Origin of the sequence: Pseudomonas sp. P20 (assembly GCF_016463925.1) — a bacterium.
In the GTDB taxonomy this organism is placed as follows: Bacteria; Pseudomonadota; Gammaproteobacteria; order Pseudomonadales; family Pseudomonadaceae; genus Pseudomonas; species Pseudomonas aeruginosa.
In genome coordinates, this window is record NZ_JAEMVM010000002.1 from 278,068 (window position 1) to 332,401 (window position 54,334).

Annotated in this window: 54 protein-coding genes, 3 tRNA genes and 2 pseudogenes (2 of these 59 running past the window's edge); 29 read left to right on the plus strand and 30 right to left on the minus strand. The window is 65.4% G+C overall.

From position 1 onward, the window contains the following. Positions 1-733, plus strand: partial view of a spermidine synthase gene (locus JHD77_RS02315; protein WP_003119872.1) — the 3' portion only. The gene continues 17 nt to the left of window position 1, outside the view; 733 of the gene's 750 nt are visible here — the last part of the coding sequence; its start codon lies beyond the left edge, outside the window; the stop codon is at positions 731-733. Positions 734-758: 25 nt separating this feature from the next. Here the strand turns inward: JHD77_RS02315 and JHD77_RS02320 are convergent, their stop codons facing one another. After that, complete coding sequence (locus JHD77_RS02320; protein WP_003104155.1) at positions 759-1,550, minus strand: crotonase/enoyl-CoA hydratase family protein; 792 nt, start codon at positions 1,548-1,550, stop codon at positions 759-761. Between the two features lie 310 nt (positions 1,551-1,860). Between JHD77_RS02320 and JHD77_RS02325 the strand changes: the two genes are divergently transcribed. Then, positions 1,861-3,564: a DEAD/DEAH box helicase gene (locus JHD77_RS02325; protein WP_003119873.1), complete on the plus strand. Its 1,704-nt coding sequence runs from the start codon at positions 1,861-1,863 to the stop codon at positions 3,562-3,564. A gap of 367 nt (positions 3,565-3,931) precedes the next feature. Here the strand turns inward: JHD77_RS02325 and JHD77_RS02330 are convergent, their stop codons facing one another. The 6 genes and pseudogenes from JHD77_RS02330 to JHD77_RS02355 form a co-directional block, all read right to left on the minus strand. Continuing rightward, positions 3,932-4,702 (minus strand): DODA-type extradiol aromatic ring-opening family dioxygenase, encoded by a 771-nt coding sequence (locus JHD77_RS02330; RefSeq protein WP_003106098.1) that lies wholly within the window; start codon positions 4,700-4,702, stop codon positions 3,932-3,934. 90 nt (positions 4,703-4,792) lie between these two features. After that, positions 4,793-5,764 carry a LysR family transcriptional regulator gene (locus JHD77_RS02335; RefSeq protein ID WP_003106096.1) on the minus strand — a complete coding sequence of 324 codons (972 nt, stop codon included), beginning with the start codon at positions 5,762-5,764 and terminating at the stop codon, positions 4,793-4,795. Positions 5,765-5,800: 36 nt separating this feature from the next. Continuing rightward, a complete protein-coding gene (locus JHD77_RS02340; protein WP_031756747.1) occupies positions 5,801-7,240 on the minus strand; it encodes an efflux transporter outer membrane subunit in 1,440 nt (479 codons plus the stop codon). Then, a complete protein-coding gene (locus JHD77_RS32265) occupies positions 7,237-9,048 on the minus strand; it encodes an HlyD family secretion protein (protein WP_233410290.1) in 1,812 nt (603 codons plus the stop codon). Before JHD77_RS32265 ends, JHD77_RS02340 begins: the two co-directional genes overlap by 4 nt. A 69-nt stretch (positions 9,049-9,117) precedes the next feature. After that, positions 9,118-9,882: pseudogene (locus JHD77_RS33050) on the minus strand (MFS transporter); the annotation flags it as partial. 137 nt (positions 9,883-10,019) lie between these two features. Continuing rightward, complete coding sequence (locus tag JHD77_RS02355; protein WP_003143729.1) at positions 10,020-10,979, minus strand: LysR family transcriptional regulator; 960 nt, start codon at positions 10,977-10,979, stop codon at positions 10,020-10,022. Positions 10,980-11,108: 129 nt separating this feature from the next. Between JHD77_RS02355 and JHD77_RS02360 the strand changes: the two genes are divergently transcribed. After that, positions 11,109-11,555 carry a universal stress protein gene (locus tag JHD77_RS02360; RefSeq protein ID WP_003106084.1) on the plus strand — a complete coding sequence of 149 codons (447 nt, stop codon included), beginning with the start codon at positions 11,109-11,111 and terminating at the stop codon, positions 11,553-11,555. 55 nt (positions 11,556-11,610) lie between these two features. After that, positions 11,611-12,267 (plus strand): thiopurine S-methyltransferase, encoded by a 657-nt coding sequence (locus tag JHD77_RS02365; RefSeq protein WP_003106082.1) that lies wholly within the window; start codon positions 11,611-11,613, stop codon positions 12,265-12,267. Between the two features lie 31 nt (positions 12,268-12,298). On the opposite strand, the gene JHD77_RS02370 is transcribed toward JHD77_RS02365, so the two are convergent. The 4 genes from JHD77_RS02370 to JHD77_RS02385 all read right to left on the minus strand — a co-directional run bounded on the left by JHD77_RS02370 (position 12,299) and on the right by JHD77_RS02385 (position 16,292). Then, on the minus strand, positions 12,299-13,426 hold the full coding sequence (locus JHD77_RS02370) for a M14 family metallopeptidase (RefSeq protein WP_003106079.1): 1,128 nt from the start codon (positions 13,424-13,426) through the stop codon (positions 12,299-12,301). Between the two features lie 140 nt (positions 13,427-13,566). Continuing rightward, complete coding sequence (gene htpX / locus JHD77_RS02375; protein ID WP_003090915.1) at positions 13,567-14,442, minus strand: protease HtpX; 876 nt, start codon at positions 14,440-14,442, stop codon at positions 13,567-13,569. Between the two features lie 133 nt (positions 14,443-14,575). Continuing rightward, positions 14,576-15,028, minus strand: a complete 453-nt coding sequence (locus tag JHD77_RS02380) for a hypothetical protein (RefSeq protein ID WP_003115276.1) — start codon at positions 15,026-15,028, stop codon at positions 14,576-14,578. A 52-nt stretch (positions 15,029-15,080) separates the two neighbouring features. Beyond that, positions 15,081-16,292, minus strand: a complete 1,212-nt coding sequence (locus JHD77_RS02385) for a pyridoxal phosphate-dependent aminotransferase (RefSeq protein WP_003098808.1) — start codon at positions 16,290-16,292, stop codon at positions 15,081-15,083. Positions 16,293-16,476: 184 nt separating this feature from the next. On the opposite strand from JHD77_RS02385, the gene msrB reads away from it, so the two are divergent. The 3 genes from msrB to ospR all read left to right on the plus strand — a co-directional run bounded on the left by msrB (position 16,477) and on the right by ospR (position 17,960). Further along, positions 16,477-16,875 carry a peptide-methionine (R)-S-oxide reductase MsrB gene (gene msrB, locus JHD77_RS02390; protein WP_003090911.1) on the plus strand — a complete coding sequence of 133 codons (399 nt, stop codon included), beginning with the start codon at positions 16,477-16,479 and terminating at the stop codon, positions 16,873-16,875. A 111-nt stretch (positions 16,876-16,986) separates the two neighbouring features. Continuing rightward, a complete protein-coding gene (locus JHD77_RS02395) occupies positions 16,987-17,472 on the plus strand; it encodes a glutathione peroxidase (protein ID WP_003090910.1) in 486 nt (161 codons plus the stop codon). After that, complete coding sequence (gene ospR / locus JHD77_RS02400) at positions 17,469-17,960, plus strand: hydroperoxide stress response transcriptional regulator OspR (RefSeq protein ID WP_003098805.1); 492 nt, start codon at positions 17,469-17,471, stop codon at positions 17,958-17,960. Before JHD77_RS02395 ends, ospR begins: the two co-directional genes overlap by 4 nt. 18 nt (positions 17,961-17,978) lie before the next feature. Here the strand turns inward: ospR and sagS are convergent, their stop codons facing one another. Further along, positions 17,979-20,339, minus strand: coding sequence for a two-component system sensor histidine kinase/response regulator SagS (gene sagS, locus JHD77_RS02405; protein ID WP_003116565.1), 2,361 nt, complete (start codon positions 20,337-20,339; stop codon positions 17,979-17,981). Positions 20,340-20,421: 82 nt separating this feature from the next. Between sagS and JHD77_RS02410 the strand changes: the two genes are divergently transcribed. Together JHD77_RS02410 and JHD77_RS02415 are read left to right on the plus strand one after the other, a co-directional pair. Next, positions 20,422-21,312 carry an ATP-binding protein gene (locus JHD77_RS02410; RefSeq protein WP_003143737.1) on the plus strand — a complete coding sequence of 297 codons (891 nt, stop codon included), beginning with the start codon at positions 20,422-20,424 and terminating at the stop codon, positions 21,310-21,312. Continuing rightward, a complete protein-coding gene (locus tag JHD77_RS02415; RefSeq protein ID WP_003090905.1) occupies positions 21,309-21,791 on the plus strand; it encodes a GAF domain-containing protein in 483 nt (160 codons plus the stop codon). Before JHD77_RS02410 ends, JHD77_RS02415 begins: the two co-directional genes overlap by 4 nt. A 9-nt stretch (positions 21,792-21,800) precedes the next feature. On the opposite strand, the gene JHD77_RS02420 is transcribed toward JHD77_RS02415, so the two are convergent. Then, positions 21,801-22,463: a glutathione S-transferase family protein gene (locus JHD77_RS02420; RefSeq protein ID WP_003114770.1), complete on the minus strand. Its 663-nt coding sequence runs from the start codon at positions 22,461-22,463 to the stop codon at positions 21,801-21,803. Between the two features lie 61 nt (positions 22,464-22,524). Further along, positions 22,525-23,298: a hypothetical protein gene (locus JHD77_RS02425; protein ID WP_003160567.1), complete on the minus strand. Its 774-nt coding sequence runs from the start codon at positions 23,296-23,298 to the stop codon at positions 22,525-22,527. Between the two features lie 217 nt (positions 23,299-23,515). Between JHD77_RS02425 and JHD77_RS02430 the strand changes: the two genes are divergently transcribed. The 4 genes from JHD77_RS02430 to arr all read left to right on the plus strand — a co-directional run bounded on the left by JHD77_RS02430 (position 23,516) and on the right by arr (position 25,831). Next, positions 23,516-23,591, plus strand: a tRNA-Glu gene (locus JHD77_RS02430). A gap of 2 nt (positions 23,592-23,593) precedes the next feature. Continuing rightward, positions 23,594-23,669, plus strand: a tRNA-Gly gene (locus JHD77_RS02435). An 84-nt stretch (positions 23,670-23,753) separates the two neighbouring features. Further along, a tRNA-Gly gene (locus JHD77_RS02440) sits at positions 23,754-23,829 on the plus strand. Between the two features lie 424 nt (positions 23,830-24,253). Continuing rightward, positions 24,254-25,831: an aminoglycoside response regulator cyclic di-GMP phosphodiesterase Arr gene (gene arr, locus JHD77_RS02445; RefSeq protein ID WP_003143739.1), complete on the plus strand. Its 1,578-nt coding sequence runs from the start codon at positions 24,254-24,256 to the stop codon at positions 25,829-25,831. Between the two features lie 66 nt (positions 25,832-25,897). Here the strand turns inward: arr and JHD77_RS02450 are convergent, their stop codons facing one another. The 3 genes from JHD77_RS02450 to JHD77_RS02460 form a co-directional block, all read right to left on the minus strand. Continuing rightward, complete coding sequence (locus tag JHD77_RS02450) at positions 25,898-26,308, minus strand: PA2817 family protein (protein WP_003090890.1); 411 nt, start codon at positions 26,306-26,308, stop codon at positions 25,898-25,900. A gap of 58 nt (positions 26,309-26,366) precedes the next feature. Next, the gene (locus tag JHD77_RS02455; RefSeq protein WP_003119883.1) at positions 26,367-26,747 is read right to left on the minus strand and encodes a PA2816 family glutamine-rich protein; all 381 of its coding nucleotides are present in this window, start codon (positions 26,745-26,747) and stop codon (positions 26,367-26,369) included. A gap of 128 nt (positions 26,748-26,875) precedes the next feature. Continuing rightward, positions 26,876-29,323: an acyl-CoA dehydrogenase gene (locus tag JHD77_RS02460; protein ID WP_003108955.1), complete on the minus strand. Its 2,448-nt coding sequence runs from the start codon at positions 29,321-29,323 to the stop codon at positions 26,876-26,878. 152 nt (positions 29,324-29,475) lie between these two features. On the opposite strand from JHD77_RS02460, the gene JHD77_RS02465 reads away from it, so the two are divergent. The 4 genes from JHD77_RS02465 (at position 29,476) to JHD77_RS02480 (ending at position 32,666) form a co-directional block, all read left to right on the plus strand. Further along, on the plus strand, positions 29,476-30,147 hold the full coding sequence (locus JHD77_RS02465; RefSeq protein ID WP_003098789.1) for a transglutaminase-like domain-containing protein: 672 nt from the start codon (positions 29,476-29,478) through the stop codon (positions 30,145-30,147). A gap of 114 nt (positions 30,148-30,261) precedes the next feature. After that, positions 30,262-30,882: a glutathione S-transferase family protein gene (locus JHD77_RS02470; RefSeq protein ID WP_025271163.1), complete on the plus strand. Its 621-nt coding sequence runs from the start codon at positions 30,262-30,264 to the stop codon at positions 30,880-30,882. A gap of 75 nt (positions 30,883-30,957) precedes the next feature. Further along, a complete protein-coding gene (locus JHD77_RS02475; protein WP_003090885.1) occupies positions 30,958-31,890 on the plus strand; it encodes an ABC transporter ATP-binding protein in 933 nt (310 codons plus the stop codon). Further along, positions 31,887-32,666, plus strand: coding sequence for an ABC transporter permease (locus JHD77_RS02480; protein ID WP_003090884.1), 780 nt, complete (start codon positions 31,887-31,889; stop codon positions 32,664-32,666). The genes JHD77_RS02475 and JHD77_RS02480 overlap by 4 nt, the downstream gene beginning before the upstream one ends. A gap of 49 nt (positions 32,667-32,715) precedes the next feature. Here JHD77_RS02480 and JHD77_RS02485 read toward each other — a convergent pair whose 3' ends face one another. Then, positions 32,716-34,047, minus strand: coding sequence for a sensor histidine kinase (locus JHD77_RS02485; RefSeq protein ID WP_003143740.1), 1,332 nt, complete (start codon positions 34,045-34,047; stop codon positions 32,716-32,718). Beyond that, complete coding sequence (locus JHD77_RS02490) at positions 34,044-34,724, minus strand: heavy metal response regulator transcription factor (protein ID WP_003098784.1); 681 nt, start codon at positions 34,722-34,724, stop codon at positions 34,044-34,046. The genes JHD77_RS02485 and JHD77_RS02490 overlap by 4 nt, the downstream gene beginning before the upstream one ends. 125 nt (positions 34,725-34,849) lie before the next feature. Between JHD77_RS02490 and ptrA the strand changes: the two genes are divergently transcribed. The 3 genes from ptrA (at position 34,850) to queF (ending at position 36,778) form a co-directional block, all read left to right on the plus strand. Further along, positions 34,850-35,041, plus strand: coding sequence for a T3SS anti-activator PtrA (ptrA, locus tag JHD77_RS02495; RefSeq protein WP_003090881.1), 192 nt, complete (start codon positions 34,850-34,852; stop codon positions 35,039-35,041). A gap of 171 nt (positions 35,042-35,212) precedes the next feature. Further along, the gene (gene copI / locus JHD77_RS02500; protein ID WP_074231532.1) at positions 35,213-35,830 is read left to right on the plus strand and encodes a copper-resistant cuproprotein CopI; all 618 of its coding nucleotides are present in this window, start codon (positions 35,213-35,215) and stop codon (positions 35,828-35,830) included. 117 nt (positions 35,831-35,947) lie between these two features. Then, entirely contained in the window at positions 35,948-36,778 is an 831-nt protein-coding gene (gene queF, locus JHD77_RS02505) for an NADPH-dependent 7-cyano-7-deazaguanine reductase QueF (protein ID WP_017149139.1), read from the plus strand. Positions 36,779-36,844: 66 nt separating this feature from the next. On the opposite strand, the gene JHD77_RS02510 is transcribed toward queF, so the two are convergent. From JHD77_RS02510 to JHD77_RS02520, 3 genes are all read right to left on the minus strand, one after another. Further along, the gene (locus JHD77_RS02510) at positions 36,845-37,108 is read right to left on the minus strand and encodes a DUF4404 family protein (protein ID WP_003090878.1); all 264 of its coding nucleotides are present in this window, start codon (positions 37,106-37,108) and stop codon (positions 36,845-36,847) included. Between the two features lie 73 nt (positions 37,109-37,181). Further along, positions 37,182-37,763 (minus strand): phosphonate degradation HD-domain oxygenase, encoded by a 582-nt coding sequence (locus JHD77_RS02515; protein WP_003090877.1) that lies wholly within the window; start codon positions 37,761-37,763, stop codon positions 37,182-37,184. Next, the gene (locus JHD77_RS02520) at positions 37,760-38,503 is read right to left on the minus strand and encodes a phosphatase (RefSeq protein WP_003116578.1); all 744 of its coding nucleotides are present in this window, start codon (positions 38,501-38,503) and stop codon (positions 37,760-37,762) included. The genes JHD77_RS02515 and JHD77_RS02520 overlap by 4 nt, the downstream gene beginning before the upstream one ends. Positions 38,504-38,636: 133 nt before the next feature. Here JHD77_RS02520 and JHD77_RS02525 point away from each other — a divergent pair, with 133 nt between their 5' ends. Continuing rightward, on the plus strand, positions 38,637-39,356 hold the full coding sequence (locus tag JHD77_RS02525) for a UTRA domain-containing protein (protein ID WP_003104061.1): 720 nt from the start codon (positions 38,637-38,639) through the stop codon (positions 39,354-39,356). Position 39,357: 1 nt separating this feature from the next. Here JHD77_RS02525 and JHD77_RS02530 read toward each other — a convergent pair whose 3' ends face one another. Beyond that, positions 39,358-39,762 (minus strand): acyl-CoA thioesterase, encoded by a 405-nt coding sequence (locus JHD77_RS02530; protein ID WP_003104059.1) that lies wholly within the window; start codon positions 39,760-39,762, stop codon positions 39,358-39,360. Positions 39,763-39,864: 102 nt separating this feature from the next. Between JHD77_RS02530 and JHD77_RS02535 the strand changes: the two genes are divergently transcribed. Continuing rightward, complete coding sequence (locus JHD77_RS02535) at positions 39,865-40,569, plus strand: MlaA family lipoprotein (RefSeq protein ID WP_003114777.1); 705 nt, start codon at positions 39,865-39,867, stop codon at positions 40,567-40,569. Between the two features lie 57 nt (positions 40,570-40,626). On the opposite strand, the gene pilZ is transcribed toward JHD77_RS02535, so the two are convergent. After that, positions 40,627-40,926 carry a cyclic di-GMP-binding protein PilZ gene (gene pilZ / locus JHD77_RS02540; RefSeq protein ID WP_003104055.1) on the minus strand — a complete coding sequence of 100 codons (300 nt, stop codon included), beginning with the start codon at positions 40,924-40,926 and terminating at the stop codon, positions 40,627-40,629. Positions 40,927-41,172: 246 nt separating this feature from the next. Here pilZ and rssB point away from each other — a divergent pair, with 246 nt between their 5' ends. Both rssB and rssC read left to right on the plus strand, forming a co-directional pair. Beyond that, positions 41,173-42,357 (plus strand): two-component system response regulator RssB, encoded by a 1,185-nt coding sequence (gene rssB / locus JHD77_RS02545; protein WP_003090870.1) that lies wholly within the window; start codon positions 41,173-41,175, stop codon positions 42,355-42,357. After that, a complete protein-coding gene (gene rssC, locus JHD77_RS02550) occupies positions 42,354-42,836 on the plus strand; it encodes an anti-sigma factor antagonist RssC (protein ID WP_003104052.1) in 483 nt (160 codons plus the stop codon). Before rssB ends, rssC begins: the two co-directional genes overlap by 4 nt. An 87-nt stretch (positions 42,837-42,923) precedes the next feature. Here rssC and tal read toward each other — a convergent pair whose 3' ends face one another. The 4 genes from tal to JHD77_RS02570 form a co-directional block, all read right to left on the minus strand. After that, a complete protein-coding gene (tal, locus tag JHD77_RS02555) occupies positions 42,924-43,847 on the minus strand; it encodes a transaldolase (RefSeq protein ID WP_003090868.1) in 924 nt (307 codons plus the stop codon). A gap of 79 nt (positions 43,848-43,926) precedes the next feature. Further along, entirely contained in the window at positions 43,927-44,925 is a 999-nt protein-coding gene (dusA, locus tag JHD77_RS02560; RefSeq protein ID WP_003104050.1) for a tRNA dihydrouridine(20/20a) synthase DusA, read from the minus strand. A gap of 591 nt (positions 44,926-45,516) precedes the next feature. After that, the gene (locus tag JHD77_RS02565) at positions 45,517-46,110 is read right to left on the minus strand and encodes a cysteine hydrolase family protein (RefSeq protein ID WP_003104048.1); all 594 of its coding nucleotides are present in this window, start codon (positions 46,108-46,110) and stop codon (positions 45,517-45,519) included. A 27-nt stretch (positions 46,111-46,137) separates the two neighbouring features. Continuing rightward, the gene (locus tag JHD77_RS02570; protein WP_003090864.1) at positions 46,138-47,352 is read right to left on the minus strand and encodes an MFS transporter; all 1,215 of its coding nucleotides are present in this window, start codon (positions 47,350-47,352) and stop codon (positions 46,138-46,140) included. A gap of 104 nt (positions 47,353-47,456) precedes the next feature. On the opposite strand from JHD77_RS02570, the gene JHD77_RS02575 reads away from it, so the two are divergent. The 5 genes and pseudogenes from JHD77_RS02575 to JHD77_RS02595 all read left to right on the plus strand — a co-directional run bounded on the left by JHD77_RS02575 (position 47,457) and on the right by JHD77_RS02595 (position 52,649). Beyond that, the gene (locus tag JHD77_RS02575) at positions 47,457-48,113 is read left to right on the plus strand and encodes a GntR family transcriptional regulator (RefSeq protein WP_003116580.1); all 657 of its coding nucleotides are present in this window, start codon (positions 47,457-47,459) and stop codon (positions 48,111-48,113) included. A gap of 266 nt (positions 48,114-48,379) precedes the next feature. Next, positions 48,380-49,414 carry a hypothetical protein gene (locus JHD77_RS02580; RefSeq protein ID WP_191519428.1) on the plus strand — a complete coding sequence of 345 codons (1,035 nt, stop codon included), beginning with the start codon at positions 48,380-48,382 and terminating at the stop codon, positions 49,412-49,414. Positions 49,415-49,493: 79 nt separating this feature from the next. Beyond that, positions 49,494-50,090: a hypothetical protein gene (locus JHD77_RS02585; protein WP_016852705.1), complete on the plus strand. Its 597-nt coding sequence runs from the start codon at positions 49,494-49,496 to the stop codon at positions 50,088-50,090. A gap of 93 nt (positions 50,091-50,183) precedes the next feature. Next, positions 50,184-50,389, plus strand: a pseudogene (locus JHD77_RS02590) (hypothetical protein). Between the two features lie 328 nt (positions 50,390-50,717). Further along, the gene (locus JHD77_RS02595; RefSeq protein ID WP_031755426.1) at positions 50,718-52,649 is read left to right on the plus strand and encodes a right-handed parallel beta-helix repeat-containing protein; all 1,932 of its coding nucleotides are present in this window, start codon (positions 50,718-50,720) and stop codon (positions 52,647-52,649) included. Between the two features lie 77 nt (positions 52,650-52,726). On the opposite strand, the gene JHD77_RS02600 is transcribed toward JHD77_RS02595, so the two are convergent. Continuing rightward, positions 52,727-53,212: a hypothetical protein gene (locus JHD77_RS02600; protein ID WP_003122543.1), complete on the minus strand. Its 486-nt coding sequence runs from the start codon at positions 53,210-53,212 to the stop codon at positions 52,727-52,729. Between the two features lie 434 nt (positions 53,213-53,646). After that, positions 53,647-54,334, minus strand: the 3' portion of a protein-coding gene (locus JHD77_RS02605; protein ID WP_003160537.1) for a hypothetical protein. The gene runs 392 nt beyond the window's last position; the window shows 688 of its 1,080 coding nt (coding positions 393-1,080); the start codon falls outside the window, past its right edge; it ends in the stop codon at positions 53,647-53,649.

The following is a 54,334-nucleotide window of genomic DNA, read 5'->3' on the forward strand; positions in this document are numbered from 1 at the left end:
TCTGCTGGTCGAGGAGCGCGACGAATACGGGGTCATCCGGGTCATCGAGTCCGGCGACTATCGCTTCCTCGAGTTCGGCGACGGTGTCGAGCAGAGCTGCGTGTTCATGCCCGATCCAGCCTGGCTGGAATACGACTACACCCGCGCCATGCTGCTCGGCGGGCTCTGCCATTCGCAACCGCGTCGCGCGTTGTTCCTCGGTTTCGGCGCCGGCAGCCTGACCCAGGCCTGCCTGCGCCACCTGCCGCTGGAGGAGGCCGAGGCCATCGAGCTGCGCCCGGCGATTCCGCGCCTGGCCCGCGAGCATCTGGGGCTGCGCGACGACCCGCGCCTGCGATTGCGCATCGGCGACGCACTGGAGAGCCTGGGCGAATGCGCGGAGGCCGACCTGATCTTCCTCGACCTCTATACCGATACCGGCCCGTCGGCCGCGCACCTGGCCTGGAATTTCCTCGGTGCCTGCCAGGAGCGCCTCGCCGAGGATGGCTGGCTGGTGATCAACCAGTGGAGCGGCACCGATGGCAAGCCGCTGGGCGCGCCGCTGCTGCGCGGGCGCTATCACCATCATTACTGGGAGTGTCCGGTGGCCGAGGGCAACGTGGTGATGCTGGTGCCGGCGAACCTGGCCCTCGAACTCGACCAGGAAGCCCTGCGGACGCGTGCCGCGGCGCTGGAGCCGCAACTCGGCTATTCGTTGCAGGGCTATATCGACAGCCTGCGCCCGGCCCAGTAGCCAGGGCGCGCGGACAAGGGCCCGGCTAGCGTCCTTCGAAGCGTCCCGGGCGGCGTTCCTGGAGAGCGCGCAGGCCTTCCTTGGCGTCCTCGCTGTCGAGCAGGCGCCTGGCGGCTTCCGGCAACGCAGCGGCGGCGACCGCTTCGCCTTCCAGCAGGGCCTGGCGCGCCGAGCCGAGGGTGGCGCGCACGCCCAGCGGCGCCTGGGCCGCGACCCGTTCGGCGAGGGCGATGGCGTGGTCGAGGAGGTCCTCCGGGGCGGTGACTTCCTGCACCAGGCCGAGACGATAGGCTTCGTGGGCGTCGAATTCGTCGCCGGTGAGCAGCCAGCGCATGGCGTTGCCCCAGCCGGCGACCTGGTGCATGCGCAGTGTCGCGCCACCGAACGGGAGGATTCCGCGCTGCACTTCGAGCTGGGCGAAGCGCGCGTTGCTGGCGCAGAGGTTGATGTCGGCCGCCAGCATCAGTTCGATGCCGATGGTGTAGCAGTAGCCTTGCACGGCCACCACCAGCGGCTTGCTTGGACGCCGGCCGCCGAAGGTGCCCCAGGGATCGACGGCGCCTTCGGGGAGTTTCCAGCCCTGGCGGAAGGTCTCGCCGACATTGGCCAGGTCCAGCCCGGCGGTGAAATGCTCGCCGTGGGCGAAGAGCAGGGCACAGCGCAACTGGTCGTCGGCCTCGTATTCGCCGAGCGCGGCGACCAGGTCGTCGAGCATCGGCAGGTCGAAGGCGTTGCGCTTGGCCACGCGGTCGAGGCCGAGCAGCAGCAGGTGGCCGCGCCGTTCGCGGCTGATGCGTCCTGGGAGGGTGTCGTTCATGCGGCGGTTTCCTGGCGGGGGGCGGGCAACGTCGGTATAGACGTCTGGAATCGGGATGTCCATTGTCAGTCTCTCCGATGACGCATGTCGGAAAAAACGCACACAAACGTCAAAATTCCGGTATGATGCGCGCCGGTCAAAACTGACCCCGTTCAGGACCTGCATTTTTCGGAGCGCTGTGCTCTGGCTGTGTATCCGCTCTGCGGATTTCCTTTACGTAATCTTCTAATTCAAAAGCAATCTCGCAAATCCCCGCCCCAGCTGCCTGGGTGGCCGTTTCGGCCGTACAGGGCATGAGCAGCCATGGGTCATGGGTCTTTGCGGATGTATACGAGGCAAACCCATGACTCAGGAAACCGTCGGCTTCGCCGCGCTCGGTATTCACCCCAATGTGCTCGCGGCAATCGTCGCCGTAGGCTACGAAGAGCCTTCGCCTATCCAGGCTCAATCGATTCCGCTGATCCTCGAAGGCCACGACATGATCGGCCAGGCGCAGACCGGTACCGGCAAGACCGCCGCGTTCGCCCTGCCGCTGCTGTCGCGCATCGACCCGAGCCGCCGCGAGCCGCAGATGCTGGTGCTGGTGCCGACCCGCGAGCTGGCCCTGCAGGTCGCCACCGCCTGCGAAACCTATTCCAAGCAATTGCCGGGCGTCGGCGTGGTCGCCGTCTACGGCGGCGCGCCCATGGGGCCGCAGCTGAAGGCCCTGCGCCAGGGCGCACAGATCCTCGTCGCTACCCCCGGCCGCCTGTGCGACCACCTGCGCCGCGACGAGAAGCTGCTGGCCACCGTCCAGCGCCTGGTGCTCGACGAAGCCGACGAGATGCTCAAGCTCGGCTTCATGGACGACCTGGAAGTGATCTTCGAGGCGCTTCCCGAATCGCGCCAGACCGTGCTCTTCTCGGCGACCCTGCCGGCGTCCATCCGTGGCATCGCCGAGCGCCACCTGAAGCAGCCCAAGCACGTCAAGATCGCCGCCAAGACCCAGACCGTGGCGCGCATCGAGCAGGTCCACCTGATGGTCCATGCCGACCAGAAGGCCGGTTCGATCCAGCGTCTGCTGGAAGTCGAGCAGTTCGACGCGCTGATCGCCTTCGTCCGCACCAAGCAGGCCACCCTCGACTACGCCGAATTGCTCGAGCGCCAGGGCTACCGCGCCGCCGCGCTCAACGGCGACATGCCGCAGGCCCAGCGCGAGCGGGTCATCGAGTCGCTGAAGGACGGTTCGCTGGACATCGTCATCGCCACCGACGTTGCCGCCCGGGGCCTGGACGTACCGCGCATCACCCACGTGCTGAACATCGACATGCCCTACGACCCCGAGTCCTACGTGCACCGCATCGGCCGTACCGGCCGTGCCGGCCGGGAAGGGCGCGCGCTGTTGCTGGTGACTCCGCGCGAGCGGCGCATGCTGCAGGTGATCGAGCGGGTCACCGGGCAGAAGGTCGGCGAAGTCCGCCTGCCGGATGCCGAGACCGTACTGGAGGCCCGCCTGGCGCGCCTGGCCGCGAGCCTGACGCCCTTGCTCGACAGCGCCGTCGAGCAGCGCGGCGCGGTGCGCGACGAGCTGTGCCGTCGCCTCGGCTGCGATGCCGAGACCCTGGCCGCCGCACTGCTGGCACGCCTGACCGCCGGCAAGGCGCTGGACCTGGAGTCGGTGCGCCGCGAACAGCCGCTGACCCCATCGGCACCGCGCGAGCGTGCCGACCGTGGCGAACGCGGCGAGCGTCCGGAGCGCAGCGGCGAGCGTCGTCCGATGGCGCCGCCGAGCGAAGGCCGTGCCCGCTGCCGCACTGCCCTCGGCGCGCGCGACGGGGTTGCGGCGAAGAACCTGCTGGGCGCGATCCTCAACGAGGGCGGCCTGTCCCGCGAGGACATCGGTCGCATCCAGATTCGCGATACCTTCAGCCTGATCGAGCTGCCCGAGGCCAATCTCGAGCGCCTGCTGACCAAGCTCAAGGACACCCGCGTCGCCGGCAAGGCCCTGCGCCTGCGCCGCTATCGCGAGGACTGAGGTCCAGCGCGATGAACAAAAGCCCCGCTTCGGCGGGGCTTTTTCATGGGCTTGATGTTTGCTGGCCAGGCTGTTTTTCGCGCCTGCCCCGGCTTCTCGTTTCGTCACCCCGGGCGAGTCCCTTTGGCAAGCGTCCTGAAGGAAACAAAGGACTCGCCCAGCCGCCAGGGCAGGCACCACGTCGTGCATGCCAGACCTGCACATACCGAGGCCCTGATCCGCCGCCTATCCATGACATCGCGGATAACGCCTATGGCGTTATCCGCACTACAGGACTATGTCGCTCGCGATTTCCTGGCTGCCAGCCGAGTCCACCCAGCTTGCGGCGGGAAGCCGATGCTCTCCGCCAGTCCCCCGAGAAACCCTGTCAATCGAAGCGATAGATATCCATCCCCAACGAGCCCAGGGTAAAGCCGCTGTGCTCGACGCGCATCCCGCCGCCGCCCGCGCCGCGGGCGAAGAACAGTGGCAGCAGGTGCTCGTCGCTGGGGTGGTTGCGCGCCGCCCAGGGCGCCTGCCGGCGGTAGTCGTGAAGCGCGGCCTCGTCGTCGGCCTGGAGCTTTTCCACCATCCAGTCACGGAACTCCCGCGCCCAGGGCGCGATGGCTTCCGGCCCGGCGCGCCAGTCCAGTTCGCCCAGGTTGTGGGTGATGCTGCCGGAACCGATCAGCAGCACGCCTTCCCCGCGCAGTTGGCGCAGGGCCTGGCCGACGCGGCTCTGCAGGGCCGGACCGAGGCGGCTCGGCAGGGACAGCTGGAGCACGGGGATGTCCGCCTGCGGGTACATCAGGCTCAGCGGCACCCAGGTGCCGTGGTCGAATGGTCGCTGTGGGTCGGCCTGGGCCGGCAGGCCGGCGGCCTGGAGCAGTTCGATCGTCCGCTGTGCCAGCGCCGGCTCGCCTTTGGCCGGGTAGCGCACGGCGTAGAGGGGCGGCGGAAAGCCGTAGAAGTCGTGCCAGATATCCGGCACCGCGGCGCCGGTTACCCGGAGGTCGTCGCTTTCCCAGTGCGCGGAAACCACCAGGATCGCCTTCGGCCGCGGCAGCTCTGTAGCCAGGCGGCGCAGTTGTACGCCGCTGGCGCCCGGTTCGAGGGCGAGCATCGGTGAGCCGTGGGAAATATAGAGAGTCGGTAGCATGATTCACCTCGTGACTCGGATGAGCCATGTTCCTCCCTCGATCAATCGAAAACCAGTATATGTTTTTGAGGATACCTATCGACCCAGGCGTTAGGTCGCGGTCTCGCGCGCTACGCCGGTTGGGCTTTCCGCCCAGTAGCGCCGATCGTCGAGGATCGCCCGGTCACGCTCGAACGCCAGGGGCAGGCGTTCCCTGAGGAAGTCCACCCAGGTGCGGATCTTGGCGTCCAGGTAGCGCCGCGAGGAGTACAGCACGAACACCTCGCGGACATGCAGTCGATGGCCCGGCAGTAGCCGCAACAGGCTGCCTTCCTGCAGCGCGCGGGCGGCGACGAAGCCGGGCAGCAGGCAGACGCCGAGCCCGGCCGCGGCGGCGGCGCAGGCGGCCTCGGGAAGGTTGACCTTGAGCGCCTCGTCGAGATCGAGCAGCGTTTCGCCGCGTTCGCCGACGAAGGCCCAGCCCTGCGGGCAGGACGGCGCGGCCACGTTCAGGCAGCGATGCCGCAGCAGGTCCTCCGGCGTGCGTGGCACGCCATGCCGTGCCAGGTATTCCGGCGCGGCACAGACCACGCTGAACACCTGGCCGAGATCGCGGGCGACCAGGGTCGAGTCCGGCAAGGTTCGGCCGAGGGTGATCAGCACGTCCAGGCCTTCCTCGAGCAGGGCCGGGGTGCCCTGGGCCAGCGTGAGGTCGACGGAGACGTCCGGATGGCCGTCCAGGTAGTCCACCAGTAGCGGCATCAGGTGCTCGAGGCCCAGTTCGGTCACCGCGTGGAGGCGCAGGCGACCGCTGGCGTGGGACTGGCTGTCTTCGACGTCCGCCGCGGCGGCGGCGACCGTGCGCAGGATCTGCTTGCAATGCTCGTAGTAGCGCAGACCGCTTTCCGTCACCACGACGCTGCGCGTATTGCGTTGCAGCAGGCGCGCCGAGAGCGCCTGTTCGAGCCCGGCGACCTGGCGCGAAACGGTCGCCGGAGAGGTCCCCAGCGCTTGGGCGGCCTGGGTGAAGCTGCCGTGCTCCACCACGCGGACGAAGGTCCGGATACCTTGCAGCAGGTCCATTTCCAACTCCTTCGCCGGTCCGCGCCCGGCGCCGTCTCAGCCCGACGCCGGGTCGGACGTTGGGCTCCAGCCGCCGCCCAGCGCCTTGTAGAGGTTGACCAGGGTCAGCGACACCGCTTCGTCGCTGGCGACCTGCTGTTCCTGGTTGTCCAGCAGTTGCCGCTGGCTGTCGAGCACGCTGAGGAAGTCCACCGCGCCGGCGCGGTATTGCTCGCGGGCGCTCTGCAGGGCGCGGCGGTTCTGCGCCACGGCTTCGCCGAGGCGCTCCTGGCGGCGCTGGTTGGCGGCGTAGTCGTGCATCGCGTCGTCGACTTCCTGCCAGGCACGCAGCACGGTGCGCTGGTAGTCGATGGCGGCTTCCTGCTGCTGTGCCTCGCGTAGCTCCAGGCGTCCGCGCAGGCGTCCGCCTTCGAAGATCGGCAGGCTGAACGCCGGGCCGATGGCGAACTGGCGATGGTCCCAGTCGCCCAGGCTGGACAGTTGCAGGGATTCGAAACCGAAGTTGCCGTTGAGCGTGATGCGCGGATAGAAGTCCGCCTTGGCCACGCCGATGCTGGCGGTAGCGGCGTGCAGGCGCGCTTCGGCACGACGGATGTCGGGGCGGCGCTGGGCCAGTTCGGACGGCAGGCCGACCGGCACGCTGTCCGGCGGACGCGGAATCGCCCGCGCCGGGCCGAGTTCGGCGAGCAGGCTGCCGGGGCTGGCACCGACCAGGTAGCCGAGGGCGTTGACCAGGTGCGCCTGGTTCTTTTCCACCTCGGGCAGGCGTGCCTCCATGCTGGCCACCTGGGCCAGCGCCTGGGCTACCTCGAGGTCGGTGGCGACGCCGTTGGCCAGGCGCGTGCGGGTGAGTTCCAGGCTGCGCCGTGCAGTCTCGAGGTTGTCGCGGATGATCGCCGCACGGTTCTGTTCGCCACGCAACTGGATATAGTCGCGCGCGGCTTCCGCCAGCACCGAGACCTGCACGTCGCGCAGTTCGTTCTCGCTGGCTTCCACCGTCGCGTCGGCGGCTTCCAGCTCGCGTCGCACGCGGCCCCAGAAGTCCAGCTCCCAGGAGGCGTCGAAGCCGGCCAGGGCGTGGTTGTAGTTGCCTTTGCCGGCCTTGCCGGAGGGATCGAACAGGCCGGCGCTGGTGGTCCGCTGGCGCTGGTAGGTGCCGCTGGCGTCCACCGAGGGCAGGGCGTCACCGCCGAGGCTGCGACGGATCGCGCGGCTCTGCTGCAGGCGCGCCGCGGCGCTGCGCAGGTCGAGGTTGGCACGCTGGACCCGTTGCAGCAGGGCGTTCAATTGCGCGTCGTCGAACAGCGTCCACCATTGGGCTGCGAGCGGCGCGGCGGCGAGGTGGCTGGGGTTGCCGGCAGCGGCCTGGAGCGACCATTCGCCGGGCGCAGGGCGGTCCGGGCGGTTGAAGTCGGGGCCGAGGCTGCAGGCGCCGAGTGCCAGGCTGGCAATAAGCAGGAGCGGAGTGCCTTTCATTGCTGGGCGACCTCGGCGGAGCGGGTGCCGGTCGCGGTGTCGATCCGTGCTTCCACCGACATGCCCACACGCAACTTGCCCGCCATGGCCTGGCGCGGCTCGAGAACGATCTTCACCGGGATCCGCTGGACCACCTTGGTGAAGTTGCCGGTGGCGTTGTCCGGGGCGATCGGCGCGAAGCTCAGGCCGGTGGCCGGTGCGATGCTGTCGACATGGCCGCGCAGAACCTTGCCGGGGAAGGTGTCGACGCGGATTTCCACGGTCTGTCCGGGAGAGACGTGGGTCAGTTGGGTTTCCTGGAAATTGCCGACCACGTAGGCCTGCTGCAGGGGCACCACTGCCAGCAGCGCGCTGCCCGGCGTGACATAGGCGCCGACGCGCAGTTGGCGGCGACCGACCTGGCCGTCGAAGGGGGCGCGGAGTTCGCAGTAGGAGAGGTCCAGGCGGGCCTGGTCGCGTCGCGCCTGCATGCGTTGCAGGTCGCCACGGGCCTGGCCGACGCGGGCTTCGAGGACGCTCACCTGCTTGCGCGTGGCATCCACCGCGGCCTGGCCCTCGGCCAGCCGGGCGCTGGCGGTATCGATCCGCGATTGCGCCTGCTGGGCGTTCTGCAGGCTGCCGGCGCCCTTGCTGGCGAGGGTCTGGTAGCGGCTTTGCTCGTGACGGGCGAAGACCAGCTCGGCCTGCTCGGCGCGGACCTTGGCCCGCGCCTGTTCGATCAGCGCCTGCTGGCGTTGCAGGTTGGCCTCGGCATTGGCCAGGTTGGCCTCGGCACCGAGCACGTCGGCTTCGGCGGCGGCCAGGGCGGTGCGGAAGTCGCGGTCGTCGAGGCGGGCGAGCAACTGGCCGGCCTTGACCGGCTGGTTGTCCTCGACCAGAACGTCCTGGACGAAGCCGGCGACTTTCGGCGCGACCAGGGTGAAATCGGCGTGCACATAGGCGTCGTCGGTGCTCTGCACGACCCGTGGGGCGAGCAGGTGGAACAGCAGGTAGACCAGTAGGGTCAGGACCAGCAGGGCGGCGAGCAGCAGGCTGCCCTTGCGCGAAGTGATGAACGACATACAGCGACCTTTCAGTGTGTGGGAGCGACCGGGCGGGGCGGGTAGGCCCGTTGCGGCAGGATCGGAATCAGGATCAGCAGGGCGCAGGCCAGGCCGGCCATCGCCAGCAGCACGTCGGCGTTGCCCAGCACCTGGGCCTGTTGGCGGGCCTGTTCGGCCAGGTGCTGCCAGTGCGCGCCGGAGTCGGCGCCCGGTTGCAGGCCGGCGATCTGTTGCAGGCGCAGTTCGACGGCCTGGGGCGCATTGCCCAGGTGATCCACCAGGCGGTTGGAGTGGTAGTGCTCGCGGGCGGTGCCGAGGGCGCCGATCACCGCGGTGGCGACTACCCCGGAGAAGCCGCGGACGGTGTTGAACCAGGCCGAGGCGAAGGGTCCCTCGATGGGCGCGATGACGCTGGTGGAGAGCATCAGCAGCGGAATCACCGCCATCGGCTGGCCGACCACCAGTAACAGCATCGGCAGGTAGAAGTCCTCGCGCACCCAGTCCGCCGTCAGTTGGCTGAAGCTCAGACAGGCACCGGCGCACAGGCACAGGCCGCAGGCCAGCACCCAGCGGCAGTCGACCCGCGGGATGTTGCAGAGGGCCGCCACCAGCGGCAGCGCGACGAGCTGCGGAAGGGCCACCAGCAACACCATGGGTACGCTCTGCAGGGGGCGGTAGCCGCGGATCTCGGCGAGGAATTCGGTGCACCACCAGCACGCCGGCCAGGGTGATCAGGGCGAAGGTCAGGTTGCGGCGCTTCAGCAACTGCAGGCGGAAGAACGGCAGCGGGTGGCTCCATTCGTTGACCAGGAACAGCCCCAGCAGGAGGCTGCCGCTGCCCAGCAGCAGGCAGATCAGCGGCGACTCGAACCAGTCCAGGCGTTCGCCTTGCAGCAGACCGATCACCAGGGCGCAGATCGCCGGGAAGCCGGTGAGCAGGCCGATGCCGTCGAACTGGCGGAAGCGTTCCAGGCGCACCGGGTCCTGGGGGATGCCATGGGACACCGCGGCCATCGCCACCAGGCACAGTGGAATGACCTGCCAGAACACCCACTGCCAGCCGACGTATTCGAACCAGAACGCCGCCAGTGGCAGGCCCAGGTTGGGCCCGAAGGTCGCGGTGAGGGCATAGGCGCCCAGGCCATAGAGCTTTATCCCGGGTGGCAGGAAGCGTAGCGCCACGGTCATCAGCATTGGCGGCAGGCAGCCGGCCATCAGCCCTTGCAGGGTGCGCAGGACCAGCAGGCTCTCGAGGTTCGGCGCGAACGGACAGAGCAGGGCCAGCAGGGCGAAGCCGCCGATGGCGAAGAGCGTGAAGCGGCGCAGGGAAAAGGTCACCGAACACCAGGGCGCGAATGCCATGGCGGCGACCTGGGTGGCTTCGTAGAGCACGGTCAGCCAGGTGCCTTCGTCATGGCCAATGGCGAGTGCGCCGCGCACATCGGTCATGGCGATCTCGGTGACATGACCATTGAGACCGGCGGTGAGCGAGGCGAGCAGCACGCCGAGCAGGCCTACCACGATGCGCGCGCCGAAAGGCTGGGCGGCGGGGGCTGCGGTTGGCGTCGGCTGGCCGAGCGGGGTGGCGAGCGAAGTCATCGCGACCTCGCTACGGCGAGGGTGGGGAAACAAGGCATGGGCGGAAACTCTTCTGATTTCCGCCGCAGTCTAGGAGCGTCCCGGTAGTGTGAAAATTGAAATGATCGAAATGAATCAGTGCATTTTGTGCATCTGTTTCAGTTGGAGCCAAGCAGCGGATGGGGATCGCTCTGCACTTCCTCGCAAATCCGCTTGATCGTTTGCCGGAACCAGCGGTGCGCGGGATCGTTGTCGAAGCGTGGATGCCAGGCCTGGACCACCATCACGGTCTTCAACGGCACCGGGATGTCGAACTGGCGCAGGCCCAGGCCCAGTCGGTTGGCCCGCCACAGGGAATGCTCGGCGATCGGCAGCAGCAGGTCGGAGCCGGGCAGGGCGAAGATCGCCGAGTGGAAGGTCGGGCTGATCAGCTTGACGTCGCGCTTCAAGCCGAGTTCTCCCAGGGCCTGGTCCAGCGGTCCATGGTTGAGGCCACGACGCGAGACGGCGATATGCGGAAAAGCGACGAAGCGCTGCGGAGTGATCTCGCCGTCGAAGATCGGGTGCCCCTGGCGGGCCAGGCCGACGAAGCGGGTGGTGAGCAACTGCTGGGTCTTGACCTCGGGTTCCATCCAGGACGAGGCGCCGATGTAGAGGTCGATGCGGTTCTGCCGCAGTGCCTCGTCGTCGATGTCCGACTCCTGCACGAAGCGCAGGGTGCAGCGCGGCGCCTCCTCGGCGAAGATCTCCAGCAGGCGTATCGACAGACCGCCGACCAGGGTGTTGTTGGAACGCAGGGTGAAGCAGCGCTCCAGCTTGTCCAGTTGGATGGTCTCGCGAGTGTTGAACAGGTCGCGGGCCTGGTCCACCAGTTGCCGGACCTGCTCCTGCAGTTCCAGGGCACGGGGCGTGGGCACCAGCTTGCGGCCGGCGCGGACCATGATCGGGTCGCCTACCGCCTCGCGGATCCGTGACAGGGTACGGCTCATCGCCGGTGGGCTGAGGTGCATGCGGCGCGCGGCTCCGACCACGCTGCCCTCTTCGAGAAGAACGTTGAGGGCGACCAGGAGATTCAGATCGGGAAGATGCATGGAGTGGAAGTATAAGCACGCTGGCATGCGCAGGGTGCAGTCTTTCGTTCTCCCAGGCGTGCGTTCGCTGCATTGCTGGATTGCGTTCGCGGTGCCTTTACGCGCACCGGTGGCTGCCGAAGAATGCCGGTGCACGCTCTATCCGAGGATTTGCCGATGTTCCATACGCTCCTGGTCGCCATCGACGGCGGCCCGCAGACCCGTCGCATTGCCGAGCTGGCGCGGCAGGCCGCCGCGCCGGGCGCGCGGGTCCACCTGCTGTGCGCGGTGGACGCCGGCTATGCGTTGCCGGGCCGGCCGACGCTGCTCGACTATCCGCCCGCCGCGCACGAGTGCGAAGAGGCCCGGCAGGTGCTCGACGAGGCTTGTGCGCTGCTAGCCGGGTGCGAGCTGGAGGTACGGGCCGAGCTGCGTGCCGGCGACCCGGTGCAGGTGATCCTGGGCGAGGCGCGGCGCCTGGGCTGCGAGCTGATCGTCATCGGCCATCGGCACCTGGGACGGCTGGAGCGCCTGCTCGATCCTTCGGTCGGCGACCGGGTGATCCGCGAGGCGCCGTGTCCGGTGCTGGTGGAAGTGCGCGAGGGAGATGCGCAGGGGAGTTGACCTGCCGGCCGATTGTCGCCACCTTGCGGTTTTTCCCACGAATGCGGAGGACAGGATGCAGGCGGATTTTTGGCACGCCCGCTGGGCGAACAACCAGATCGGCTTCCACCTGGACGAGATCAATCCCTACCTGATGCGCCACCTGTCGCGGCTGCGACTGCAAGCGGGCGAACAGATCCTGGTGCCGTTGTGCGGCAAGACCCTGGACCTGGCCTGGCTGGCCGCCCAGGGACTGGAGGTGCTGGGGGTGGAGCTTTCGGAAAAGGCCGTGAGCGACTTCTTCGAGGAGCACGACCTGCGCCCCGAGATCGATCAACTGGATGGTTTCCGCCGCTACCGGGTCGCCGGCATCACCCTGCTGCAGGGTGATTTCTTCGCCTTGCAGGCAGAGCACCTGGCGCAGTGCAGGGCGTTCTACGACCGCGCCGCGCTGATCGCCCTGCCGCCGGAGATGCGCGAGCGCTATGCCGGGCATCTCCAGGCGGTCCTGCCGACGCGCAGCCTCGGCTTGCTGGTCACCATCGACTACCCGCAGGCGGAGATGGCCGGTCCGCCGTTCGCCGTGCCCGACGAGGAGGTGCGTGGCTACTACGCTGGCGGTTGGCGGATCGAGGAACTGGAGCGCGGCGACGTGCTCGGCGTCAACTGGAAATTCCTCGAGCGCGGGGTGTCCTGGCTGGACGAGGCCGTCTACCTGCTGGAGAGAGGCTGAAACGGGGCGCCGCGCGGCGCCCCGTCCATTTTCAGCGGAGTTCGTCGACCAGTACCGCAAGGGTGCTCAGGACGTCCTGGCCGAGCCGCTTGGAGCGGGCGCCGGACCAGCCGGTCCCGGGCTCCGGGTTGTCGTCGTGGTCCTTGAACGGCATCTCGATGGTGAACGCCAGGCAGTCGTAGGTCTGCCCGACGAAGTTGCAGGCCAGCGCCAGGTTGGCCTGGCCCGGCGCACTGCGTGGGTAGCCATGGCGGATCTGGAATTCGCCGCGCGCCATCAGTTCCTCGCGGAAGCGTTGCTCGAGCCGTTCCAGGCGGGGCGTATAGCCCGGGTTGCCCTCGCAGCCGGCGGCGAATACGTGGGGGATTTCCTCGTCGCCGTGGATGTCGAGGAACAGGTCGACGCCATGGCGCTTCATCTCCTGCTGGACGAACCAGACTTCCGGGCTGCGCTCGGCGCTCGGCTCCAGCCAGGCCCGGTTGAGATCCTGGCCGGCGGCGTTGGTGCGCAGGTTGCCGTGGAACGCGCCGTCCGGGTTCATGTTCGGCACCAGGTACAGGTCGGCCTTTTCCAGCAGGCGCTGCATTTCCGTATCGTCCGGCCGCTGCAGGCGCTCGATCAGGCCTTCCATGAACCATTCGGCCATGTGTTCGCCGGGATGCTGCTGGGCGATGACCCACAGCTTCAGGTGGCTGTCGGGATGGCGCCTGACCCGCAGCAATTCGATGTCGCGGCCTTGCACGCTGGTGCCGACGGCGAGCCGTTCGACGCCCTCGATGCCGAGCGCACGTTCGACCAGGCGGGCATGCCGTTCGCGGCTGTAGGGCTCGAAGTAGGCGAAGCGGACTTCGCTTTCCTCCGGTTCCAGCTGGAAATGCAGGCCGTCGGCGTCGTATTGCGACGGCACGCGGAACCAGCGTTCGCCATCGTACGAGGCGACTGCCTGGTAGCCGCTCCAGGCATGGCTGTAGGCCGACTGGCCGGCGTTGACCAGGGTGAAGCGGTGCTCGGTGGCGGGAGCCATGCCCTCGACCTTGAAGTGGAACCACTGGAAATGCTGGCTGGCCAGGTCGGGACGGATCGCCAGGCGGATCCGGCGGGGATCGCTGGCATCGATGACCTGGATGTTGCCGCTGTCGAAATCGGCGCGGATCTGCATGGGAACCTCATCGGGCGAAATCACGGACCCGCATGTTCCGGGGCTGGCTCGCGGCTGTCAAAGCGACCATGGATAGGTGGCTTTCCCGGGCATAAAAAAAGGGCGACCGATGGTCGCCCTGTCCCAAGTGTGAAAGCGGATCAGCGTGCGCTGGCGCGCAGCGCTTCGATACGATCTTCCAGCGGCGGGTGGCTCATCAGCAGGCCGGCCAGGCCGTGCTTGAGGCCGCCATTGATGCCGAAGGCGTTCAGGGTGTCGGGCATCTGCACCGGCACGCCCTGTTCCGAACGCAGGCGTTGCAGCGCGGCGATCATCGCGCCGGTGCCGGCCAGGTGGGCGCCGGCGGCGTCGGCGCGGAACTCGCGGCGGCGCGAGAACCACATGACGATGATGCTGGCGAGGATGCCGAGCACCAGTTCGGCGAAGATGGTCGCGACGAAGTAGCCGATGCCCGGGCCGTCCTCGTTCTTCAGGATGGCCTTGTCGACGAAGTTGCCGAAGATCCGCGCGAAGAACATCACGAAGGTGTTCACCACGCCCTGGATCAATGCCAGGGTGACCATGTCGCCGTTGGCGACGTGACCGATCTCGTGGGCGAGGACGGCTTTCACCTCATCGGGCGAGAAACGTTCGAGCAGGCCCTGGCTGACCGCGACCAGCGCGTCGTTCTTGTTCCAGCCGGTGGCGAAGGCGTTGGCCTCGTAGGCGGGGAAGATGCCGACCTCCGGCATCTTGATGCCGGCTTCGCGGGACAGCTCTTCGACGGTTTGCAGCAGCCACTGTTCGTGACGGGTGCGCGGCTGGCTGATGACTTCGGTACCGGTGCTCATCTTCGCCATCCACTTGGAGATGAACAGCGAGACCAGCGAACCGGCGAAACCGAACACGGCGCAGAAGACCAGCAGGCTGCCGTAATTCTGGCCGGTGAAGCGGTCCACCCCGAGCAGTTTCAGGGTGATGCTGGCAATCACCAGGACTGCCAGGTTGGTGGCCAGGAACAACAGGATGCGCATCATGGTGTAAAGCTTCTCCTCACGGCTGAAGGCACGGAGCGCGGTTCGCAGGCCGCCGGGGCGGGCGAACGGGCTCCTGATAATCATGCGGGGTTATATAAGGGGCGGTCCATGGCGATTCAATCGAGGGACTATTTCAAACTGTGTCGCCTTGCGCGCCCAGGTTGCCCTCGAACAGCAGGCGGGTCAGCCCGGCCAGGCGTTCGCCGTCGCCCTGCGCCAGCGCCTGGCGCAACTGGTTGGCCAGGCTGGCCTGTTCGCGGCGCACGCTGGCCGGCGCCTCGGCCAGCGCCGCCGCGGCCCGGGGGACGATACGGGTAAGTCTTAGGAAGGCCTTTTCGCTGAGCACCGCCTGGTCGAGAGCCTCGTAATGAATGGTGTTGGCGAAGCGCAGGTAGCCTTCCTCGGCGAGCCAGAGCAACGCGCCCAGACAACTTTGGTGACGTTTGCTCGGCAGGCCGAACTCGTCCGGCGCCTCGCGGCCGATCAGGTCTTCGACGTAGAGCGCGGTCTTGCGCGGAAACGCCTGGTAGAGAAGCAGGAGGCCGCCAGCGGCGTCCTTGTGGAAGTCGTCGATCTGCAGGTCCATGGATGGGTCGCCGGGCAGGGCGGCGCCAGCGGCGCCGCGGGAGCGGGGGGGGTTACTGCTGGTAGCCCTTGAGGAAGCTGCCGATGCGCAGGATCGCCTGCTCCAGGTCGTCGACGCGGGGCAGGGTGACCACCCGGAAGTGGTCGGGCCACGGCCAGTTGAAGGCGGTGCCCTGGACGATCAGCAGTTTTTCCGAGAGCAGTAGGTCGAGGACGAACTTTTCGTCGTTGTGGATCGGGCAGACCTTCGGGTCGATCCGCGGGAAGGCGTACAGCGCGCCCATCGGCTTCACGCAGCTGACGCCGGGGATGTCGTTGAGCAGTTCCCAGGCGCGGTTGCGCTGCTCCAGCAGGCGCCCCGGCGGCAGGACCAGATCGTTGATGCTCTGGTAGCCGCCCAGGGCGGTCTGGATCGCGTGCTGCGCCGGGACGTTGGCGCACAGGCGCATGTTGGCGAGGATGTCGAGACCTTCGATATAGCTCTGTGCCCGCTGCTTGGGCCCGGAGATCGCCACCCAGCCGGAGCGGAAGCCGGCCACCCGGTAGGATTTGGACAGGCCGTTGAAGGTCAGGCAGAGCACGTCCGGCGCCAGCGAGGCGGTGGAGACGTGGACGGCGCCGTCGTAGAGGATCTTGTCGTAGATCTCGTCGGAGAACAGCACCAGGTTGTGCTGGCGGGCCAGTTCGACCATGCCTTCCAGCACTTCCCTGGAATACACCGCGCCGGTGGGGTTGTTCGGGTTGATGATCACCATCGCCCTGGTGTTCGGCGTGATCTTCGCCTTGATGTCTTCCAGGTCCGGCCACCAGTTGGCCTGCTCGTCGCACAGGTAGTGCACCGCCTTGCCGCCGGCGAGGCTGACCGCGGCGGTCCACAGCGGGTAGTCGGGAGCGGGGATCAGCACCTCGTCGCCGTTGTTCAGCAGCGCCTGCATGGACATCACGATCAGTTCCGACACGCCGTTGCCGAGGTAGATGTCCTCGATGCCGACGCCTTCCACCTGCTTCTGCTGGTAATACTGCATCACTGCCTTGCGCGCGCTGAACAGGCCCTTGGAGTCGCTGTAGCCCTGGGCGGTCGGCAGGTTGCGGATGACGTCCTGGAGAATTTCCTCGGGAGCTTCGAAACCGAACGGCGCCGGGTTGCCGATATTCAGCTTGAGGATGCGGTGACCCTCTTCCTCTAGGCGTTTGGCGTGCTTGAGCACCGGCCCGCGAATGTCATAGCAGACGTTGGCGAGCTTGTTCGATTTGCTGACCTGCATGATGTGTCGAGTCCCGAAGTGAGCGAACACCGTGGAACAGGCTGCGAAAAGCCCGCTGGATCGCGGCTTGGCAGGCTGTAACGCGGATGACAGACTGGCGTCTATAAGGAGCACGCATGATACGTGCGGCCCGTCCCCCGGAAAAGGGAGCGCCGGGCATTTTTCAGATCGCGAGGTAGAGCCGATGAGCAAGATCGACAAACCCCTGGACTCCTGGCGCGAGGAGTTGACCGAAGAGCAGTTCCACATCTGTCGCCTGGGCGGTACCGAACGCGCCTTCAGTGGCGAATACCACGCCACCAAGACCCCCGGGATCTATCATTGCACCTGCTGCGGCACGGCGTTGTTCGACTCCGACGCCAAGTACGACTCCGGCAGCGGTTGGCCGAGCTATTTCCAGCCGGTGGACGCCGAGGCGGTCCGCGAACTGGACGACTTCAGCCACGGCATGCATCGCATCGAAGTCCGCTGCGGCCGCTGCGATGCCCACCTGGGGCACGTCTTCCCGGATGGCCCCCGGCCCACCGGGTTGCGTTACTGCATCAACTCGGCCTCGCTGAAGCTGGTGCCGCGGGAGAGCTAGAGAGCGACGACCCGTCTTTGGTTCGGGTCGTTTTTCATTCAATCAATTTGTGTGCAATTGAATTGCGAGCTACTTTGTTTCGAGACCCACCCTCAACAAGGAAGACAAGCCATGAGCGATTCGCTGCTGAGCATTCCCTGCACCACCATCAAGGGCGAACAGAAGACCCTGGCCGACTTCGGCGGCAAGGCGCTGCTGGTGGTGAACACCGCCAGCAAGTGCGGCTTCACCCCGCAGTACCAGGGGCTGGAGGCCTTGTGGGAAAAATACCGTGAGCGCGGACTGGTGGTGCTCGGGTTCCCCTGCAACCAGTTCGGCAAGCAGGAACCGGGCGACGAGGGCGAGATTTCGCAGTTCTGCGAACTGAACTACGGGGTGAGCTTCCCGCTGTTCAGGAAGATCGAGGTCAACGGCGCCGGCGCCCACCCGTTGTTCGTCAGCCTGAAGAAGCGCGCGCCGGGCCTGCTCGGCAGCCAGGGCATCAAGTGGAACTTCACCAAGTTCCTGATCGGCCGCGATGGCCAGGTGGTGAAGCGCTATGCGCCGACCACCAAGCCGGAGGAGCTGAGCTCGGCGATCGAGGCGCTGCTTGAATGAGCACCCGGGGAAAAGTCGCCAGGCCGGATGGCGTCGAAGAATCGCTGCTGCTCGACAACCAGCTGTGTTTCAAGCTGTACGCCGCCTCGCGCGCGGTGATCCGCGGCTATCGGCCGCTGCTCGAACAGATCGGCCTGACCTACCCGCAGTACCTGGTCATGCTGGTGCTCTGGGAGTGGCATGCGAGCCCGCCGGAGCAGCCGACGGTGAAGGCCTTGGGCGACCGCCTGCTGCTCGACTCCGGAACCCTGACGCCCTTGCTCAAGCGTCTCGAACAGCTCGGCCTGGTGGATCGCCGTCGCGCCAGTCACGATGAGCGGGAAGTGCACCTGACGCTGACGGTGCCGGGGATCACCTTGCGCGAACGGGTCATTCCGCTGCGCCAGCAGCTGATCTGCAGCACCGGTTTCGACCTCAACGAGATGTTCGACCTGCACCAGCGCCTGGGCGGATTGCTGTCGCGCTTCCGTCTGGCGGTAGGAGGCTAGCCGTCGTCGCGAGGCCGGCTAGTCGCTCGCGGTGAGCGGGCACCAACGGTCGAGGATGGCTTTCAGTTCGTCGCGGTGGAAAGGCTTGGCCAGGTAGTCGTCCATGCCGGCGGCACGACAACGTTCGCGCTCGTCCGGCAGGGCGTTGGCGGTCAGCGCGATGATCGGCAGGCCGCCCCAGCGTCCGCTGTCGCGGATCTGCCGGGTCGCTTCGTAGCCGTCCATCACTGGCATGTTGCAGTCCATCAGGACCAGGTCGATGGGATGCTCCTCCAGCATCTTCAGGGCATTCAGCCCGTGTTCGGCGATCCATACCTGGCAGCCGAGCTTGTGCAGCAGGCCCTTGGCGACCAACTGGTTGACCGGGTTGTCCTCCACCAGCAGGACCCGGGTGTTGCGCTGTTCTCCCGTGGTGTCCGAGGCGCTCGACGGGGCTATGGCAGTGTGTTCGAGCACGTGTTTCAGGGCCTGGTACAACTGGTTGCGACTCAGCGGCCTGGCCAGTTGGCGCAGCGGCGACAGGCGGCGGGCCAGCTCCGGTTCGAGGAAACTGCCGTAGGCGGTGACCAGCAGGATCGGCGTACCGATGCTCGGACGCAGTCCCATCAGACAGTCCGGGCAATCCGATATCAGTACGTCGAGCGAGTGGCCGAGCAGGCTGTCGTCGGTCTCCAGACGCTTGTACTCCAGGCCCCAGCGCGGCAGCCAGGTTTGCAGCAGCTGCGCCAGCCCGCTGTTGGCCGAGCATTGCGCGATCACCCGGCCGCGCAGCGGCAGCGCCTGCAGCGGAGGGCTGACCGGCGCCAGCGGCAGGCCGACGCTGAACAGGCTGCCCAGGCCGACCGTCGACTCCACCGTCAGCTCGCCCTGCATGGCCTCGCACAGCTTGCGCGTGAGGGCCAGGCCGAGGCCTGTGCCGCCGTATTGGCGGGTGATACCCGCGTCGGCCTGGGTGAACGGTTGGAAGATGCGATCCAGCGCCTCCTGGGCGATGCCGATGCCGGTGTCGCGCACACTGATGCGCACACCCTCGGCGGTGGCTTCCACGCGAACGTCGACCCGCCCCAGGCGGGTGAACTTCAGCGCGTTGGACAGCAGGTTGCTGACGACCTGGCGAATCCGCGTCGGGTCGCCGGAAACCTGGGCGGGCAGGGCGGGGTCGACCAGGCAGGTCAGCTCCACGCCGGCCGCGGCGTTCTGCGAGAGGAGGCTGGCGGTGTCTTCCACCAGGACGCCCAGGTCGAACGGGATCTGTTCCAGGACCAGTTGCCCGGCCTCGAACTTGGAGAGGTCGAGCACGTCGTTGAGCAATTCCACCAGCACCTTGCCGGAGTCGTGGGCGATCGACAGTTGCTGGCGCTGTTCCGGGGTGAGCGGGCCGTCGAGGCTCAGCGAGAGCATGCCGAGCAGGCCGTTCAGCGGCGTGCGGATCTCGTGGCTCATGTTGGCCAGGAAGCTGGCGCGGGCCTGGGCCATATCGAGAGCGGTCTGGCGGGCTTCTTCGAGTTCCTGGTTGGATAGCGTCAGGCGCGCGTTGGCGGCCTTCAGCTCGGCGGTACGGGCGGCGACGATGCTTTCCAGCTCCTCCAGGTACTGGGTCAGGCGGTTCTCCGCCTCCCGGCGCTGTTCGATCTCTACCGAGATGCGCCCGAGCTGGCGGTTGATGACTTCCACCAGCACGCCGATCTCGTCGCGTTCGTGGCCCTTGGGGCAGGGCAGGCGCATGCGTGCCGGCGAGCGTGGATCGTGTCCGCTGAGGGCCTGGATCAGGCTGACCAGGGGCTTGGTCAGCAGGGTATAGAAGAGCACCAGCAGGATCAGCGACAGCAGCAGGCTGCGCACGAAGCCGGAGAGCAGGGTGATGCCGGCGCGACGGAGGAAGTCGTTGCCGAACACGAAGGTGTCGATTTCCAGGTGCAGTACGCCGAGGGCCTCGCCCGGCGCATGGTCGACATGCAACGGGTCCTCGTAGACCCGCTTGTGGCCGAAGAGGAAGTCGCTGAGCGGCCGCAGGCGGCTTTCGGCGGGTTCGCGCGAGGCGCTGGCCAGCGGCAGGCCGGAGGTGTCGATGATTTCCGCGCGGACCACGGCGGGCGAGCGCAGCAGGCCGAGGACCAGCTCCTGGGCCAGCTCCGCATCGATGTTGTAGGCGATTCGCGCGGCGGGGTTGTGGCTGACGTCCAGCAGCGCGCGCACTTCGCGATTGATGGATGCGTCCTGGCTGGCATAATCGACGCCAACCTGAATCAGGCTGAGCAGGGTTCCCAGGATAAAGGCCACCAGCACGGTGAGGCTGGCCTGTTTGAACGACAGGCGATGGGTCAGCGCTATATCCATGGGGGCGGGGATCAGCCTTGGCGAGGTTCTGCCGCCTAGCATAGCCCATCCCGACCGTCTGTCGGGGTTCCTGGGCGCAACCGATGATCGATCCGTGACGTCAGTCCGATCCGAGGAGAACAGAGTGGATTCCCGATTGAGCGATTTTCTTGCCCGCGCCGAAAGCGTGCTCGCGCGCCTGGAGCCGCTGCTGCCGGCCGTACGCGAAGCCGTCGACTGGGAGCGCAGCCTGGCGGCGCGCTGGCACCGCGACGGCCGTAGCGGCTACCTGCAGCCGCTGGAGGTCAGCCTCGACCTGCGCCTGGCCGACCTGCTGGGCGTAGAGCGGCAGCGCGAGCAACTGGAACGCAACACCCGCCAGTTCGTCGCCGGCCAGCCGGCCAACCACGCCTTGCTCTGGGGGGCCCGCGGGACCGGCAAGTCCTCCCTGGTTCGTGCGCTGCTGGCCGAGCTGGCCGGCGCCGGGCTGCGCCTGATCGAGATCGAGCGCGACCACCTGGCCGACCTGCCGCGCGTGGTGGAGCAACTGCAAGGCCTGCCACAGCGCTTCGTGCTGTTCTGCGACGACCTCTCGTTCGATGCCGGGGAAGGCGACTACCGGGTACTCAAGAGCGTGCTCGACGGCTCGCTGGAACAGGCGCCGGAGAATGTGCTGCTCTACGCCACCTCCAACCGCCGGCACCTGGTTTCGGAGAAGCAGAGCGACAACGAGAACTGGAAGATGGTGGACGGCGAGCTGCATCCCAACGAAGCGGTGGAGGACAAGATCGCCTTGTCCGACCGTTTCGGCCTGTGGCTGTCGTTCTATCCCTTCACCCAGGAGCATTTCCTCAGCGTGGTTCGCCACTGGGTGGACGTGCTCGCGGAGAAGGCCGGGCTGGCCTGGAGCTGGAGCGAGGAACTGGAGAAGGAAGCGATCCGCTGGGCGCTTGGCCGCGGCAACCGCAACGGCCGTTGCGCCTATCAGTTCTCCCGCTACTGGGTGGGCAAGCAACTGCTGGAGCGCCAGGCATGATCGATCTGCAGCAATCTGGCGCCGGGCTGGCCGGCTACGCCCTGCTGGCGGCGCAGGCCGAGGCGCTGTTCGCCGACGAGCGCGATTTCATCGCCAACGCCGCGCAGTTCTCCGCCTTTCTCTTCCATGAGCTGGGCGACCTGAACTGGGCCGGCTTCTATCTGAACCGCAACGAGGAGCTGGTCCTGGGACCGTTCCAGGGCAAGGTCGCCTGCGTCCGCATCCCCTTCTCCAAGGGCGTCTGCGGCGCCGCGGCGCGTACCCGGCTGACCCAGCGGGTAGACGACGTCCACGCGTTTCCCGGCCACATCGCCTGCGACAGCGCTTCCAGCAGCGAACTGGTGGTGCCCCTGCTCAAGGACGGCCGCCTGGTCGCTGTGCTCGATCTGGACAGCCCGAGCGTGGGACGCTTCAGCGCCGAGGACCAGGCCGGGATCGAAGGCCTGGTGGAGATATTCCTGCGCCTGACGGACTGCTGAGCGACGCGTTCAGGCTTTCGCTGCGAGCTTGTCGAGGGTCCGTCGTTCCCCCGGCAGCAGCGCTTGCATCGCCGGGCGTTCGAGCATCCGCGCGAAATGCGCGGCGAGGGCCGGCCAGCGTTGCTCGTCCAGGTTTTCGCCGGCGTGACGCAGGTTGACCAACTGGCTGGCGATCGCCAGGTCGGCGAGGGTCAGTCGCTCGCCGACGAAGAAGGCCCGGCCGTCGAGATGGTTTTCCAGGTAATCGAAGTGCGCTGGCAGCTTTTCCTCCAGCGCGCGACGCACGTCGTTCTCCTCGCAGGCCTGGCCCATCGCCGGCTTGAGTATCCGGTTGCGGAAGATCGTCAGCGTGGCCAGGGGAGCGATCTCGTAGTCGGCGTATTTTTCCAGCCAGCGCACCGCTGCGCGGCTGGCGGGGGCGTCGCCCTGGAGATTCGGCGGTTCGGGATAGCGTTCTTCCAGGTACTGGCAGATCACGCTGGAGTCGGCGAGGGCCAGGTCGCCGTCGCGTAACGCCGGGATGCGGCCCAGCGGGCTGATCTCGCGATACCAGGCCGGCTGGCCGAACGGGGCGATCGCTTCCAACTGGTAGTCGAGGCCCTTTTCGGCCAGGAGCAGGCGGACCTTGCGGACGAACGGAGACAGCGGGGCTCCGTAGAGTGTCAGGCTCATAACGATTTCCTCGGTCGATATGAGCCTGGGTTATAGCACGGCTGCCGTGGGCAGGCCGGAATCAGTCGTAGACGTTCTTCTTCTTCCACAGGTCGTCTGCATCGAGGGCCTTCAATCCCTCGTTGAGTTCGCTGGGCTCCTCGCTCGCCGGCTGGCTGTTGTTCAGCACCATCGCGTTGGCGCGGGCCAGCTGCGCTTCCATCTGCTGCAGCTCCGCCTGGTAGCGCGCCAGCTCGGGCTGCTTGCGCAGATACTGGGCGCCGCGTTCGAAGGCCAGGCGCGCCTGGCGCGGTTCGTTCTGCTGCAGGGCCTGCTGGCCGAGATTGCCGAAGAACTCGATATGCAGGCGCACCAGGAGGTGGCGAATCTCCTTGACCCAGATCTGCGCCTCGCTGCGCGGCAGGTGGCCGTCCTGGGTGAAACGGGTGAGCTGGGCATGCAGGGCTTCGAAGAGGAAGCGGACTTCCTTGGCCTTGTCCTCGGTCAGGATCGCCTGGGGCGGATTGCGCACCGGGATCGACTCGCCCTTGGCGACCAGCGCGCGCAACTCTTCTATACGAGCCTTGAGCCCGGCATCGGCTTTCTTCTGCAGCGCCAGTTGCTGCTCGCTGAGGCTGAGCTCGATCTGGCTCATCAACAGCTTCAGCGACGGGCTGACGAACTGGCCGGGAAGGCTCTCGGAAATCTGCGCGCAGCGCCGGACCCGGTCGTTGAGTTCGGCTTTCAGGCGCGCTTTCTCCAGCTTGCTGTTTTCCACCACGTGGTTGATATAGCCAATGGCGATTAGGAGGGCGATCCCGCCGATGATGAGGGCGGTAATGAGGAGTGGCGACACCTTGGGACTCCGCTGTAAGAATTTTCTCAGTCTAATGTCTTGGTGCTACCACTGATAGCAGCAGCTCATTATTTGCACAGAAGTCTTTGATTTAAAAAAATTTTCTCAGAAGGGTTGACGCCTCCCCGGACGCTCCATAAAATGCGCGCCACTTCCAGCGTGAAGCCAAACGCGAAACACTGGAAGCCGGAAAGATCTGTTGTAAGTTCCGGGCCGCGTCCCCTTCGTCTAGTGGCCTAGGACACCGCCCTTTCACGGCGGTAACAGGGGTTCGAGTCCCCTAGGGGACGCCATTGCGGGAATAGCTCAGTTGGTAGAGCACGACCTTGCCAAGGTCGGGGTCGCGAGTTCGAGTCTCGTTTCCCGCTCCAAATTCTACAACCTGGCTTCGGCGGGGTTGGTGAAAGTTAGGCGTCAAAGGTTCGGTTTCGGCCGAACGGGCAACAAGTTGTAACGCGGGAATAGCTCAGTTGGTAGAGCACGACCTTGCCAAGGTCGGGGTCGCGAGTTCGAGTCTCGTTTCCCGCTCCAAACATGATCCAGGTTTCGGCCTGGGTCGAAGAGAAAAGGGCCTTCGGGCCCTTTTTTCGTTTCTGCGCCCCAGGCTGCTCGTCCTGGTCTCCTTTACTTGCCTCGTTCTGCCGTTCAAGCCCCGCTGTCTCGCGGTAGCGAGGACGTCCCGGGTCCCGCGCGCTGGACGCCTTTTCCGTCGCGTTCGGCGGCGGAGGCGGGCGCGGTCGCTCGCCAGGCTTCTGGGGTAAGATTCGTTCCGGGCGCCGGCTGCGTTGCGCCGCAAATAGGTGCAGGCTGGCGCGAGCGAGCCGGCTCTGTCGGGGTGTTCCCGTCGCCGGACGTTGTCGGATTCGTGCTTGTATTTTCAATCTCATACGGACATGACCCTGATCCCGGCAATCCCGGGCGGGCTTCGTGCAACTTGCGCGGGAGCGTGGCACCTATGCAGATCGGCAGGCCGCGGCGGGACAGTCTCTTTCATTTCGGTATCGTGATCGCCGCGCTCGCGGCCGTCCCGTTGCTCATGGCGCCGCTGGTGTACCAGCAGGCCAGGATGCGTGCCGAAGGCGAGGCCGCGGTAACCTCTGTCGCCATTCTTCGCCAGTTGGACACCCTGCTCGGCGTTGTCTCGGACAGCCTGGACAAGAGCCAGGAGGCGGTGGGCAAGCCGTGCCGGGAGGTCCTGGGCCGATTGACCCGGATGACCATGCTGAGCCCGTATTTCCGCTCGCTGGTCCTAGTGGAACGCGAGAACGTCTATTGCTCCTCCCTGCGGGGCGAGTTGCACGATCTGCCGTTGCAGGTGGCCTTCAAGGCTTTGGGCAGCCTGCCGGCCGGGCAGCGCATCACCCCCAGCAACGCGACGCCGCAGGTACCGGAGCGGGCTTCGGTCATCATGTCGCGTGGCGATGAAAACGGATCCGGCGTGCTGGCGATAATCGACGGTCAGTACCTGCTGGATATCCAACAGGCGGCTTCCTACGACGAACGGTTCCAGGTGCAGATGGTCCTGAGACAGTCGCAGCGACAGCTACCCGGCGGCGCGCCCGCCACCGGCGATGGCGTCGCCGTAGCGGCTTCGGCAAGGTTTCCGGTCGAGGTGCGGGTGGCGGTCGCTCCCGCGCTGGCCAGCGCCTATCGTGCCGATGCCTGGCGGCATTACGCCCCCTTCATCCTCCTGGCCGCGTTGCTGGCGGGATATCTGGCGCACCTGTTCTGCCGTCGCCGGCTGTCGCTGGTCGGCGACATGTATCGGGCCATGCGCGCCCGTGAGTTCCACATGGTCTACCAGCCGATCATCCACCTCGATACCGGAGAGTGCCGGGGCGTCGAGGCGTTGGTGCGCTGGCAGCGGCCGGACAGGAGTCAGGTGCGGCCGGACATCTTCATCCCCCTGGCCGAAGACAACGGCATGATCGGCGATCTGACCCGGCACATCTTCGGCCTGGTCGCCGCCGACCTGGCGCAACTGGGCCTGGGGGCGGGCGATCATCTCGGTGTCAATGTCAGTGGCTCGCACTTGGCGAGCCATGGGTTCGTCGACGACGTGCGGCGTTTGCTCGGCGCCATCGGCAGCGAAGGCCCGCAACTGGTCCTGGAAGTCACCGAGCGCGAGGCGCTGCCGCACGATGCGCAGTTGCAGCACAACATCCAGCAACTGCGCGAGCTTGGCGTGCAATGGGCGCTGGACGATTTCGGCACGGGGCAAAGCTCGTTGTCCCACCTGCAGAAGCTGCATGCGGACTTTCTCAAGATCGATCGCTCGTTCGTCAGCAGCGTCGGCAGCGGATCGGTGAATGCCGTGGTGCTGGAGACGATCATCGCGCTGGCGCAGCGCCTGGACCTGGCCATGACCGCCGAAGGCATCGAGACCCGGGAGCAGGAACAGTACTTGTGCGGGCACAGCATCCAGTGGGGGCAGGGCTACCTGTTTTCCCCGCCGCTGAAGGCGGCCGAGCTCTGGGCGTGGCGCAACAGCCGGCGCGGCGCAGAGCGCGAGGCGCGCGTAGCGGCGAGCTAGAGGGGCAGATGAGCGTGCGGCGGAAGCGCAAAGAGTCGCGCCGGCGTGCGTACGGCGCGAGGCGATTCAGTGCCGCGGGCTGTCCTCGGGCAGCGCGAGCAACTGCTTTTCGCGGTTCCAGTCGAACGTTTCGCCGCGCTCTTCGGCTTCGTAGCGGCGCTCGTCGAGGCGCTGGAACAGGTCGATCTCTTCGTCCGGCATGAAGTGCAGGCAATCGCCGCCGAAGAACCACAGCAGGTCGCGAGGTACCAGGTGGGCGATCTGCGGATAGCGGTGGAAGACCTGGGAAATCAGGTCCTGGCCGAGGTATTGGGCGCCTTCCGGGTCGCGCGGCAGTTCGTCCATCAGTTCGTCGAAACGTTCGAGGAACAGCCCGTGGTTTTCTTCCGGCACCTGCTCGGCCTCGCCCAGGGCGCCGAGGATGTTGCGCAGGTGCTGGAGCAGGGCGAGGTGGTGCTCGAGGTAGGAGTTGGCCATGACGGGTCCTCTGGAAAAAAGCTGGGCAGTATAAAGGGTTTCGCGGCGCCGGCCAGTTTCAGCGGATCGCCGGGGACTGGCTCTGGCGCCGGCGGTTTTCCAGTTGCCGGCGTTCGCTGTCGAGGCGCCGCTGGTCCTGCTCCAGGCGCCAGCGCTGCTGGTCCAGTTGCTGCTGGCGGATCAGGTTGTCCTGCATCTGTCGCTGCTGCCGTTGCCGCTGCAGGTTCTGCTGCTGGCGTTGCAGTTGATCCTGCTGCAGTTGCAGGCGTTGTTCGTCGAAGCGCTGGCGCTGTTCCTGGAGCTGGCGTTGGCGCTGTTCGCCGGCGCGCTGCACCGCCTGCTGGTGCGGCTGCACGCCATAGGGCGCAGGCGGTGCGGCCTGCGCCGGGGGCAGGAGGAGAAACGAGGCTGCCAGGCCGGTGGCAAGTAGCTTGAGCATGATGGCCTCCCGTACGTCAGGGATGTGCCCGTCGATTCTAGCCAATCGCCCGGGTTTGGGTGGGTGAAGACGACAAAGGCGCCGGAAGGCGCCTTTGTCGGTTGCGACTGTCGCTTTGCCGCGGAGTGTCAGCGGATCCTGCCGTCGGCCAGTTGCAGTTCCTCCTTGGCGAAGTCGTCGACGTCGATCACCTTGCGCCGTGCCGCTTCGGCCTGGTGCAGGGCCTGCGCCTGCTCGGCGCTCAGCACGCCGGCGGCGGCGCCGGCATCGATCGGGTTCTGCCCCGCTTGCGGCTGGACCCTGCCTTCCTTGATCGCCTTGTGCAGGGTTTTCTCCAGCGCGGCGCTTTCGCGTACCGCGTCGAAGGCGTGGGCGAGGGCACCGACCGGGTCCTGCGGGTCTTTCGGCAGGAACGCGCCGGCGAGGATCGCCTGCAACGCCGGGTCGTCGTCCGGACGGCCGAGGATTTCCGCGATCTCGGCGTCCAGTTCGTCGCCCGGCCCTTTGTGCCGGCGGCCGAACGGCAGTACCAGGACCTTCAGCGCGCAGCCGAAGAAGCGGCTGGGGAAGTTGTTCAGCAGGTCCTCCAGCGCCGCCTCGGCCTTGCCGAGGTTTTCCTCCATGGCCCAGCGCAGCAGCGGATGCAGGTAGTCCGGGTTGCCCAGGTCGTGGTAGCGCTTGAGCGCCGCCGAGCCCAGGTAGAGATAGCTGAGGACATCGCCGAGACGCGCGGAGAGGCGTTCCTTGCGCTTCAGTTCGCCGCCCAGCAGCATCATGCTGAAGTCGGCGAGCAGGGCGAAGGACGCCGCCAGGCGGTTCAGCGCGCGGAAGTAGGGACGGCTGATGCGGTCGCCGGGCGCGTTGCCGAGGTGGCCGCAGCTGAGACTGAGGAGGAAGCTGCTGGCGGCGTTGCCGACGGCGAAGCCGATGTGCTTCACCAGCAGCGCGTCGAACTCGCGGGCGGCCTGGTCCTTGTCCTCGCGCTGGGCCAGTTCCATTTCCTTGAGCACGTACGGATGGCAACGGATCGCGCCCTGGCCGAAGATCATCAGGTTGCGCGAGAGGATGTTCGCGCCTTCCACCGTGATGAAGATCGGCGCGCCCTGCCAGGAACGACCCAGGTAGTTGTTCGGGCCCATGATGATGCCCTTGCCGCCATGGATGTCCATGGCATGGGCGATGCACTCGCGGCCGCGCTCGGTGAGGTGGTACTTGAGGATCGCCGAAAGCACCGAGGGCTTCTCGCCGAGGTCCACCGCGTTGGCGGTGAGGATTCGCGCGCTGTCCATCAGCCAGGCGTTGCCGCCGATGCGGGCAAGCGCCTCCTGGATGCCTTCGAAGGCGGCGATCGGTACGTTGAACTGCTCGCGGACCTGGGCGTAGCGACCGCTGACGTAGCTGCTGGCCTTGCCGGCGCTGGTGCCCACGGCCGGCAGCGAGATGGAGCGTCCGACCGACAGGCAGTTCATCAGCATCATCCAGCCTTTGCCGATCATTTCCTGCCCGCCGATGATGTACTCCAGCGGCACGAACACGTCCTTGCCGGAGTTCGGACCGTTCATGAAGGCGGCGCCCAGCGGCACGTGGCGGCGGCCGATCTCGACCCCGGGGGTGTCGGTGGGGATCAGCGCCAGGGTGATGCCCAGGTCCTCCTCGTCGCCCAGCAGATGGTCCGGGTCGTGGCACTTGAAGGCCAGGCCGAGGAGGGTGGCCACCGGGCCGAGGGTGATGTAGCGCTTTTCCCAGGTCAGGCGCAGGCCGAGCACCTCGCGACCTTCCCATTCGCCCTTGCAGACGATGCCGACGTCGGTCATGCCGCCGGCATCGGAGCCCGCGTAGGGGCCGGTGAGGGCGAAGCAGGGGATGTCGTCGCCCTTGGCCAGGCTCGGCAGGTAGCGCTGGCGCTGCTCGTCGGTGCCGTAGTGGAGCAGCAGCTCGGCCGGGCCGAGGGAGTTCGGCACCATCACCGTCGAGGCCAGGTCGCCGCTACGGGTGGCGAGCTTCATCACCACCTGTGAGTGGGCGAAGGCGGAGAAGCCCTTGCCGCCGTACTCCTTGGGAATGATCAGGCCGAAGAAGCCGTGCTGCTTGATGAAGGCCCAGGCTTCTTCCGGCAGGTCCATGCGCTGGCCGATGTCCCAGTCGCTGACCATGGCGCAGAGTTCTTCGGTCGGGCCGTCGACGAAGGCCTGCTCTTCTTCGGTGAGTTGCGCCTTGGGGTAGTCGAGCAGTTTCTGCCAGTCCGGGCGGCCGCTGAACAATTCGCCATCCCACCACACGGTGCCCGCCTCGATGGCCTCGCGCTCGGTGTCGGACATCGGCGGCAGGACTTTCTGGAACCAGGCGAACAGCGGACCGCTGAGCACGCGCCGGCGCAGGTCGGGCAGGGCGAGGGGAAGCGCCACCGCCAGCCAGAGCAGCCAGAAGACCAGCAGCAGCCAGCCGGGCGCGTGGCTGAACACGCCCATCAGGATCAGGTAGGCGGCGCTGATGCCGAGCGCGGGAGCGGGTGGGGTACGCCGATGGGCGAGGTAAGCGACACCGAGTACCAGTACGACTAACCAGAGCAACAACATGCGGAATCCTCCATGAAGACGCCAGGCGGCGTCTCGAGCTTAGCCCGTTTGCCGCCGTTTGGCGGCAGGGCCGGTCAGCTTGGCCGGTTTGTCACGTTATAGGCGAAAACTTCCCGTTTAGACTGGGACAAATTGCCCGCCGGGAGCCCGCCATGCAGTCCTACCTACAATCCGGCCGCTTCGTGGATAGTGACCACCCGGTGGTGGTGGAGTTCGCGGAAAAATCCCGGGGGAATTCGGCGAAACCGCGTGACCAGGCGGTCGCGCTGTACTACGCGGTACGCGACGGGGTGCGCTACAACCCCTACGTGTTCAGCCGCGATCCGCAGACCCTGAAGGCCAGCCACGCGCTGCAGCAGGGCGAGTCCTATTGCGTGCCCAAGGCCATCCTGCTCGCCGCCTGTGCCCGGCATTGCCGGATTCCGGCGCGGATCGGCCTGGCCGACGTGCGCAACCACCTGGCCACGCCGCGCCTGCTGGAGGCGCTGCGCAGCGAGGTGTTCGCCATGCACGGCTATACCGAGCTGTACCTCGAGGGCCGCTGGGTGAAGGCCACCCCGGCGTTCAACCGTGCCTTGTGCCGCGCCTTCGACGTCGCTCCGCTGGAGTTCGACGGCGTCGCCGACAGCGTCTTCCATCCATTCAACCGCCAGGGCGAGCGCTACATGGAGTACCTGGCCGATCACGGCCAGTTCGCCGACCTGCCGGAGGAACTGTTCTTCTCCCACTTGCAGCAGCACTATCCGCACCTGTTCTCCGGCCGCCCGCTGGCCCTGGACGGCGATTTCCAGGCCGAGGCCGGGCAAGATGAAGGGCGTCGATAGTCACCATCAGCCGGCGCGTCTTCCTTCTTCGGTCCATCCTCGGTAGGGTGCGGCATGTCGTCCGGGCGCTCCGGCGACCCATCCGCCGCATCAACCGAAGAGGGAACGCAGAGTATGTTGACCATCTGGGGCCGGAAGAACTCGAGCAATGTGCGCAAGGCGTTGTGGTGCGCCGAGGAGGCTGGCCTGGAGTACCGGACGGTGGATGCCGGCGGGGCGTTCGGCCTGGTGGATGAGCCGGCGTTCCGCGCGATGAACCCGAACGGTCGGGTGCCGGTGATCGAGGACGACGGCTTCGTCCTCTGGGAGTCCAACGCCATCGTCCGCTACCTGGCCGCCCGCTATGCGCCGGGCGACCTCTATCCGCAGGACCCGGTGCGCCGCGCCGACGCCGACAAGTGGATGGACTGGACCACCTCGACTCTCGCCGGGCCGTTCCGCGACCTGTTCTGGGGAACGCTGCGTACGTCGCCGGAGCAACGCGACGAGGCCCTGATCGCAAAGGCGTTGCAGACCTGCGGCGAGTTGCTGTGGGTGCCGGACCAGACCCTGGCCGGCCAACCCTGGCTGTCCGGCGAACGCTTCGGCATGGGTGACATTCCCCTGGGCTGTTTCATCTACGCCTGGTTCGAGATGCCCATCGAGCGCCCGCCGCTGCCCCACCTCGAGGCCTGGTACCTGCGCTTGCGCGAGCGCCCGGCGTTCCGCACCGCGGTAATGACCGAACTGACCTGAGCCGGCTACTGTTGCATTTTGTTACCCGTAGCCTTATCTAGCTCTTCCTCTTCACCTTCCGACACGGGAAGCCTAATGAGTTCCGCCCTGTCCATCCGTCAATTGACGAAAACCTACGGCAACGGTTTCCAGGCCCTCAAGGGCATCGACCTGGACGTCGCCGAAGGTGATTTCTTCGCCTTGCTCGGCCCCAACGGCGCGGGCAAGTCCACCACCATCGGGATTCTCTCGACCCTGGTGAACAAGACCAGCGGTTCGGTCTCGGTGTTCGGCCACGACCTCGACAAGGACCCGGCCGGCCTCAAGCGTTGCCTTGGCGTGGTGCCGCAGGAGTTCAACTTCAACCAGTTCGAGAAGGTCTTCGACATCGTCGTGACCCAGGCCGGCTACTACGGCATCCCGGCGAAGATCGCCAAGGAGCGCGCCGAGCGCTACCTGACCCAACTGGGCCTGTGGGACAAGCGCAACGAAGCCTCGCGGATGCTCTCCGGCGGCATGAAGCGGCGCCTGATGATCGCCCGCGCACTGGTCCACCAGCCGCGCCTGCTGATCCTCGACGAGCCCACCGCCGGGGTCGACATCGAGCTGCGTCGTTCGATGTGGAGCTTCCTCACCGAACTCAACCAGGAAGGCATCAGCATCATCCTCACCACCCACTACCTGGAAGAGGCGGAGCAGCTCTGCCGCAACATCGCCATCATCGACCACGGCGAGATCGTGCAGAACACCAGCATGCGTGACCTGCTGATGACCCTGCATTCGGAAACCTTCCTGCTCGACCTGAAGAACGTCCAGGCCCTGCCGCCGACTCTCGACGGCTACCCGACGCGGCTGGTGGACGATCACACCCTCGAAGTGCAGGTGGAGAAAAGCCAGGGCATCAACGATCTGTTCGCCCAGTTGGGCGCACAAGGCATCGAGGTACTGAGCCTGCGCAACAAGACCAATCGCCTGGAGGAGCTGTTCGTGTCGCTGGTGGAGAAGAACCTGACGAGGATCGCCCGATGAGTAGCGAGCTGAGCGCCAACCTGGTCGCCCTGAACACTATCGTCTACCGCGAGGTGCGCCGCTTCACCCGGATCTGGCCGCAGACCCTGCTGCCGCCGGCGATCACCATGGTCCTGTACTTCGTGATCTTCGGCAATTTGATCGGCCGCCAGATCGGCGACATGGGCGGCTTCACCTACATGGAATACATCGTGCCCGGCCTGATCATGATGTCGGTGATCACCAACGCCTACGGCAACGTGGTGTCGAGCTTCTTCGGCAGCAAGTTCCAGCGCTCGGTGGAGGAGCTGCTGGTGTCGCCGGTATCGCCGCACACCATCCTCCTCGGCTACACCATCGGCGGTGTGCTGCGCGGCCTGGCGGTGGGGGTGATCGTGACCATGCTGTCGCTGTTCTTCACCAAGCTGCAGGTGCACCACCTGGGCATCACGGTGCTGGTGGTGGTGCTTACCGCGACCATTTTCTCCCTGGGCGGTTTCATCAACGCGGTGTTCGCGCGCAACTTCGACGACATCTCGATCATCCCGACCTTCGTGCTGACGCCGCTGACCTACCTGGGCGGGGTGTTCTACTCGATCAACCTGCTGCCGCCGTTCTGGCAGACCGTGTCGCTGGCCAACCCGATCCTGCACATGGTCAACGCCTTCCGCTACGGCATCCTCGGCGTCTCCGACATTCGCATCGGCGTGGCCATCGGCTTCATGCTGCTGGCCACCGCGGTGCTCTATCTCGGCTGCGTAAGGCTGCTGGTGAGCGGGCGCGGCATGCGCCAATGAAACGCTCGAAGGCATGAAACAGAAGCCCCCGTCATGGGGGCTTCGCGTTTCATCGGCGCGGGCGAGCGAAATCGATGACGAAACGGGTCCAGCCGTCGGCAGACTCGCAGCGGATCTCGCCGCCGTGGGCCTGGACGATGGAGCGGCAGATCGCCAGGCCGAGCCCGGCGTGTTCACCCTGGCCTTCGCGGCGCGCCGGATCGGCACGATAGAACCGGTCGAACAGGCGCGGCAAGCGCTCGGGAGGAATCGCCGGACCCTGGTTCTCCACGCTCAGGCGTCGGTCGCCGAGACGGATACGTATCTCGCCGCCATCGGCGGTGAAGCGCAGGGCGTTGTCCAGCAGGTTGGCCAGCACCCGCCGCAGCATGCCGCGGTCGCCGGGCAGGCTCAGGCTGCCTTCGCGCAGCAGGCGGATGTCGCGGTCTTCCGCCAGCGGCTGGTAGAACTCCAGCAGCGAGTCGACTTCCGCGCCCAGGTCCAGGGCCTGGCGGCTGGGCGCCAGCAGGCCGTGGTCGGCCTTGGCCAGCAACAGCATGTCGTTGACCATCGCGGTGAGCCGTTCCAGCTCCTCGAGGTTGCCGTGCAGGGCCTCGCGATAGTCCTCCAGCGAGCGTGGGCGGGACAATACCACCTGGGTCTGGGTCAGCAGACTGGTGAGCGGGGTGCGCAACTCGTGGGCGATGTCGGCGGAGAACGCCGAGAGGCGCTGGAAGGCTTCTTCCAGGCGCGCCAGCATGGCGTTCAGCTCGCCGGCCAGTCCGCGCAGCTCCTCTGGCATCCGGCTGGCGTCGAGGCGGGTGGTGAGGGAGTTGGCGGAAACCCGCGCGGCGACTTCGCGCATCCGTCGCAGCGGCGCCAGGCTGGCGCCGGTGGCCCAGGCGCCGAGCAGCGCCGTGGCCAGCGCCGACAGGCTCATGGTCAGCCAGATCAACTGGCGCATGCGTTGCAGGAAGTGCTGGTGATGACTGATGTCGAGGATCACTGTGAGTCGCGGCGAAGCGTCGTTGCCGGGCTCCAGCGGGGCGCCGAGTTCGCGGTTGGCGGGCAGGCCGGGATGCGCAGGCTGCGGCAGGCGCTCGAACCAGAGGCTGCCATCCGGGCCGTTCAGGCGCAGGCCGAGGTCGGGATGGCGTGCCAGTTCGCGCAGCAGTTCCGCTTCGCGGCGGCGCATCTGTTGTTCCGAGCCGAGGCCGCGCAGCTCATCGCGAAACACCGCGAGCTTGGCGGACATCGCCATATGGTCGAGCTCGACGAAATGCTCGTCGATGGCCCTGCTGAAGATCAATCCGGCGATCAGCGAGACCGCCGCCGTGCAGGCGGCGAACAGCAGGCTCAGGCGGACGCCGAGGGACATCCGCGAGCCGAACCCGGCGCTCATTCGTCGCGCTCTTCGAGAACGTAGCCCATGCCGCGCACGGTATGGATCAGGCGCTGCGGGTAGTCGTCGTCGACCTTGGCGCGCAGGCGGCGGATGGCCACCTCGATGACGTTGGTATCGCTGTCGAAGTTCATGTCCCAGACCTGCGAGGCGATCAGCGACTTGGGCAGCACCTCGCCGCTGCGCCGCAGCAGCAGTTCGAGCAGGGCGAACTCCTTGGCGGTGAGGTCGATCCGCTTGCCCTGGCGTTGCACCCGGCGGCGCAGCAAATCGAGTTCGAGGTCGGCCAGTTGCAGGGTGGTCTCCTGCAACTGCTGGCTGCCCCGGCGCAGCAGGGTGCGCACCCGGGCGAGCAGTTCGACGAAGGCGAACGGCTTCACCAGGTAATCGTCGGCGCCTTGTTCGAGGCCGCGCACGCGGTCCTCTACGGCATCGCGGGCGGTCAGGAACAGCACCGGTACGGTCATCCCGGCGTCGCGCACGCTGCGCAGGATCTGCCAGCCGTCACGGCCGGGCAGCATGACGTCGAGGATCAGCAGGTCGTAGTCGCCGCCCAGGGCCAGTTGCTCGCCCTCGTTGCCATCGTCGCTCAGGTCGACGGCGAAGCCTGCCTCGGCGAGCCCCTGGCGCAGGTACTGGCCGATGCGCGGTTCGTCTTCGACGATCAGCAGTTTCATGTTAATCCCTCGTTACATTTGCCGGCCATGCCGACCTGTTTCTGACAGCATCGTAATCAGTGGGTAACGGGGGCGACAGTGGCCCCCGCGCAGACTACAGGGGAACTCATTCGAGGAGACTTCCCATGCGTACCTTCACTGCCTCCACCCTCGCTTTCCTGCTGGTCCTCGCCCCGACCGTTCCGGCCATGGCCGACAGCGGCGGCGACATCGTCTTCGAGCGCATGCAGGCCCAGGCCGCCAAGGCTCGTGCCGCGCACCAGGAGAAACTGGCGAAGCAGGCCGAAGCGACGAAGAAGGACAAGGAAAACTGCTGATCGCCAGTTCTTCCACCCCCGGCTCCACACGGGATGACGGAGGGCTCCGATCCCGTCTTCACCCGCCACCGGTTCCCTGGTTTCCGGTCGGCGGGTTTTTTATGCCCGTCGGTGGCGCTGGGCGATCTTAGCCTTCGCGGTCCGCAACGGCGGCAAGCTGACAAAGATGTAATGCTCCCGACAGCCAGCCGGCAGGCGCAGCGACACAGGATAGGCGACATCAACCCGATGGAGATTCCCCGTATGTTTCCGCGCCGCCTGCTTCCCGCTTCCCTGATCGTCCTCGGCGTGCTTTTCGGTGCCAACGCCCAGGCTTCGCCGGCCCACGGCCAGACCTTCGGCAAGCCGGCCCAGGCCGCGCAGGCCAGCCGCAGCATCGAGGTGGTGCTCGGCGATATGTACTTCAAGCCGCGGGCGATCGAGGTCAAGGCCGGCGAGACGGTCCGCTTCGTGCTGAAGAACGAAGGCAAGCTGTTGCACGAGTTCAACCTGGGAGACGCGGCGATGCATGCCGAGCACCAGAAGGAGATGCTGGAGATGCAGCAGTCCGGGATGCTCACCCCGACCGGCATGGCGTCGATGGACCATAGTCAGATGGGCCACGGCATGGCCGACATGGACCATGGCCGGATGATGAAGCACGACGACCCCAACAGCGTGCTGGTCGAGCCGGGCAAGAGCGCCGAGCTGACCTGGACCTTCACCAAAGCCACCCGGCTGGAGTTCGCCTGCAACATCCCCGGCCACTACCAGGCCGGGATGGTCGGTCAACTGACCGTGCAGCCCTGAGCCGGCGGACGGCCGGCGTGAAGATGCCGGCCGATCCGTATACACTTGCCGCCGCCCGCCAGTGCGGCGCGGCGCGCGGGGAAGGGCCCTGCGCGATTCATCCAGCAGGTTTCCCTCATGCAGCATCCCGCCGAACATTCGCCGCTGGGCAAGACCAGCGAATACGTCTCCAGCTACACGCCGTCGCTGCTGTTTCCCATTTCACGCACGGCGAAATGGGCCGAGCTTGGCCTGAGCGCCGAGACCCTGCCTTATCGCGGCGTGGATATCTGGAACTGCTACGAGCTGTCCTGGCTGACCCCGGCCGGCAAGCCGGTGGTGGCGATCGGCGAGTTCTCGATCCCGGCGGACTCGCCGAACATCATCGAGTCGAAGTCGTTCAAGCTTTACCTCAATTCCCTCAACCAGTCCGCCTTCGATAGTCGCGAGGCGCTTCGCGCGGTATTGGAGAAAGACCTCTCGGCCGCTGTCGGGGCGCCCGTGGGCGTGCGCCTGCGCAGCCTCGACGAAGTTGCCGAGGAGGGCATCGGGCGTCTGCCGGGGCGCTGCATCGACGAGCTGGACATCGCCGTCGACGGCTACGAGCAGCCGCGCCCGGAACTGCTGCGCTGCGACGCCGGGCGGATCGTCGAGGAGCAGCTCTACAGCCACCTGCTCAAGTCCAACTGCCCGGTCACCGGCCAGCCCGACTGGGGCACCCTGGTGGTCGACTACCGGGGCCCGGCGCTGGACCCGGCCAGCCTGCTGGCCTACCTGGTTTCCTTCCGCCAGCACCAGGACTTCCACGAACAGTGCGTCGAACGCATCTTCCTCGACCTGCAGCGCCTGTTGCAGCCGCAGGCGCTCAGCGTCTACGCGCGCTACGTACGCCGTGGCGGCCTGGATATCAATCCCTACCGCAGCCTGGCGGAGGTCGCACCGGACAACCGACGCCTGGTGCGCCAGTAACGCCTCGCAACACGCGGATACGAAAAAGCCCCGGCCATGCCGGGGCTTTTCATTTCGGCAAGTCGTTCAGATACCCATGTTGGCCAGGCTCTGCACGATGGAGCGGAGCGTGCCGGCGAGGGTCGGGTGGCTGACCTCGAAGCGCTCGACGGCGAGGTTGACCCCATCGACCAGGCTGCCTTCGTTGAGGGCGTCCTCGTTGGCCAGTTTCAGTTCGATGTCCCTGATCAGGAGTTCCAGTTCGGCGCGCTGCTCTTCGTTCAGCGGCGGTTGTTGCTCCAGTTGCTCGCGCAGGGCGGACAGTTCGCGCAGCAGACTCTCTTTCGGCATGGTATTTCCCTCGACGTACAAGTCTTCGGTGGACCTCCGGCGGGCGCCGAAAGGTCCGTCCATGCCGAACAGATTAACCTGTCGGGCGCAGATGTGCGCGATCCGGATCAATCCGCAGCAGGCGTTCCAGCAGCGGGAAGAAGTGCGTCAGTTCGGGGGTGCGCATGGCCGGGTCCTTGGCCAGGTCGTCGAGGCGGCGCAGGGTCAGGCCGTCCTGGGCATAGGGCGCCTTGATGTAGGCCGCGGCGGCACGCTCGTCGAACGGCCCGCCTTGCAGCACCAGGCTGTGCCGGGAGGCCGGCGACAGGCTGGCGTGGTAGCTCGGGTCCACCGCGCAGAGAAAGCGCTTGGCCGATACGTGCAGGCGCACCGGCTGCCAGACCGACTCTGGGAACAGCTCGCGCAGCAGGCGTGCGCCGAATTCCTCGTGGCGCAGGTCCTCCTCGTCGATCTGCGCCGGGTCTTCGTAGAGGTGGCCGATATCGTGCAGCAGGGCGGCGACTACAAGGCTGTCCGAGCAACCGGCGCGCTCGGCCAGGGTCGCACACTGCAGCGCGTGCTCGGCCTGGCTGACTGCCTCGCCATAGGGCTCGGCGCCATGGCTGGCGAAGCGTTCGGCCAGTTCGTCGAGAAAGCGGTGACGGGCGCGGCTCATGGTTTTTCTCCTTTCAGGCGGCGGACGGCGAGGTCGTGCAGGCAGGGTTGCAGCTCGCCCAGGTGATCGATCACGGAATGCACGCCCAGGCGGTACAGTTCCAGGGTGGCGTCGGCGCGCAAGCGGTCGCGCTCGGTATGTCCGAGAGCGTCCCAGTCGGCTGGCGAGAGGCCGCACGACGGCCCGCTGGCGGCCAGGCCGATGGTCCATAGCCCGGCATTGAGTCCGGCCTGGAGTTGACGCGGTTGGGCGCTGACCAGCACGCAGCCGTCGAGGCGCTCGATGCCCAGCCGGGCGAGGGCCTGCCAGCAGCCATCGGGGGCCGGCCAGGGGCGCGCGCCGGCGAGGGGGATCAGGGCGTCCGCTCGGCCGAGCGGCGCGGCAAGGCGCTGGCAGACCGATTCCGGTAGCTCGTCCTGCCAGGCGTAGGGAATCCGTTGTTCGTCCAGGCTCTCCAGCAGGGCCACGGCACCGGCGATGGCTTCGGCCTGTTCCTCGGCGGCTTCGTCGAGGGCCTGCTCCAGGCGCTGGCGCTCGTTCTTGTTCGGCTTGCGCTGCAACAGGAAGCTTTGTGCCTCGGCGAAGGGCAGCAGACTGGCGTCGCGGAGGTGTTCGGCAGGGCTATGCGGATGGCTGCGCAGCAGCGCCAGGGACAGGGTCCGGGCGCCGAAATCCACCAGGCCGCCGGAGAGTCCGAAGAGCAGGGCGGTGAAGCGCGGGAGTTGGTCGGAGCTGGGCATGCGAAAGGCGTCTGGCAAATGGTCTAGGCCAGCCTAGAGGGGTTTTGTGACGCCGCCGTGACGTTTTCGTGGCAGTGGCGATAGGCCGACGGGCTGCCGTTATAATCGGCCGGTCTGAATCAGCGAGGCCGTCATGCCGGTCGATCAATCTCGTCAGTACCTGCGCATCCGCGACCAGCTCGCCGCGGATATCGCCCAGGGTGTGCTGCAAGTGAAACTTCCCTCCGAGCGGGAGTTGGCCGAGCGCTTCCTGTGTACCCGCATCACCCTTCGCGAAGCCCTGCAGCAATTGGAAACCGAAGGCCTGGTCTATCGCGAGAACCGCCGCGGCTGGTTCGTCGCGCCGCCGCGGATCCGCTACAACCCGACCCGTACCACCGGCTTCATGGAATACGTCAGCGCCCAGGGACGCCAGCCGCGTACCGAGACGCTGCACGCCGAGCGGCGTGCAGCCGGCGCCTGGCTGGCCAAGCGGATGGGGCTGGAGGACAGCGCGCCGGTGTATTTCCTGCAACGGCGCCGCTGGGTGGACGAGCGTCCGGTGCTGATCGAACTGATCGCCCTGGATGCCGGGTGGTGCCCAGGCCTGCTGGACCACGACCTCGATACTTCGCTGATGAGCCTGCTGCGCGAGCGTTTCGGCCTGCAGCCGACGCGCTGCCAACTGGCGATGCACCCGACCGCGCTGAACGCGGCCCAGGCCGAGCCGCTGCAACTGGCGCCGGGTTCGCCGGCGCTGTACCTGGAGCGACTGAGTTACGCGGAGGGGCAGAGGGTGGTCGAGTTCGACCAGGAGTTCTGGCGTCCGGACGCTCTGGAGATCGTGCTCGACGCGGCCTATCCGGGCGCCTGAGTCAGGCGATCGCGGCGCGTATGCTGTCCGGCACGGGCGTCGAACGGTTTTCCGCGTGGCGCACCCAGACCAGCTTGCAGTGGCCTTCGCCATAGGTGCCTTGCGGATCTTCCAGGGTGTGCAGGCGATGTTCCAGTACCAGGCTGCTGGTGCCCAGCTTGCCGGCGTACAGTTCCACCACCACGGTGGCCGGATGCACCACCGGCTTCAGGTAGGTGTGCAGGCTTTGCAGCACGACCGGCCCCTCGGCAGCGCCTTCCAGGTCGATGCCGAGGGTTTCGAACCAGGCCACCCGGGCCTCTTCCAGGTACTGGAAATAAAGGGTGTTGTTGACGTGCCCGTAGCTGTCCATGTCGCCCCAGCGCACCGGGATATGGGCCGTGTGTAGCAATTGTCTGTCAGCCATCTCGTAACTCTTCTAGTCTCAAAATCGATGCGAGCCTATATACTGCGCGCACGCTGAAGCCGCGCTGGCGGCCAAGACTAGTCATGCAAAGGAGATACAGCAATGCGCGCCCGCGGCGTGAACTGGATCGAACGTAGTGCCCGAATCCTGGCTTGCGCCAGCCTCGCATTGGCACCCACGCTGTCCCTGGCGGCCAGTGAAGAAGACCCTTGGGAAAGCATCAACCGTCCCATCTTCACCTTCAACGACACCCTGGACACCTATGCGCTGAAACCGCTGGCCCAGGGTTACCAGAAGGTCACCCCGAACTTCGTTCAGGACGGCGTGCACAACTTCTTCAACAACCTCGGCGACGTGAAGAACCTGGCCAACAACCTGTTGCAGGCCAAGTTCCACAATGCCGGCGTGGACACCAGCCGCCTGCTGTTCAACAGCACCTTCGGCCTGGCCGGCTTGATCGACGTGGCGACCCCGATGGGCCTGCAGCGCAACGATGAGGACTTCGGCCAGACCCTGGGTTATTGGGGCGTCGGCAGCGGCCCGTACGTGATGCTGCCGTTCCTCGGCCCGAGCACGCTGCGCGATGCCCCGGCGAAGATCCCGGACATCTATGTCAGTCCCTACCACTACATGGACGACGTACGCGCGCGCAACGTGATGTTCGGCATCAATACCGTCGACACCCGTGCCAACCTGCTGAAGTCGGAAAAACTGATCAGCGGCGACAAGTACATCTTCATCCGCAACGCCTACCTGCAGAACCGCGAGTTCAAGGTCAAGGACGGCGAGGTGGAGGACGACTTCTAAGTCGACCCGCTTCGTGCGACACCTGGAAAGGCGGCCCTTGAGTCGCCTTTCGTCGTTTCAGTGGATCGCGACGATGCTCAGCCCCAGGCTATGCCGACCCGGGCCGAGGCGTTCGCAGCGCACCACGCGGGCTTCCAGTTCCAGGCCGGTGAGCGTCTCGTGGGTGGACGGGATGCTCACCCGCAGGTGGTCGCCCGGAGCCAGTTCGCTTTGCGCTTCCAGCAGCAGCCCGCTGGCGGACAGGTCCCGGCACAGGGCCACCGACTCGCGGCCTTCGCAGCGGATGGTGACCGGGGTGTCGAGCTTCATGCGGATGAAGTCGCGCTTCTCGCTGTAGTTGTGCTCGATGGGCTGCATGGGCTGATCCTCATGGTCGGGGCGATGGGAGGGCGACTGGCAATCCTGGCGATTATCGTCAAAGTTTATACCGTGCGGACGGGATCGGACGGACAAAGGCGGATTTTCCGGCAAAGGTCAACGGCTTGAACTGCTCAACGGATGGGAGTACCGTCTGCGCCTTGTCGAACCCCGTAGCCGCGCTGTTGTCACTTACAATAAGCGCCTAGGACCCACTGTTTCCGGCGCCGTTTGCCTGGATGACCCATGCATAAAGTCAGTGCCACGCTGCTGATCATCGATGACGACGAGGTGGTGCGCGAAAGCCTCGCCGCCTACTTGGAAGACAGCAACTTCAAGGTGTTGCAGGCCCTCAACGGTCTGCAGGGCCTGCAGATCTTCGAAAGCGAACAGCCGGACCTGGTCATTTGCGATTTGCGCATGCCGCAGATCGACGGCCTCGAACTGATCCGCCGCATCCGCCAGACCGCTTCGGAAACGCCGATCATCGTACTTTCCGGAGCCGGCGTGATGAGCGATGCGGTGGAAGCCTTGCGCCTGGGCGCCGCCGACTACCTGATCAAGCCCCTGGAAGACCTCGCGGTGCTCGAGCATTCGGTGCGCCGGGCCCTGGATCGCGCCTACCTGCGGGTCGAGAACCAGCGCTACCGCGACAAGCTGGAAGCCGCCAACCGCGAATTGCAGGCCAGCCTGAACCTGCTCCAGGAAGACCAGAACGCCGGCCGCCAGGTGCAGATGAACATGCTTCCGGTGACGCCGTGGAGCATCGAGGGGCTGGAGTTTTCCCACCGGATCATTCCGTCGCTGTATCTCTCCGGCGACTTCGTCGACTACTTCCGGGTCGACGAGCGACGCGTGGCGTTCTACCTGGCCGACGTTTCCGGCCATGGCGCTTCCTCGGCCTTCGTCACGGTGCTGCTGAAGTTCATGACCACGCGCCTGCTCTATGAGTCGAGGCGCAACGGCACGCTCCCGGAGTTCAAGCCGTCCGAGGTGCTGGCGCACATCAACCGCGGCCTGATCAACACCAAGTTGGGCAAGCACGTGACCATGCTCGGCGGGGTCATCGACCTGGAGAAGAACTGCCTGACCTACAGCATCGGCGGCCACCTGCCGCTCCCGGTACTGTTCGTCGACGGGCAGGCGAGCTACCTGGAAGGCCGTGGCCTGCCGGTGGGCCTGTTCGACGATGCGAGCTATGACGACCGGGTCATGGAGTTGCCCCCTTCCTTCAGCCTGTCGCTGTTTTCCGATGGCATCCTCGATGTGCTGCCAGGAGCTACGCTGAAGGAGAAAGAGGCTTTGCTACCGGAGCAGGTGGCAGCCGCCGGAGGCACCCTCGACGGGCTGCGCCAGGTCTTCGGGCTGGCCAACCTGGCGGAGATGCCGGATGATATCGCCTTGCTGGTGTTGAGCAGGAACCTTGCATGAGTACCGGTAAAATCCAGTTTGCCGAACAGAACGGCTCCTTCGTTCTGAAATTCGTCGGTGAGGTCCGCCTCACCCTGTGCTCGGCCCTGGATTCCACCATCGAAAAGATCTTCGCTGCGCTGAATTTCTCGGCGATCATCATCGATCTTACGGAAACCCAGAGCATCGATAGCACCACGCTCGGCCTGCTGGCCAAGCTGTCCATCCTGTCGCGGCAGAAAATCGGCCTGTTGCCCACGCTGGTGACCACCAATCCGGACATTACCCGTCTGTTGCAGTCGATGGGCTTCGATCAGGTGTTCAATATCGTCGATCGTCCGATTCCGTGCCCGGAATGCCTGTCCGACCTGCCGCCGCAGGACCAGTCGGAAGATGTGGTGCGCGACAAGGTCCTGGAGGCGCACCGCATCCTGATGGGCCTCAACGAATCCAACCGCGAAGCCTTCCACGACCTGGTCAGCGCCCTGGAGCGCCATTAACCGGTCGATCCCTTCCCGAATTCCTGCTGAATCCTCCGCTGCGCCGGAACGGGACGCCCTGCATGCGCGTCCCGCCGGCAGCGGCGATCAGTGGCGGGTCGCCAACTGGTATTCGAGCTTTTCCTGGTCGCGTGCGAACAGGCGGATGCCTTCGGCCAGCTTTTCGGTGGCCATGGCGTCCTCGTTCATCTGCCAACGGAAAGCGCTCTCGTCGAGCACCTGGCGCGGCTCGCCTTCGCCCGGCAGCAGCAGGCGCGGCAGCTCGCCCTGGGCGTCAGCCAGTTGTTGCAGCAGGTCGGGACTGATGGTCAGGCGGTCGCAGCCGGCCAGTTGCTCGATCTGGCCGAGATTGCGGAAGCTGGCGCCCATCACCACCGTCTTGTAGCCGTTGGCCTTGTAGTAGCGATAGATGCGCGAGACCGACTGCACGCCGGGATCCTCGGCGCCGGCGTAGTCGCGGTTCTCGCTCTTCTTGTACCAGTCGTAGATGCGCCCGACGAACGGAGAGATGAGGAACACCCCGGCGTCGGCGCAGGCCACCGCCTGGGCGAAGGAGAACAGCAGGGTCAGGTTGGTCTGGATGCCCTCGCGTTCCAGAATCTCGGCGGCGCGGATTCCTTCCCAGGTGGAGGCGATCTTGATCAGAACCCGCTCGCGGTCGATGCCCTGTTCGTCGTACAGCTCGATCAGGCGGTGGGCGCGGGCGAGGGTGGCCTCGCTGTCGAACGACAGGCGCGCGTCGACTTCGGTGGAAATACGTCCGGGAATGACTCCGAGGATGTCCTTGCCGACTGCCACGGCGAAGCGGTCGCAAGCCAGTCCGGCGTCGCCGCCGCTACCTGCGGTAGCCTGTCGAAGGTGCTCGGCGTAGCGCGGCAGGGCGGCGGCCTTGAGCAGCAGCGACGGGTTGGTGGTGGCGTCCACCGGCTTCAGGCGGGCAATGGCATCGAAGTCGCCGGTGTCGGCGACCACCGTGGTGTATTGCTTGAGTTGTTCCAGCTTCGAAGTCATGGCGAGGTCTTGTCAGGTGGGTTCTTGGGAAGAAGAATTCCCCGACCTTACCCGAGCCGCAGGCGCGGCTCAATGGGAGCTATCGCCCCGCCAGAAGTTCCAGCGCCTGGTCGAAAACCCGCAGCGGATCGGCGGCCTTGTGCACGTCCACCGAGAGCAACTGGCGGAATCGCCGGGAGCCGGGGAAGCCCTGGGCCAGGCCGAGGATATGGCGGGTCACGTGATGCATCGCGCCGCCTTCGGCCTGGTGTCGCTCGATGTACGGACGCAGACGGAGCAAGGCCTCGCTGCGACTGAGCGGCGGCGCTTCGCTGCCGAACAACTGGCTGTCCACCGCGGCCAGCAGGTAGGGGTTGTGGTAGGCCTCGCGACCGAGCATCACGCCGTCGAAGGTCTGCAGGTGCTCGCGGCAGGCCTCGAGGGTCTTGATGCCGCCGTTGAGGACGATCTCCAGGTCCGGGAAGTCCTTCTTCAATTGCGCCGCGACCTCGTAGCGCAGCGGCGGCACCTCGCGGTTCTCCTTGGGCGAGAGCCCTTCGAGGATGGCGATCCGCGCATGCACGGTGAAGCTCCGGCAGCCGGCCTCGCGCACCTGGCCGACGAAATCGCAGAGCTCGGCATAGCTGTCGCGCCCGTTGATACCGATGCGGTGCTTCACCGTCACCGCTATCTCCACCGCATCCAGCATCGCCTTCACGCAGTCAGCCACCAGCGCCGGATGCCCCATCAAGCAGGCGCCGATCATGTTGTGCTGGACCCGGTCGCTGGGGCAGCCGACGTTGAGGTTGACCTCGTCGTAGCCGGCCTCTTCCGCCAGCCGCGCGCAGGCCGCCAATTCCGCCGGCACACTGCCGCCCAGTTGCAGCGCCAGTGGGTGCTCGCATTCGTCGTAGCGGAGGAAGCGCTGGCGATCGCCGTGCAGCAACGCGCCGGTGGTGACCATCTCGGTGTAGAGCAAGGTGTGACGGGACAGCTGGCGCAGGAAGAAGCGGCAGTGGCGATCGGTCCAGTCCATCATCGGCGCAACGGAGAAGCGGCGTGAGAGGGCGGCGGGGGCGTTGGTCGGTTCTGGGCGCATCGGGACTTCGGTAGGGGGAGCGGAGCAGGGCGAGGGATTTTATCAGGGATGGGGCCTTTGCCATATCGTCGGCAATGAGCAGTTCCACCCGCCCAGCGTCGGTGTCCGATAACCCGAGGCTTTCCAGCACGGCTCGTAGGCTGTCACAGTACTTCGATTCGGATGATGTCTCCATCAGCCTCTCGACCTGGGCCGCCACCGTTTTTCAGTCACTGACCAGAATCTCCGCCCCTGGTACATCTTTCGTGGGGATGGACTCGATCGCCATTTTCTGGGGCGCTGCCAGGCAAAATGGTTGCCAGACCCGAGGAGATAGTCGTTACCCTCCACTGGGCCTCTCTACATGCGCTCGACGATAGTATCGAGCTCCCGGATCTTGAAAGCCTTTTGGCAGGGAGGTGGGTTCCAGCCCAAAGGAGCGTTCCCGGTGAGTGGCCTTGACGCTACTGATGGTCAGCTTCGATAGCCCCGAGGAGTCGCCGAGCACATCGCCGATGCTTTTATCGGAGGTGGGATCGAGCGAGGGAAGTTGCCAAGGGTCTGGGCGGCGGTACTCGGGAACGACCGTTGCTTCTGTATGGCTGGCGCACTCTACATGCGTAGAGTTTTCGCCACTTCATCGATTTCGGTGATCGTGGCGTGGTCGGAAATGACTCTGGCCATGAGGTAGTCATGCAACTCTGCATCGCCATCGACACAGCCGTCTCTGAGCACAACCAACTGGTAGTCCAGATCGAACGCCTGGCGAACCGTCGTCAGCACTACGCCTGAGGTAGTGGCTCCAGCGATGAGCAATGTTTCAATATCATGCGCCCAGAGAAGCTCGTCCAGTTCCGTACCCGTGAAGGCGCCGACGCGACTCTTCGTAATGACCGGTTCGCTTTCGATCGGCTGCAAGGCGGCGGTGATCGCCAACCCGGGGCTTCCCGGTTCGATCAAGCCACTTTCACGTAGCTCGCGGAATAGCCTGTTGCGCCTGTCCATTGGCGGACCATCGGGCGGGCAGCCCACCGTTACATGAACTACAAGCATATCGGTTTGCCGTACCCTGGAAAGAAATCTGGAGGTGCGGGCCACTACCTCGGCTGCGCGAGGTGCGGGCACGAAGTTGTTCAGCACGAATTCCTGGAAATCCATCAGCAGCAGGGCGGAATTAAAGGGAGATTCAAGCACGAGCTCAGTCATGACGACCTCTGGGTGGTGGAAAACCGTCTAGCGGGTGGAGTGCCCAAGGGCTCGCCAGTTGAATAGCGCCCCTGCCAGCATCAACAGGCTGGTTACCAGGAAAACGCTGCGCATCCCGAACTGGCCACCGACGAACCCTCCGATTACCGGCCCGATTACCTGGCCGGCGAATTGCGCGGATAGCGACCAGCCCATTGCCGAGCCGACGAATCGCTCCGGGACGCTATGGCGGATTACAGCGGCCATGCACGGAAGCAGGCCGCCAAGCGCCATGCCCATCAGGAAGCGCAGGGCGATGAGTTGCCACCCTGCATATACGAAAGCCTGGGGAATCAGCAGGACGGCCGCGACGCTCAGCGCGGCTATCATGATGACGCCGTAGCCAATCCGGTCGGCCACCTTACCCAGATAGGTCGCGGAGATGATGCTTCCGAGCGCTGCCGCCGACATGGCCAGACCCGCCACAGACGTCACCCGCCTCGAGTCCTCGAGCAGCGTTTCGATATAGACGGTGATAATCGGTTCGACCGACATGTTGGCAATCATCAGCAGCAGGCCTGTCGCCAGCATGGCGAGGATCACCGCCTTGTTGGGCATATTCGACCAACCGACCTTGGGAGGTTCTTCGACGGCGGGGACGGAGGGGCGTGCAGTCTCGCGCAACATGAAGGTCGTGAAGACAAACGCAATGAAGATCAATCCACTGGCGCCCCAGAATGTGGCTCGTATGCCGATCAGAGGAGGCAGGAAGCCGCCAACCAGCGGCCCTAACAGATTGCCGGCCATCACGCCCGAGGAAAGAAGACCCAATGCCCATGCCGAACGGGATTTCGGAGCTTGCACCGCGACCAGGATCGTTGCCCCCGACGAGTACCCGCCGGCGATTCCCGCCAACAAGCGCAAGCCGATGAATTGCCAGATATCGGAGGCCAGCCCCATCAGCAACATGGTGATCGCCATTCCCAGGCTGGCTCGGACCAGCATGGGCTTGCGACCGTAGCGGTCGCCAAGCATCCCCCAAAGCGGTGCTACCAACCCGGCGGTGACGAAAGTGGCGGCGTAGGCGATACCCGACCACTGCACGATTGCAGCGTGGCCCGATACCCCGAGTTGACCTATGTAGACCGGGAGGAACGGCAGGATAAGTGTCATGGCGAAGACGGTGGTGAAGGCTCCGAACAAGCACACGGCGAGGTTGCGTTGCCAGCAGTCGATAGCGGGTTCGTTCATGTTGCCTTGCATCAGCAGACTCCGATCAGAGACACTCGATACCACACAGTCAATTTGGTATACCAATTTGGTATACATTGACGTTGGCCAATGGATCTGTCAATCGGAGGCACCTAATGACGGTCATTCAGCAGGCTGAAGAGCGGCTGCGCCGCTTGATTCTGGATATGGAGATCGGCCCTGGAGAGCGCCTGACGGAGCGCTGGCTCGAAGGGCAGACAGGGGCCTCGCGAAGCTCTATCCGCACGGCACTGGTTCGTCTTGAGGCTGAAGGTCTCGTTGCGAGGGAGGGCCGGGGATGGCTGGTGCCGCCCATCGATCTTCAGGAAATAGAACAATTGTTCGTATACCGGGAGATGCTTGAGGTAACGGCAGTTCGCCTCGGTGGAAAAGAGGCGGAAGAAAGCTATCTCCGGGAGGGGGAGGCCATACTGGATGCGGTGCCGATAAATGCCTCGGCAGAAGAGACCGAGTCTGCCGGACGCCAATTCCACCTTTGGATTGCCGGTTTGGCCCGCAATGAATTCATCAGTCGGGGGCTCGGCGAGGCCCTGACGCGCCTCCAGCGTGTCAGATGGTTGGAGAGCCAACCGGAACATCACGGCTGGGCCGAGCATCGCGCCATCATCGCCGCCTTGAGGGCATGCGATATCGAACGCGCCGCGGGGATGGTCGAATCGCACGTCCGGGAGACAAGGGACCGGTTGCTGGAAACTCTCCGAAAAGACCGGCGCAGTCTCAGGGCACGCGGAATCACCATTCTTCCTGAGTGATGCCGGCCGGGCAGGGCGATTCAGTCTCGTTTCCCGAGGAGGGGCATGCCAGGCGGCGCCGATTCCGACGCCTGAAGGTCTGCAGCCGGTTGTGGGCAGTCTGATCGGGAGGAGCCGAACCAACGAGGGCCGGCGGGCCGTGGCAGCTCCTGGCCCTGCCGGTGTGCCCCTGCCGACCTAGTTCATTTGAAATATTGCGATCCAGGCTGGGGCCAGTAAGATGGGCCGTCCGACGACCCGCACCAGCCTCTATCAAGGATCGATGCATGAGACTGCCCCGCCCGCGTTTTGCCCTTTCCGCCGCCTTGCTGCTTTGCCTTTCCGGTTGCGTGTCGGAACTCGATTCGGGCGCCTATGGCAGCATGGACGATCCGCGCAACGCGCAGATGCTGGACCTGGTGGACCAGGCGCTGAAGGGGAACATGGTCGTGGTACTGGTGGCCGACGTGATGCCGCACAAGTCCCTGAGCGATGCCCTGACCATGACCCAGTGGACGCCAACGGCGATCTGGGAGTACGAGAAGGACCCGAAGGTGACCTTCGGCCGCAAGTTCCAGACCAACGCGCTGCAGCGGAAGCCCGACGAGACCTATCTGTTCAAGGCCTTCGAGGTGCATATCCTGCCGCCCGGCAAGTACCTGCTGACCGGCGGCGACGACTACCAGATCCATGGCTTGCTCGACCAGGTCGGCGCCCGCAGCGGTCCGCCCGGTTCGGGCCATGGCGCCAACGGCACCGCGTACCTGTCCCCCGAGCTGTATCGCGAGTACTACCGGGAAGAAGTCTGGAAAGATGCCACCTATGGCAGCGAGATCAAGACCGAGAAGGTCTGCACCGCCGTGCATGTGGCCTCGGGCGCCTGCGTGAGCTGGGGCGAGCAGCAATATACGCAGACGACCCAGGGCTCCCAGGCCGGCTATTACCAGCAGACCGACTCCCGCGACGTACCTTCGATCAAGATCCAGGCACGCCTGCCGGTCGACAAGGCGCTGGCCAGCTTCAGCGTGCAGGGCGGGCAATTGCTGCTGGCCCCGCGCATGCACCTCAAGACCCCCGGCTACAAGTACCAGCAGTCGAAGTGCCGGGCGATCGATCCGAAGAAGATCGAATGCCCATTGGAAAACCTGACCGTCTACACCTGGCCGGCGCCGATGGACTTCAGCCAGTCCTTGATCGCCCAGCGGGCCCTGAGCGACAAGCACCGGCAACTGCTGTCCAGGCTCCAGCCCCTGCAGATCACACCGCTGCGCAAGCAGGGCATGGAAGACCCGGTCTGGGGCGTGCCGCTGTCATTGAAATAGCGGGTGTTCGCTCAGGGGCGCCGGGTGCCGCCCCTATCCACGATCGGCAGGGAAGCGTTTCCCCACAAAGGAAGGTGACATGAACGTCTATCGCAAGGTTTCCCGCAGTGCCGTGACTTGGCTGTGCTCCGCGCTGCTGGCCGCATCCGGCCATGCCTGGGCCGAAGACTGGTGGGTGGTACACAAGGGCGATGACCCTGCCGAGCTTGACGTGTTCCTGGCCGATGCCGATTCGCTGGCACCGGTGCCGGGTATGGAAAACGCCTGGCAGGTGCAGATCGCCATGCTGTTCGACTCTTTCCATCTGCTCAGCGCGCACCAGTACCGCTGCGATACGCGAGAGGTGAAGGTGGTCAACGCCAAGACCTTCTCCAACAACGGGCAACCCACGAACCTCCAGTTCACCTTCGCCAAGGGCTGGACCCCGCTGCCCAACGAAAGCCATGAGGCTGTCCTCCAGTTCATCTGCGCGCCGCAGCAACGCGAACGCAACGGCATGCGCTCCACCGGCAGGGGCGTGCCATTGCAGGCGGTGATCACCGCCGTCGGCATGGTCGAGATGGAGCGCGCCCAGGCCAATCTCGCCGAGGCCCGGCGCAAGCTCGAAGAGGCCAAGAGCGATCGCGTCATGGGCGAACTCGATCGTCTGCTCGGCAACGAGCCCCGGAAGCCCTGAGCCGCTCTGACTGAAGCAGGGTGAAGCGAGGCGGATCGGGCCGTTTTCCGGGACGATCGGCGTAGGTCCGGAAGGCGCGTCGGGAGGGTATCGATGAAGTGGTATAGCCGCATCAGCCTGGGGCTCAGCCTCGCGGTCGCGAGCGCTTTCCTGCCTGCGCCCTGTTGCTGCATTCCACTGCGTTGGCATTCGTGCTCCAGCAGCGAAAGCTGGGAAGCGCTCGCGAAAGAGCGCTGCAATGGACGATCAACCTGGCGCTGTGGATGGCGCCGCTTTGTTATGTCCTTGCCAGCGTCTAGCCCGATGTACTTCCCCTCAACCCGCAGAGCGACAAGCCATGAGGGCCGTTTCATCATTTTCCTGGGGGCAATGAGTGCGTTGTCCATTTCAATGGGTGGACGTTCAGCCGGCCCCGCCAGTAAACCGTGTAGCGTAGCTTCGTTTTCGCAGGAATGATGCCGAGATTGGGACGGAAGTTGATGTCACGGTGCGATGGGGCTCAGAGGACTTGGGGCGGTGGGGCTTTGTCACGATCCCGGTCATATCATGGGCTGCTGACAAGGGAGCATGGCGATTGCGGCTGCCCTTTTCCCGGTGAAGTGCGAAACGGATTTTTCAGGAGGAAGCATGAGCTACGACACGACCGGTTCCATGGTGGGGGCCACAGTAGGAGACCCTAGCGATGAGCGATGGAATGCGTTGATTGACGAAACCGACCTCGTAAAGGGCGCATCACTTATAGGCAGATCGGCAATGGTTTTAGCCAGCCTGGCCGATCTTCCAGATGTTCCGCAAAGCTACACCCATGAGTACATCGTTCAAGGCCACAGACCCGGTATTACCACTGGTGGTGGCAGGTTCTACTGGGATGGGGCGGTTGCGCGGAATCGCCACAACGGCGGGACTATCATCAGCCCCACTGTTCCTGCGTACACTGCCCAGACGGGGTTGGCTGGCTATCTGGATGGCTCGGGGGAAACTGAGCCGTCCGCCTTTGGCTGCTTTGTCCGCAAAATCGAAGGCCATGGTATTCGCCTCGAATGGTTCGGCTGGCTGCCGGGGGAACTCGCTACCGCGCCAGCGCAAAAGCTTCTGCAACAAACCCGTTCGAACGAAGGCTCTGCGGCCCACATCGGTTACACGGCCATGTTTCCCCCGGCGACCGTTCGCTCCGGTCCATTGGTTATCGGTTCGGACCAGATCATCGCCGGAACCAGCCGGACTGTCATTCTCCAGGAGCCCGGTACGGTGACGATGGATGTCCAGCCGTTCATCAGCATGGCCGGACAGAGCAATGTGTTCATCTTCGGCAATGGAATGCAGATCAATGGACAGAAGAACGAGGCACGCAGCGGCGAAGGTCGATATGGACTTTTCATCTATGGCTCGAAAAAAGTCCTGGTCCAGGACCTGACAATCAACGCGTTCTCCGGTGATGGATTGGCCGTTACCGGCGATGCGGGGCGACCAAGCGAAGACGTACGCATCGACCGAGTCCTTTGCAACTTCAATGGACGCAATGGCTTTTCGGTCATCAATGCCAGGCGCGCGACGCTGCTGAATTGCCGAGCGACTAACACGAATACCAATGGACTTGGTGCATCAGCCAATGGACCCTGGGCGGCCTTCAACATAGAGCCCAATGAAGGAAGCGGTTACTTCATCGAAGATATCAACCTGATCGGTTGTTCGAGCGAGGGCAATGCTGGGAACGGACTCCAGTTCACCATCCCGAATACGGACTCCCCTGTCTCCGTCAGGGTCTCCGGATTCCAGTCCCGACGAGACGGTTCGGCTACTCAATACGGGGCGAAGAATGGCGGAGTGGGTTTCATATATGGAGGGGGCCTCTCTCCGAAAAACACTATGTCGGGTCTGATCCAACTGGTTGGCATAGTTGTCGACGAGCCTTTTGGCAGCGCTATGCGTTTCCGCAACTGGAGCGCCAGAAACGCGCCGGTACTCATCAGGGATGTCACGATAAGAAATGTGAACTTCGGCGTGGCCACGGGAAACATAAATCGATGCGGAGTCTGGCAGGACTCTTCTGACTCCATGGAAGTGATTGAACCAAAGGGCAATTTCGAAGTGGATGGGCTGACCGTCTTCGACGATAACCAACAGCTCATTCGACCCGTGTGGACCATGGGAATAGCGGCGGCTCCTACAATCGCCAAGGTGAGGAATGTCTACGTCAACCGACATGGCTATCCTGCTGTTTTGCCGTTACGTACGAAAGTACAAGGAGGCGTAGGGTGGAGCGAGCTGCCGATGGTGTCCTTGTCCTCGTCCTCAGCAATCGCAGGAACGGATTATGTCGGACAAATGGTCGAGTTGACGGGGAGCGGAGGATTCGTACTGCCGGAGGCCGCTCTTGCCTCGGGCTGTGTCTTCAGGATCAGGAATGGTTCGAGCGGCAGCATCAACGTCACGGCACTGGCTGGAGGAATCACGGGCAGTACCTACGGTAGCTACACCAACACAGGAAGCAGCCTGACCTTGATCAATGGGCAGTATGCCGAGCTATGGAGCAATGGAAGCACCTGGGTCCTGAAATGACGCGTAAACCTTTTATTTGGCTTGCCTCCGACTGTCGTGGCGTATGGTCGGTATGCCAGGACAGCTTTTCGAGCGGCTCAGCGCTTCGGCGCAAAGACCATCTTCACCGGCGCATCGTGCTTCAGGCGCGAGCCGTTCGGTTGGTTCCCGGGCTCGAAGCTAGGGTGCCAGGCCCTGAGTTCCGTATCGGACAGCCACTCCAGTTGCAATTGGTCCGCGGATGCGCGCAGGTCGAATTGCGCCAGCGACCGCACGACTGCATGGCACTTTTCCGATTTCCCGGTTTCGAGGAGGGAGACCTGTATTTCTTCGCCCCAGGTGATCGAACCTTTCTCCGGGCATTTCCGAACCTCGACGTGGTATTGCCCGTTCGGCGACGGCAGGTCGGAAATCAGCTTGTCGGGGCCGCACGCGGCGAGGAGTACGCTCAGTATCAGCAGGGGGCTTTTTTTCATCCATGACCTCTGTGGAAATCTCGGAAAGGAATTCCTCTCTTTTCCTGGCGGAAAATGGGCAGGAAGCGGGCCTGCCCATCCTACGCGCGGACTGCTGGATCTGCCCATGGGCGATCCACAGCTTCGTGCACGAGCGATATCAGATGGCGCTGAGCGATTTCAGGATCAGATAGGTGCAGATGAGCACCCCTGCCATGGACAACAGGCCCAGGGCGACAATGCTGAGTTTCATCGGGTTTCCTCGTTGAACTGCGATGGGCTGCTGTATCAAGGAGGGGAGAGGCAGCAGGCGGGGGGAAAGCCCCGGAGGGATGAGCGGCCTCCGGGGCTTTGGTGACCACCATAGGAGAAAGTCACATTGATAAGGCTAGCCTTGTTTCGCTGTGCGGCAAGCGAAGCGGCATCGCTTTTCCCGCAGGATCGGGAAAATGCCTAGCCATACCGCAGTGATGGCCACGGAGGGTCCATGCGCCTCGTCCATTTCCTGATTGCCCTTCCCGCCGCGCTGCTGGCTGAGCCTCAGATAACCGCGCGGCGCAGGTTCAGCGTTCGTCGCCGATCTCCAGTTCGATGAAGTCGATGACCCCTGCCGCGCGGTTGTCGAGGCGCTCAAGTTCCTGGCCGTCCAGCGTCTGCAACAGCGAGACGCCGTGTTCCAGGCGCTCGCCGGAGGCATGCGAAGCGGCTTCGCGGGTAGGACTGAACAGCCAGGCGTGCGGATGTTGCGCGCGCCAGGCGGCGCGGGGTGAAAGGCTGACCTCGGTGCCTGCCGGGTAGTGCCAGGCGCCCAGTTGCAAGGCCTCGGCGAGGACCGTACCGCCGAGGCCGTACAGGCGGCGGTCGCGGTCGAAGGCCAGGGCGCCGCCGCTCAGCGCGATGCCGCGCACCGACACCCGTTGCCCGGTTTCCGGCATTACCCGCCAGCGCTCGGCGTCGCGGTAGCCGTCGGTGTAGACCATGCCATCGCTGGCGAACAATCGCGCACCGGCGGGGAAGTCGATGTCGTCGGCGCGGTTGCCGGTCGCCAGGCTACAGCCTTCGAAGGCGGCGGGACGCCCGTCGCGCTCGCTGGCGAAGGCGATTTCCTGGCTGGCGTCGCAACGCCAGCCTTCGATCTCGGCGACTCCCTCGCCACGCAGGCGCAGCGAAGTGGGATGGACGCCGGTGGTTTTCCATGGGTCCTGCGGGTTGTCCTGCTCGCTCTGCAGCCAGCGTTGCAGGTGGCGGGTG

Excerpts from the sequence above, each read along its gene's own strand:
- arr (WP_003143739.1), top strand. The coding sequence starts at position 24,254 with ATGCAGATCGGCAGGCCGCGGCGGGACAGTCTCTTTCATTTCGGTATC.
- JHD77_RS02520 (WP_003116578.1), bottom strand. The coding sequence starts at position 38,503 with ATGCCCAGCTCCGACCAACTCCCGCGCTTCACCGCCCTGCTCTTCGGA.
- JHD77_RS02525 (WP_003104061.1), top strand. The coding sequence starts at position 38,637 with ATGCCGGTCGATCAATCTCGTCAGTACCTGCGCATCCGCGACCAGCTC.
- tal (WP_003090868.1), bottom strand. The coding sequence starts at position 43,847 with ATGACTTCGAAGCTGGAACAACTCAAGCAATACACCACGGTGGTCGCC.
- JHD77_RS02450 (WP_003090890.1), bottom strand. The coding sequence starts at position 26,308 with ATGGCCAACTCCTACCTCGAGCACCACCTCGCCCTGCTCCAGCACCTG.
- JHD77_RS02340 (WP_031756747.1), bottom strand. The coding sequence starts at position 7,240 with ATGAAAGGCACTCCGCTCCTGCTTATTGCCAGCCTGGCACTCGGCGCC.
- sagS (WP_003116565.1), bottom strand. The coding sequence starts at position 20,339 with ATGCTAGGCGGCAGAACCTCGCCAAGGCTGATCCCCGCCCCCATGGAT.
- ospR (WP_003098805.1), top strand. The coding sequence starts at position 17,469 with ATGAGCACCCGGGGAAAAGTCGCCAGGCCGGATGGCGTCGAAGAATCG.
- JHD77_RS02465 (WP_003098789.1), top strand. The coding sequence starts at position 29,476 with ATGCAGTCCTACCTACAATCCGGCCGCTTCGTGGATAGTGACCACCCG.
- JHD77_RS02335 (WP_003106096.1), bottom strand. The coding sequence starts at position 5,764 with ATGGACCTGCTGCAAGGTATCCGGACCTTCGTCCGCGTGGTGGAGCAC.
- rssB (WP_003090870.1), top strand. The coding sequence starts at position 41,173 with ATGCATAAAGTCAGTGCCACGCTGCTGATCATCGATGACGACGAGGTG.
- JHD77_RS02380 (WP_003115276.1), bottom strand. The coding sequence starts at position 15,028 with ATGGACCTGCAGATCGACGACTTCCACAAGGACGCCGCTGGCGGCCTC.
- JHD77_RS02490 (WP_003098784.1), bottom strand. The coding sequence starts at position 34,724 with ATGAAACTGCTGATCGTCGAAGACGAACCGCGCATCGGCCAGTACCTG.
- JHD77_RS02395 (WP_003090910.1), top strand. The coding sequence starts at position 16,987 with ATGAGCGATTCGCTGCTGAGCATTCCCTGCACCACCATCAAGGGCGAA.
- JHD77_RS02470 (WP_025271163.1), top strand. The coding sequence starts at position 30,262 with ATGTTGACCATCTGGGGCCGGAAGAACTCGAGCAATGTGCGCAAGGCG.
- rssC (WP_003104052.1), top strand. The coding sequence starts at position 42,354 with ATGAGTACCGGTAAAATCCAGTTTGCCGAACAGAACGGCTCCTTCGTT.
- JHD77_RS02480 (WP_003090884.1), top strand. The coding sequence starts at position 31,887 with ATGAGTAGCGAGCTGAGCGCCAACCTGGTCGCCCTGAACACTATCGTC.
- JHD77_RS02570 (WP_003090864.1), bottom strand. The coding sequence starts at position 47,352 with ATGCAAGGCAACATGAACGAACCCGCTATCGACTGCTGGCAACGCAAC.
- JHD77_RS02535 (WP_003114777.1), top strand. The coding sequence starts at position 39,865 with ATGCGCGCCCGCGGCGTGAACTGGATCGAACGTAGTGCCCGAATCCTG.
- htpX (WP_003090915.1), bottom strand. The coding sequence starts at position 14,442 with ATGATGCGCATCCTGTTGTTCCTGGCCACCAACCTGGCAGTCCTGGTG.
- JHD77_RS02530 (WP_003104059.1), bottom strand. The coding sequence starts at position 39,762 with ATGGCTGACAGACAATTGCTACACACGGCCCATATCCCGGTGCGCTGG.
- JHD77_RS02365 (WP_003106082.1), top strand. The coding sequence starts at position 11,611 with ATGCAGGCGGATTTTTGGCACGCCCGCTGGGCGAACAACCAGATCGGC.
- JHD77_RS02320 (WP_003104155.1), bottom strand. The coding sequence starts at position 1,550 with ATGAACGACACCCTCCCAGGACGCATCAGCCGCGAACGGCGCGGCCAC.
- JHD77_RS02600 (WP_003122543.1), bottom strand. The coding sequence starts at position 53,212 with ATGGGCAGATCCAGCAGTCCGCGCGTAGGATGGGCAGGCCCGCTTCCT.
- JHD77_RS02595 (WP_031755426.1), top strand. The coding sequence starts at position 50,718 with ATGAGCTACGACACGACCGGTTCCATGGTGGGGGCCACAGTAGGAGAC.
- JHD77_RS02575 (WP_003116580.1), top strand. The coding sequence starts at position 47,457 with ATGACGGTCATTCAGCAGGCTGAAGAGCGGCTGCGCCGCTTGATTCTG.
- JHD77_RS02515 (WP_003090877.1), bottom strand. The coding sequence starts at position 37,763 with ATGAGCCGCGCCCGTCACCGCTTTCTCGACGAACTGGCCGAACGCTTC.
- copI (WP_074231532.1), top strand. The coding sequence starts at position 35,213 with ATGCTCCCGACAGCCAGCCGGCAGGCGCAGCGACACAGGATAGGCGAC.
- JHD77_RS02420 (WP_003114770.1), bottom strand. The coding sequence starts at position 22,463 with ATGAGCCTGACACTCTACGGAGCCCCGCTGTCTCCGTTCGTCCGCAAG.
- msrB (WP_003090911.1), top strand. The coding sequence starts at position 16,477 with ATGAGCAAGATCGACAAACCCCTGGACTCCTGGCGCGAGGAGTTGACC.
- JHD77_RS02580 (WP_191519428.1), top strand. The coding sequence starts at position 48,380 with ATGAGACTGCCCCGCCCGCGTTTTGCCCTTTCCGCCGCCTTGCTGCTT.
- ptrA (WP_003090881.1), top strand. The coding sequence starts at position 34,850 with ATGCGTACCTTCACTGCCTCCACCCTCGCTTTCCTGCTGGTCCTCGCC.
- JHD77_RS02325 (WP_003119873.1), top strand. The coding sequence starts at position 1,861 with ATGGGTCTTTGCGGATGTATACGAGGCAAACCCATGACTCAGGAAACC.
- JHD77_RS02565 (WP_003104048.1), bottom strand. The coding sequence starts at position 46,110 with ATGACTGAGCTCGTGCTTGAATCTCCCTTTAATTCCGCCCTGCTGCTG.
- JHD77_RS02455 (WP_003119883.1), bottom strand. The coding sequence starts at position 26,747 with ATGCTCAAGCTACTTGCCACCGGCCTGGCAGCCTCGTTTCTCCTCCTG.
- JHD77_RS02385 (WP_003098808.1), bottom strand. The coding sequence starts at position 16,292 with ATGCAGGTCAGCAAATCGAACAAGCTCGCCAACGTCTGCTATGACATT.
- queF (WP_017149139.1), top strand. The coding sequence starts at position 35,948 with ATGCAGCATCCCGCCGAACATTCGCCGCTGGGCAAGACCAGCGAATAC.
- pilZ (WP_003104055.1), bottom strand. The coding sequence starts at position 40,926 with ATGCAGCCCATCGAGCACAACTACAGCGAGAAGCGCGACTTCATCCGC.
- JHD77_RS02370 (WP_003106079.1), bottom strand. The coding sequence starts at position 13,426 with ATGCAGATCCGCGCCGATTTCGACAGCGGCAACATCCAGGTCATCGAT.
- JHD77_RS02355 (WP_003143729.1), bottom strand. The coding sequence starts at position 10,979 with ATGCCAGCGTGCTTATACTTCCACTCCATGCATCTTCCCGATCTGAAT.
- JHD77_RS02460 (WP_003108955.1), bottom strand. The coding sequence starts at position 29,323 with ATGTTGTTGCTCTGGTTAGTCGTACTGGTACTCGGTGTCGCTTACCTC.
- JHD77_RS02360 (WP_003106084.1), top strand. The coding sequence starts at position 11,109 with ATGTTCCATACGCTCCTGGTCGCCATCGACGGCGGCCCGCAGACCCGT.
- JHD77_RS02330 (WP_003106098.1), bottom strand. The coding sequence starts at position 4,702 with ATGCTACCGACTCTCTATATTTCCCACGGCTCACCGATGCTCGCCCTC.
- JHD77_RS02475 (WP_003090885.1), top strand. The coding sequence starts at position 30,958 with ATGAGTTCCGCCCTGTCCATCCGTCAATTGACGAAAACCTACGGCAAC.
- JHD77_RS02585 (WP_016852705.1), top strand. The coding sequence starts at position 49,494 with ATGAACGTCTATCGCAAGGTTTCCCGCAGTGCCGTGACTTGGCTGTGC.
- JHD77_RS02485 (WP_003143740.1), bottom strand. The coding sequence starts at position 34,047 with ATGAGCGCCGGGTTCGGCTCGCGGATGTCCCTCGGCGTCCGCCTGAGC.
- JHD77_RS02415 (WP_003090905.1), top strand. The coding sequence starts at position 21,309 with ATGATCGATCTGCAGCAATCTGGCGCCGGGCTGGCCGGCTACGCCCTG.
- dusA (WP_003104050.1), bottom strand. The coding sequence starts at position 44,925 with ATGCGCCCAGAACCGACCAACGCCCCCGCCGCCCTCTCACGCCGCTTC.
- JHD77_RS02510 (WP_003090878.1), bottom strand. The coding sequence starts at position 37,108 with ATGCCGAAAGAGAGTCTGCTGCGCGAACTGTCCGCCCTGCGCGAGCAA.